General features: G+C 47.6%; 48 protein-coding genes and 1 pseudogene (2 of these 49 only partly in view). 26 read left to right on the top strand and 23 right to left on the bottom strand.

All coding sequences use genetic code 11. The features are described 5' to 3' along the window. Together ACUUHJ_RS31135 and ACUUHJ_RS31130 are read right to left on the bottom strand one after the other, a co-directional pair. A protein-coding gene (locus ACUUHJ_RS31135) for an HpcH/HpaI aldolase/citrate lyase family protein (RefSeq protein WP_472300987.1) crosses the window boundary here: on the bottom strand, positions 1 to 259 show its start. The gene continues 947 nt to the left of window position 1, outside the view; 259 of the gene's 1,206 nt are visible here — the first part of the coding sequence; it begins with the start codon at positions 257 to 259; the stop codon falls past the left edge of the window. An 83-nt stretch (positions 260 to 342) separates the two neighbouring features. Beyond that, complete coding sequence (locus ACUUHJ_RS31130; RefSeq protein ID WP_015894022.1) at positions 343 to 798, bottom strand: tellurite resistance TerB family protein; 456 nt, start codon at positions 796 to 798, stop codon at positions 343 to 345. Between the two features lie 256 nt (positions 799 to 1,054). Here ACUUHJ_RS31130 and ACUUHJ_RS31125 point away from each other — a divergent pair, with 256 nt between their 5' ends. Continuing rightward, positions 1,055 to 1,633, top strand: coding sequence for a TMEM175 family protein (locus ACUUHJ_RS31125; RefSeq protein WP_289675308.1), 579 nt, complete (start codon positions 1,055 to 1,057; stop codon positions 1,631 to 1,633). Positions 1,634 to 1,775: 142 nt separating this feature from the next. On the opposite strand, the gene ACUUHJ_RS31120 is transcribed toward ACUUHJ_RS31125, so the two are convergent. Both ACUUHJ_RS31120 and ACUUHJ_RS31115 read right to left on the bottom strand, forming a co-directional pair. Continuing rightward, complete coding sequence (locus ACUUHJ_RS31120) at positions 1,776 to 3,140, bottom strand: IS1182 family transposase (protein WP_472298067.1); 1,365 nt, start codon at positions 3,138 to 3,140, stop codon at positions 1,776 to 1,778. A 231-nt stretch (positions 3,141 to 3,371) separates the two neighbouring features. Beyond that, positions 3,372 to 4,112 carry an SDR family oxidoreductase gene (locus ACUUHJ_RS31115; RefSeq protein WP_472300985.1) on the bottom strand — a complete coding sequence of 247 codons (741 nt, stop codon included), beginning with the start codon at positions 4,110 to 4,112 and terminating at the stop codon, positions 3,372 to 3,374. A gap of 133 nt (positions 4,113 to 4,245) precedes the next feature. On the opposite strand from ACUUHJ_RS31115, the gene ACUUHJ_RS31110 reads away from it, so the two are divergent. From ACUUHJ_RS31110 to cysI, 6 genes and pseudogenes are all read left to right on the top strand, one after another. Further along, positions 4,246 to 5,088, top strand: a complete 843-nt coding sequence (locus ACUUHJ_RS31110) for a helix-turn-helix transcriptional regulator (RefSeq protein ID WP_472300984.1) — start codon at positions 4,246 to 4,248, stop codon at positions 5,086 to 5,088. A 339-nt stretch (positions 5,089 to 5,427) separates the two neighbouring features. Beyond that, positions 5,428 to 6,802 (top strand): annotated as a pseudogene (locus tag ACUUHJ_RS31105) (FAD-binding oxidoreductase). 152 nt (positions 6,803 to 6,954) lie between these two features. Next, positions 6,955 to 7,833, top strand: a complete 879-nt coding sequence (locus ACUUHJ_RS31100; protein ID WP_472300983.1) for a class I SAM-dependent methyltransferase — start codon at positions 6,955 to 6,957, stop codon at positions 7,831 to 7,833. A 152-nt stretch (positions 7,834 to 7,985) separates the two neighbouring features. After that, a complete protein-coding gene (locus tag ACUUHJ_RS31095) occupies positions 7,986 to 11,138 on the top strand; it encodes a hybrid sensor histidine kinase/response regulator (protein ID WP_289675302.1) in 3,153 nt (1,050 codons plus the stop codon). 155 nt (positions 11,139 to 11,293) lie between these two features. Further along, positions 11,294 to 13,120 carry an assimilatory sulfite reductase (NADPH) flavoprotein subunit gene (locus ACUUHJ_RS31090; RefSeq protein ID WP_472300981.1) on the top strand — a complete coding sequence of 609 codons (1,827 nt, stop codon included), beginning with the start codon at positions 11,294 to 11,296 and terminating at the stop codon, positions 13,118 to 13,120. Positions 13,121 to 13,154: 34 nt separating this feature from the next. After that, on the top strand, positions 13,155 to 14,876 hold the full coding sequence (gene cysI, locus ACUUHJ_RS31085) for an assimilatory sulfite reductase (NADPH) hemoprotein subunit (RefSeq protein ID WP_472300980.1): 1,722 nt from the start codon (positions 13,155 to 13,157) through the stop codon (positions 14,874 to 14,876). A 71-nt stretch (positions 14,877 to 14,947) separates the two neighbouring features. Here the strand turns inward: cysI and ACUUHJ_RS31080 are convergent, their stop codons facing one another. After that, positions 14,948 to 16,327, bottom strand: a complete 1,380-nt coding sequence (locus ACUUHJ_RS31080) for an SMI1/KNR4 family protein (RefSeq protein WP_472300979.1) — start codon at positions 16,325 to 16,327, stop codon at positions 14,948 to 14,950. A gap of 155 nt (positions 16,328 to 16,482) precedes the next feature. Between ACUUHJ_RS31080 and ACUUHJ_RS31075 the strand changes: the two genes are divergently transcribed. Next, positions 16,483 to 16,929 (top strand): DMP19 family protein, encoded by a 447-nt coding sequence (locus tag ACUUHJ_RS31075; RefSeq protein ID WP_472300978.1) that lies wholly within the window; start codon positions 16,483 to 16,485, stop codon positions 16,927 to 16,929. A 43-nt stretch (positions 16,930 to 16,972) separates the two neighbouring features. On the opposite strand, the gene ACUUHJ_RS31070 is transcribed toward ACUUHJ_RS31075, so the two are convergent. Further along, positions 16,973 to 17,521: a hypothetical protein gene (locus ACUUHJ_RS31070; protein ID WP_472300977.1), complete on the bottom strand. Its 549-nt coding sequence runs from the start codon at positions 17,519 to 17,521 to the stop codon at positions 16,973 to 16,975. 349 nt (positions 17,522 to 17,870) lie between these two features. On the opposite strand from ACUUHJ_RS31070, the gene ACUUHJ_RS31065 reads away from it, so the two are divergent. The 7 genes from ACUUHJ_RS31065 to ptsP all read left to right on the top strand — a co-directional run bounded on the left by ACUUHJ_RS31065 (position 17,871) and on the right by ptsP (position 26,438). Further along, complete coding sequence (locus ACUUHJ_RS31065) at positions 17,871 to 19,370, top strand: malate:quinone oxidoreductase (RefSeq protein ID WP_289675295.1); 1,500 nt, start codon at positions 17,871 to 17,873, stop codon at positions 19,368 to 19,370. 216 nt (positions 19,371 to 19,586) lie between these two features. After that, positions 19,587 to 20,552: an ABC transporter substrate-binding protein gene (locus tag ACUUHJ_RS31060; RefSeq protein WP_472300976.1), complete on the top strand. Its 966-nt coding sequence runs from the start codon at positions 19,587 to 19,589 to the stop codon at positions 20,550 to 20,552. Positions 20,553 to 20,754: 202 nt separating this feature from the next. Then, positions 20,755 to 21,510 carry a DeoR/GlpR family DNA-binding transcription regulator gene (locus ACUUHJ_RS31055; protein WP_142497324.1) on the top strand — a complete coding sequence of 252 codons (756 nt, stop codon included), beginning with the start codon at positions 20,755 to 20,757 and terminating at the stop codon, positions 21,508 to 21,510. Next, the gene (pfkB, locus tag ACUUHJ_RS31050) at positions 21,507 to 22,418 is read left to right on the top strand and encodes a 1-phosphofructokinase (RefSeq protein ID WP_289675293.1); all 912 of its coding nucleotides are present in this window, start codon (positions 21,507 to 21,509) and stop codon (positions 22,416 to 22,418) included. The genes ACUUHJ_RS31055 and pfkB overlap by 4 nt, the downstream gene beginning before the upstream one ends. Before the next feature lie 16 nt (positions 22,419 to 22,434). After that, complete coding sequence (locus ACUUHJ_RS31045) at positions 22,435 to 24,375, top strand: PTS fructose transporter subunit IIABC (protein ID WP_472300975.1); 1,941 nt, start codon at positions 22,435 to 22,437, stop codon at positions 24,373 to 24,375. 16 nt (positions 24,376 to 24,391) lie between these two features. Further along, entirely contained in the window at positions 24,392 to 24,652 is a 261-nt protein-coding gene (locus ACUUHJ_RS31040; RefSeq protein ID WP_015894000.1) for an HPr family phosphocarrier protein, read from the top strand. A gap of 58 nt (positions 24,653 to 24,710) precedes the next feature. Further along, positions 24,711 to 26,438, top strand: a complete 1,728-nt coding sequence (gene ptsP / locus ACUUHJ_RS31035) for a phosphoenolpyruvate--protein phosphotransferase (RefSeq protein ID WP_472300974.1) — start codon at positions 24,711 to 24,713, stop codon at positions 26,436 to 26,438. Positions 26,439 to 26,520: 82 nt separating this feature from the next. Here the strand turns inward: ptsP and ACUUHJ_RS31030 are convergent, their stop codons facing one another. Continuing rightward, on the bottom strand, positions 26,521 to 29,634 hold the full coding sequence (locus ACUUHJ_RS31030; RefSeq protein WP_472300972.1) for a S8 family serine peptidase: 3,114 nt from the start codon (positions 29,632 to 29,634) through the stop codon (positions 26,521 to 26,523). Between the two features lie 233 nt (positions 29,635 to 29,867). On the opposite strand from ACUUHJ_RS31030, the gene ACUUHJ_RS31025 reads away from it, so the two are divergent. After that, the gene (locus tag ACUUHJ_RS31025) at positions 29,868 to 30,956 is read left to right on the top strand and encodes an ankyrin repeat domain-containing protein (RefSeq protein ID WP_472300971.1); all 1,089 of its coding nucleotides are present in this window, start codon (positions 29,868 to 29,870) and stop codon (positions 30,954 to 30,956) included. Positions 30,957 to 31,340: 384 nt separating this feature from the next. Then, on the top strand, positions 31,341 to 32,816 hold the full coding sequence (locus ACUUHJ_RS31020; protein ID WP_289675286.1) for an RtcB family protein: 1,476 nt from the start codon (positions 31,341 to 31,343) through the stop codon (positions 32,814 to 32,816). 65 nt (positions 32,817 to 32,881) lie between these two features. Here ACUUHJ_RS31020 and ACUUHJ_RS31015 read toward each other — a convergent pair whose 3' ends face one another. The 4 genes from ACUUHJ_RS31015 to ACUUHJ_RS31000 form a co-directional block, all read right to left on the bottom strand. Then, positions 32,882 to 33,061, bottom strand: a complete 180-nt coding sequence (locus tag ACUUHJ_RS31015) for a VOC family protein (RefSeq protein ID WP_472300970.1) — start codon at positions 33,059 to 33,061, stop codon at positions 32,882 to 32,884. Continuing rightward, positions 33,058 to 33,945 (bottom strand): TIGR01777 family oxidoreductase, encoded by an 888-nt coding sequence (locus ACUUHJ_RS31010; protein ID WP_472300968.1) that lies wholly within the window; start codon positions 33,943 to 33,945, stop codon positions 33,058 to 33,060. The genes ACUUHJ_RS31015 and ACUUHJ_RS31010 overlap by 4 nt, the downstream gene beginning before the upstream one ends. 85 nt (positions 33,946 to 34,030) lie before the next feature. Further along, positions 34,031 to 34,669, bottom strand: coding sequence for a GNAT family N-acetyltransferase (locus ACUUHJ_RS31005; RefSeq protein ID WP_289675284.1), 639 nt, complete (start codon positions 34,667 to 34,669; stop codon positions 34,031 to 34,033). Further along, the gene (locus ACUUHJ_RS31000) at positions 34,666 to 35,235 is read right to left on the bottom strand and encodes a hypothetical protein (RefSeq protein WP_472300967.1); all 570 of its coding nucleotides are present in this window, start codon (positions 35,233 to 35,235) and stop codon (positions 34,666 to 34,668) included. The genes ACUUHJ_RS31005 and ACUUHJ_RS31000 overlap by 4 nt, the downstream gene beginning before the upstream one ends. A gap of 156 nt (positions 35,236 to 35,391) precedes the next feature. Between ACUUHJ_RS31000 and ACUUHJ_RS30995 the strand changes: the two genes are divergently transcribed. Further along, positions 35,392 to 35,988, top strand: coding sequence for a TetR/AcrR family transcriptional regulator (locus ACUUHJ_RS30995; protein WP_289675281.1), 597 nt, complete (start codon positions 35,392 to 35,394; stop codon positions 35,986 to 35,988). 49 nt (positions 35,989 to 36,037) lie between these two features. Here ACUUHJ_RS30995 and ACUUHJ_RS30990 read toward each other — a convergent pair whose 3' ends face one another. The 9 genes from ACUUHJ_RS30990 to ACUUHJ_RS30950 all read right to left on the bottom strand — a co-directional run bounded on the left by ACUUHJ_RS30990 (position 36,038) and on the right by ACUUHJ_RS30950 (position 46,995). Continuing rightward, positions 36,038 to 36,670 (bottom strand): DUF1266 domain-containing protein, encoded by a 633-nt coding sequence (locus tag ACUUHJ_RS30990; protein ID WP_289675280.1) that lies wholly within the window; start codon positions 36,668 to 36,670, stop codon positions 36,038 to 36,040. Positions 36,671 to 36,691: 21 nt separating this feature from the next. Then, positions 36,692 to 38,896: a J domain-containing protein gene (locus tag ACUUHJ_RS30985; RefSeq protein ID WP_289675278.1), complete on the bottom strand. Its 2,205-nt coding sequence runs from the start codon at positions 38,894 to 38,896 to the stop codon at positions 36,692 to 36,694. Between the two features lie 242 nt (positions 38,897 to 39,138). Beyond that, positions 39,139 to 40,197 (bottom strand): LLM class flavin-dependent oxidoreductase, encoded by a 1,059-nt coding sequence (locus ACUUHJ_RS30980; protein WP_289675276.1) that lies wholly within the window; start codon positions 40,195 to 40,197, stop codon positions 39,139 to 39,141. Positions 40,198 to 40,211: 14 nt separating this feature from the next. After that, positions 40,212 to 41,153 carry a ring-cleaving dioxygenase gene (locus ACUUHJ_RS30975; RefSeq protein ID WP_289675275.1) on the bottom strand — a complete coding sequence of 314 codons (942 nt, stop codon included), beginning with the start codon at positions 41,151 to 41,153 and terminating at the stop codon, positions 40,212 to 40,214. 51 nt (positions 41,154 to 41,204) lie between these two features. Then, a complete protein-coding gene (locus ACUUHJ_RS30970) occupies positions 41,205 to 41,648 on the bottom strand; it encodes a MarR family winged helix-turn-helix transcriptional regulator (protein WP_015893984.1) in 444 nt (147 codons plus the stop codon). A 155-nt stretch (positions 41,649 to 41,803) separates the two neighbouring features. Beyond that, complete coding sequence (locus ACUUHJ_RS30965; RefSeq protein WP_289675274.1) at positions 41,804 to 42,676, bottom strand: LysR family transcriptional regulator; 873 nt, start codon at positions 42,674 to 42,676, stop codon at positions 41,804 to 41,806. Positions 42,677 to 42,691: 15 nt separating this feature from the next. Beyond that, positions 42,692 to 43,900 carry an MFS transporter gene (locus tag ACUUHJ_RS30960; protein ID WP_472300965.1) on the bottom strand — a complete coding sequence of 403 codons (1,209 nt, stop codon included), beginning with the start codon at positions 43,898 to 43,900 and terminating at the stop codon, positions 42,692 to 42,694. A 70-nt stretch (positions 43,901 to 43,970) separates the two neighbouring features. Continuing rightward, entirely contained in the window at positions 43,971 to 44,633 is a 663-nt protein-coding gene (locus tag ACUUHJ_RS30955; protein ID WP_472300963.1) for a type 1 glutamine amidotransferase domain-containing protein, read from the bottom strand. A gap of 187 nt (positions 44,634 to 44,820) precedes the next feature. Then, the gene (locus tag ACUUHJ_RS30950; protein WP_472300962.1) at positions 44,821 to 46,995 is read right to left on the bottom strand and encodes a serine hydrolase domain-containing protein; all 2,175 of its coding nucleotides are present in this window, start codon (positions 46,993 to 46,995) and stop codon (positions 44,821 to 44,823) included. A gap of 261 nt (positions 46,996 to 47,256) precedes the next feature. On the opposite strand from ACUUHJ_RS30950, the gene ACUUHJ_RS30945 reads away from it, so the two are divergent. Then, a complete protein-coding gene (locus ACUUHJ_RS30945) occupies positions 47,257 to 49,047 on the top strand; it encodes a response regulator (protein WP_472300960.1) in 1,791 nt (596 codons plus the stop codon). Between the two features lie 112 nt (positions 49,048 to 49,159). On the opposite strand, the gene ACUUHJ_RS30940 is transcribed toward ACUUHJ_RS30945, so the two are convergent. From ACUUHJ_RS30940 to ACUUHJ_RS30930, 3 genes are all read right to left on the bottom strand, one after another. Then, a protein-coding gene (locus ACUUHJ_RS30940) for an IS1182 family transposase (RefSeq protein ID WP_472301250.1) occupies positions 49,160 to 50,490 on the bottom strand; the annotation gives its coding sequence in 2 pieces (ribosomal slippage) (positions 49,160 to 49,950 and positions 49,950 to 50,490; 1,332 coding nt in all). 159 nt (positions 50,491 to 50,649) lie between these two features. Beyond that, entirely contained in the window at positions 50,650 to 50,808 is a 159-nt protein-coding gene (locus ACUUHJ_RS30935; RefSeq protein WP_172801873.1) for a hypothetical protein, read from the bottom strand. Positions 50,809 to 50,869: 61 nt separating this feature from the next. Then, entirely contained in the window at positions 50,870 to 51,460 is a 591-nt protein-coding gene (locus ACUUHJ_RS30930) for a DJ-1/PfpI family protein (protein ID WP_472300958.1), read from the bottom strand. 150 nt (positions 51,461 to 51,610) lie between these two features. On the opposite strand from ACUUHJ_RS30930, the gene ACUUHJ_RS30925 reads away from it, so the two are divergent. From ACUUHJ_RS30925 to ebgA, 7 genes are all read left to right on the top strand, one after another. Then, positions 51,611 to 52,483, top strand: a complete 873-nt coding sequence (locus ACUUHJ_RS30925; protein ID WP_472300956.1) for a LysR family transcriptional regulator — start codon at positions 51,611 to 51,613, stop codon at positions 52,481 to 52,483. Between the two features lie 183 nt (positions 52,484 to 52,666). Next, complete coding sequence (locus ACUUHJ_RS30920; protein ID WP_106657297.1) at positions 52,667 to 53,446, top strand: DeoR/GlpR family DNA-binding transcription regulator; 780 nt, start codon at positions 52,667 to 52,669, stop codon at positions 53,444 to 53,446. 34 nt (positions 53,447 to 53,480) lie between these two features. Continuing rightward, positions 53,481 to 54,344 carry a class II fructose-bisphosphate aldolase gene (locus tag ACUUHJ_RS30915; RefSeq protein WP_472300954.1) on the top strand — a complete coding sequence of 288 codons (864 nt, stop codon included), beginning with the start codon at positions 53,481 to 53,483 and terminating at the stop codon, positions 54,342 to 54,344. Between the two features lie 30 nt (positions 54,345 to 54,374). Beyond that, entirely contained in the window at positions 54,375 to 55,466 is a 1,092-nt protein-coding gene (locus ACUUHJ_RS30910; RefSeq protein WP_472300953.1) for a bifunctional phosphoglucose/phosphomannose isomerase, read from the top strand. A 1-nt stretch (position 55,467) separates the two neighbouring features. Further along, on the top strand, positions 55,468 to 56,412 hold the full coding sequence (locus ACUUHJ_RS30905; RefSeq protein ID WP_472300951.1) for a 1-phosphofructokinase family hexose kinase: 945 nt from the start codon (positions 55,468 to 55,470) through the stop codon (positions 56,410 to 56,412). A gap of 28 nt (positions 56,413 to 56,440) precedes the next feature. Then, positions 56,441 to 57,439 (top strand): ROK family protein, encoded by a 999-nt coding sequence (locus ACUUHJ_RS30900; RefSeq protein WP_472300950.1) that lies wholly within the window; start codon positions 56,441 to 56,443, stop codon positions 57,437 to 57,439. An 18-nt stretch (positions 57,440 to 57,457) separates the two neighbouring features. Next, positions 57,458 to 57,671: the start of a beta-galactosidase subunit alpha gene (gene ebgA, locus ACUUHJ_RS30895; protein ID WP_472300949.1), read on the top strand. The gene runs 2,897 nt beyond the window's last position; the window shows 214 of its 3,111 coding nt (coding positions 1-214); it begins with the start codon at positions 57,458 to 57,460; its stop codon lies beyond the right edge, outside the window.

The following is a 57,671-nucleotide window of genomic DNA, read 5'->3' as shown; positions in this document are numbered from 1 at the left end:
GCCGAATCAGCGATTGCTCTGCCTCGGTAACCTCATGATCGCCGATAGCGTCTTCCAGGCAGATGACCATGGAGACCAAGCCCTCGTGCTTTTGTGTCATTACATCATGAGAGATGGTGGTTCGTATGGCGGGCATGTAGAGTGTAGCTCCCAACGCGTGGGCTAGCACTTCCTTCTCGGTGTTTCGATTGATCGGAAGGGGGTGTACACTGAATAATTCTTCTTTTTCGTTCTCGAGCAAGTAATCAAAATGCCTCATAAAAGAAACGGCTCCCCTCTTCATCCCAACTCGCCATTGATAAAAAACAAGACTGCCCCCTTGGCCCGAGGCAATCTCGCTTGTTACAACTGGAAATCAGCTGGATTCAAATTAACGGTTTGGCAGATTTCCCGAACGATTATTTTCTCTTTTTCATCAAAATCACCGTCAGCGGCACCGATTGCGCAACAGACGCCGATAAGAATTCGCGCTGCTTCTGGGTTATTTTTTAATTTGCCGATTGCCTTGAGTGCTTCCATCTTCCCGACGCCGTGGTCAAATTCAAATCCACTGACAAAATGGTTGAATCGGCTAATTACATCGTTCATATCAAAAACTTTCAATTCTTCACTTCGATTGATATAAGAAGCCATCTTTTGCTTTTCAGAGGATTCAATGTGTCCATCAGCGGCGGCAACCAATGCGCATCCGGCAACGACTGCATCCATGAAGTCACGATTCTGAAACTTCTTTACCTGGTCTCGCAAGGATGCTTGTGTGTTTTTAAGCCAATTCGTAAATGTGCCAGAAAATGACATTCTATTACCTCCATCGACAAATTTCTCACTTATACGTTTATTCTACAATCTTACATCAATAGATATATTTTGGCAAAAGAGGTGCATAATTTGTAAATGTTCTGGTTCCCAGAATAAATAAATCGCCATAAGGTCTATTAAAACGATCCCGAATGAGGGAAAGGTTGTGCTTGACAGTATGAAGAAAAGTTAGAATAAACTATGGATATCTACTCGATCAATTCAGCGCGTGAAGCGGGAAATAGGTGATCACCAAATGAGAGCAAACCGGATGGAAGCGTTTAGCGATGGCGTGCTGGCAATTATCATTACGATTATGGTACTAGAATTCAAAGTACCAGAAGGCCACGACTGGCATTCGTTAATCGAACTAGGCCCAAAAGTTCTTAGTTATATCTTCAGTTTTGTTTATGTCGGCATCTACTGGAACAACCATCATCATCTGCTGCACATGGTTCGCACAATGAACGGGCGGCTCATGTGGCTGAATTTGAAATTACTCTTCTGGCTATCCCTTATTCCGTTCACGACCGCGTGGATGGGGGAAAGCTCGTTTGCGCCCACTCCGATGGCATTGTACGGGATTATCCTTCTGCTTGCAGCGATTTCTTACAGAATGCTTCAGCTCGCAATCATTAGCCAGCATTCTGGAGATTCTGCATTCGTAAAGTCAATGGGCAGAGACTGGAAGGTGAAAATATCTCCCGTTCTCTATTTGCTCGCGATATTGACCGCGTATGTGGGTCCATGGGTATCCGGCTTCTTTTACGTACTCGTTGCCGCGATTTGGGTCGTGCCAGAAAAGCGAATCGAGCACATTTTGAGAAGCGAATAATTGGACCCGAGAAAAGTATGGGAAGCGAAAAGAGGTCTCCAAACGGGGCTGTTGACAAAAAGGGTTAGGGACCCAATGCCCTAACCCTTTTGCCGTTTTTTCACTTATACGTCGTCGGATTGTTTTGTTTCGTAACCTGTGATTAGTTTGCTTTTATCATTCGTTTAATGTTAATTGCCATTGCAGAAAAGAGGCAGTGTTCGGATACATTTCGAATGCCTCTTTTGTATGTTTCTTTTAAGTTATGCTGCCTTTTCATTGTACCGAAGGTACCCTCGCACCATATTCTTCTTTGCCTTTGGATAACACTGTACTCTTGGCTTTGCTTCCTTGCTTGGTTGCGTTCTTTAGCCTCTTGGAATAATGGTCTTTCTATTGTTTTGCGAGATGCGGTTTGTCCAAAACATTGTTGGCGTAACTCACAGGACTTACAGTCCTTTGTTTGGGCAGCATAAATTTTGCTATAACTTTGTTTCCAACTGTGCCACTTAACATGAGTAAATTGAAGTGCCTTGCCATTCGAGCAATAATAGGCATCGTTCATTTCATCAAATGTAAATTGTACTGACCTTTCGGTCTGATCAATAACACCTTTTATCGGAGAGATATAACCGGTTATCTTTAAATTTTCTAATTCATGGTGTACTCCAGAGCGATCATACCCTTTATCTGCGCCTACTTTGCCAATATGTAAACCAAATTTCTCTTTTTGTATCTGTAATCGCTTTATAAATGGTTCGTGGTCATTCACATTAGCAGCCGTAACGTGTATATCAGTTATGATTCCATGCTTAACGTCCACACTGGTATGCGCTAAATAGTGAAATCCCTTGGGTTTATTAGGACGGTTCAATAAACCTGACTCCGGGTCTGTTGTGCTCTGTTTTACTTCCTTCTCAGGAGGAGAGGTTTTAGGTTTTCTTCCTCGTTTTTTCCTAGTGGGATCGTTATCTCTGTCTTTTTTAATTCTCCGTGCTTCCTTTTCTAGCTCTTCAAGGTACTCAGTAGGCTTTTTCTCCACTAAAACTTTTTCTGACCTATTAATCGATGCATTCGCTTTGATGTGAGTAGAATCAACAACAATTATTTCCCCAGTAACTAAACCAGTTCGAATACATTCCGAGACGATGTGATCGAAGATCTCCTGAAAAATATGACTTTCTTTAAATCTACGACGGCGGTTCTGGCTCAGTGTGGAATGATCGGGAACAGTGTCAGTTAAGTCCAATCCTAAAAACCATCGATAGGCCAAATTCACTTGGATTTCTTGTTCCAACTTCCTTTCGGAAGGGATGCCATAAAGATACCCGATAAGGATCATTTTCATTAACAAAACTGGATCAACTGAGCGACGACCTACAGGCGAGTATAAGTGTTGCACTTTCTCATAGATAAAAGAAAAATCAATCTTATTACGAACAACACGTAAAAAATGATTCTCGGGTACAAGATCATCCAAATTTAAGAACATAAACTGGTGCTGTTTGTCTCCATCGATTCCCATCATGAGATAGCCCTCCAAAATAAAAAGAACCGTATAGAAATGATTTCTACACGATTCCCAGAAACCCCTATCTCTACGGCAATTTGTCAACAGCCCCAAACCGGAGACTCTTTTTTTTCAAGTGCTGTTGTTACAGACAACCTAGTGAGCCATATCATAAGGGGGGATGACCGACATGGAAAATGCCCTCGATTATGAGGGCATTTCGTCGATGAAAGATGATTGGATTCGTTGTCATACCAGCGAAGAACCGCCATCTACGATGATGACCTGACCGGTGGAGTATTTCTCACGCATTAAATAGAGAAACGCTTCTGCCGCGTCCTCGGGTTCGCCCACTCGGCCAACGGGGAGGGATTTTCCGACAGTCTCGTACATGGTGTTTCGTTCTTTCTCAGGAATATTGTCCCATAACTCAGTACGCATGAATCCGAAACGTATGGCGTTGACACGAAGTGGACTCAGTTCGACGGCTAGCGCCCTTGTCAGAGACTCGATAGCCCCACAAATGCTGGCTGCGATCGTCAATCCTTTTGGAGGCCGAACTGAAGCGGTGCCGGAAACAAAAATCATGGAACCATTCTGCCTGATTTTCTCTGAGCCATATTTCGCTGCCATAACTGCACCCCAGTACCTGATGGTAAAGAATTGGCGTGCCTTGTCCATGTCAACCGTGTTGAGATTTTCGGGCTGAAATGGCTCTCCAGCGGTGAAGACCAAGTGATCGAATTCACCAATACGGCTGAAAAATACGCGAATCTGCTCCTCATTTGATAGATCAACCACATATCCTTCCGTACCTTTGGGGAGACGCGAAACAGCATCGTCCACTCTCTCTTTTCGACTGGATACTACAACAACATATGCCCCTTCCCGCGCAGCGGCTTCCGCTGTCGCAAATCCCATTCCAGAAGTTCCTCCGAGCAGGATAACACGCTTGCCTTTCAAACTACTGCAAAGTTCAAGATTTCCCATAAGATCGTCCTCCTTCTCTGTAGGTGATGAGTCGATTATAATCAGCTGCATAAACTGACAAACAGCTCTGTATTTACAGTACGATTCGGAAAAGTAGTATAAATCCTAGTAGGATATAGAGGTGTATGATCGTATGAATAATGAAAGAAGACGAAGGGAGCTAGCTGATTTTCTCCGGACCCGTCGTTCCCGCCTTTCCCCGCAAGAGGCGGGATTACCTGTTGAAACTGCACGTCGTCGTACGCCTGGTCTAAGGCGGGAAGAAGTGGCGACTCTGTCAGGGATTTCTTTGCCATGGTACACGGCACTGGAGCAGGGGAGGGATATTCAGGTGTCGGAACAAGTGCTGGAGAGCTTGGTGCGGACACTCCAACTCAGCCATGACGAGCGCAATCATTTGTTTGTATTGGCAAATAGTTCTGTAGTTCCATACGTCACCGTAGACGAATCAAATTCTCCAGCCATGCAACAAATTCTCGACAGGATGGGGAGCTACCCTGCCTATGTCATCGATAGACACTGGAACGTAACGGCATGGAACAAAATGACAAGTACGCTTTGCGGAGACTTTCATCAGATAGCAGAGATCGAGAGAAATATACTTTGGAGAGTCTTCATGATGAAGGATACCGAGGCTCGCATTGTGAATTGGGAAAACGTCGCCACGATGCTGCTGGCTCATTTTAGAAGTCGATACGCCTTGTACATGAATGATTCGTGGTATCGGGAATTAGTTGATAAATTGTGTGAACAGAGTGAGGAGTTTAGAGTGTGGTGGCGAAGACATGATGTATCCGGGACTTCGAAAGGGGAAAAAGTGATACATCATCCTAAAGCTGGCCTGTTGAGTTTTCGTTACCATTCTTTTGCCGTGCCCGAAAGTGGTGACTTCGTGATGAGGGTATATACACCAATCGAGAACACGGGGACTGATGAACAGTTAAAAGATCTAATAGGCGAGTCTCGTTTAGCATGAAGCAACGCTATTTAATAGAGACTGGATTGCAAGATGGCCAAAAATGTACTCTCCAGTTGTAATGGCTGGGATTCTCATCCCGAAGAGATTGAACAATCTTCTTTTGTACAGTGTTCCAGGAAGCTGGATCAAGCGGATCAGGGCGTTTCAAATTAGGAAGGCAAAAAAATCAAAAAGGCTGACGTTTCACAGTGCCTCGGCACCGAACCGTTCGGCTTAAGCCGTTATTTTGTACCCGCCCCCTCTACAAGGCATGTGGCGTTACCAGGTCTAATGTCCCCACATAGGAATAAGCAGATGAGAAAAGCTTACTCCATGGACGAGGTTGGTGAACATTCGATGGCACAAAAACGGAAAAAAGCAGGTACCCGATTGACCGGAAGGATCGTGTTGCCGGGTGACCGGTCTTACAATGCGGCCAGAATGGAGTTCAACAGGCGCTTTTCCAAGTTTCCACGGGTCATCGTTTTTTGCAGACGAACGCAGGATGTGATCAACGCAGTCAAATGGGCTCGTGAGCGGGGCGTACGGCTGCAAGCGCGGGCGGCACAGCTATGAGGCTTTTTCAGCTGTAAATGGCGGAATTATCATTGATGTGAGCGAGATGAATAAGGTAAAGGTGGATCGCAAGAAAATGGTGGCCCACGTACAGTCAGGAAATCCGCTTGCCCGGGTGTACAGGAAGCTGTGGAATGAGCGCGTGGCACTCCCGGCTGGGACTGCGCCCGACGTGGGCGTTGCGGGCCTTACCACGGGCGGTGGGATTGGACTTTTGTCGCGCAAATATGGCCTTACCTGCGATAACCTGAAACAGGTGAAGATGGTGGTAGCATCGGGACGTCGTGGGGCGAAGACGATCGTCGCAAATAAGAAGAAGCATTCCAATCTGCTCTGGGCATCACAAGGTGGTGGTGGAGGGAACTTTGGTATTGCGACAGACTTTACGTTTCGGGTTCACCCTCTCCAGGATGTCTCCATCTACAGCATTACCTGGAAATGGAGCGATCTGGAAAAGGTATTCCCGACTTGGCAACGCTGGGCCCCGTCTGTCACAAACCGCCTAACCTCAACCATCGAGGTAGCTGCTAAGCAAGTGGGAACCATCGTGTCTACCGGGCAATTGCTGGGTGGTGCAAAGGAGCTGCGGCGATTGATCAGGCCTTTGCTACAAGCGGGAACTCCAGTGAAGGTGATGGTGCGGACAGTGCCTTTCATCGAAGCAACCAGATTTTTTGCCGCAGCGGATCTGAATCTGGAGCCGAAGTTTAAAATAACCGGGGCTTTTGGTTTTAAACCTTTGCCTCGCCAAGGAGTACGGATCATCCGCAAATTCCTGTCGAAGGCGCCCAATAGGCATTCTACCGTGTGGAGTCAAAGCTTGGGTGGTGCAGGGAGCGCGGTGAGCCGGATATCCCCGATAGCAACGGCCTATCCTCATCGGAAGGCAGAGACGATCTATGAGCTGTCGGCGCGATGGAGGAACGACAGCGAGCAGCAGCGGAGTATCCAATGGGTGAAAAGGTTCCGTAGAGCGCTACGTCCCTTTGTCGTAGGAGATTATGTGAACTTCCCTGATTTGCAGATCAAGAACTGGCCTGAGGCGTATTATGGTGTGAACTTTGCCAGATTGAAGCAGGTGAAACGAAAGTACGATCCGCATAATGTGTTTCGTTTTGCCCAGAGTATTCCTGTGGGGAAGAAGAGAGCAAAATGATAAGGAAATCAACAAAAGGAGCATGCTGTGGCGTACTCCTTTTTACATTTTTGTCGATACGTTCATGAAGCTAAGTCTTGGGAGGAGAGCGGTCTGGAAGTGGAGCATATTAAAATGAAGTCATTTTGTATCGAAAACGAGAAGGAAACGAATTGATAGGAGAGAGAGCAGCCATGCATGATAAGCAAACTACGGTGCCGGACCACACGGCGGTGCGGGTCGCGTTGTGGCGGGCATTGCACGCACAGATCGATTCTCCACCGCATGTGCTAGAAGACGAGATCGGTCTGCGACTGGTGGCCCCGGAAGACGACTGGCGCCAACGTCCCGACATGGACCCAAAGAGCACCAGCGGATTTCGAGCATCTATTGTGGCTCGTGCTCGCTTTATTGAGGATTTGGTCACCGAACAGCTCGGACAAGGCGTCACCCAGTACGTTATCCTCGGCGCTGGCCTCGACACCTTTGCTCAGCGCCGACCGGAAATCGCCTCTCAGATGCGGATTTTCGAGGTCGATCAGCCAGACACGCAGGGTTGGAAGAAGCAACGCTTGAACGAGCTGGGCTTTGGCATCCCCGAATGGTTACGACTCGTACCCGTTGACTTCGAGGCAGGCTGGTCCTGGTGGGAGCAACTAAAGGACTCCGGCTTTGATGCTAGCCGACCAGCGGTGGTAGCATCCACTGGCGTTACCCAGTACCTTACCAAAGATGCGATTATGGCTACGCTGCGCCAAGTAGCGACGCTTGCTCCAGGCTCCACGCTGGCTATGACGTTTTTGCTCCCCTTTACCTTTACAGAAACGAAGAAACGTCCCGAAGTTGAAGAGGCAGAAAAGGGAGCGCGGTCAAGCGGGACGCCTTTCATCAGCTTTTTCACACCGCCGGAGATGCTGTCACTGGCCCGCGAAGCTGGTTTCCGAAAAGTCCAGCATGTATCCTCGGCAGAACTTAACCAGCGCTACTTTACCGGCCGGACTGATGGTCTTTCGCTGCCAAGCGGAGAAGAATTCCTGATAGCTACTACATAGAGTGATAACTCTATTGATAAGCTACGTTGTCTTTCAGATAAACGTAGCTTTTTCTATGGCAACTGTATTTCTCTGTCATAATCTATATGCTAAATTATGGAAAGATTCTATTTGAATGTCAGAGAAGAAACTGATTAGGAGAGGAATACTTCTTGGCAAATCATTCACCCAAATACCAAATAAAAAAGAGCCAAATCCTACTATTACTCGGTTTATTACTCATCATCCTATCAGGTGCGCGCATTTTGTGGATGGAATCCTTTCGTGATCAACAAGCGGACATTAAGAATGGACAATTCGATTTGCGTGATTGGAATGCAGAAGGTGGCGACACTCTCTTGCTAGATGGAGAGTGGGAGTTTTATCCCTCTCAATGGCTGATGGATGGCAGACGGCAACAAGGTGTAAACGAGAAGGGGCCAACGCTTATTCAGGTTCCGGGAAGATGGAATGAAACTTTGCATAAAGACAAGTCAACTCCCTATGGATTTGCTTCTTATCGCTTGCGTCTGTTTGTGGATCCAGAAAAGGACCTGAATTATAGCATTCGTGTACCCAGCGTGCGCACGGCATCGGAATTATACGTAAACGGCCGTTTGCTTGCGAAATCCGGGCAGGTGGGGGAGTCGGAGGATGAATATATTGCGAAGAATCTGCCTTATTCTTCAACCTTTACGGCAGACGAAAACGGCGTAATCGACATCGTCATTCAGGCGGCAAATTATGTGGATGGTCGAAGCAGCGGCATTGTTCGATCCATTAAATTTGGTTCAGAAGAAGCCATTGCAAAGGAAATAAAAGTCTCCGTTTCTACGCAGCTTCTGGCAGCCATGATATTTCTCATACATTCTGCTTATGCGTTTATTTTATTTTTACTGGGAGATAAGAAAAAGAATCTGCTGTATTTTTCTTTGCTGACATTTTGTATAGCGCTTACTAGCGTGCTAAGTAATGATGAGAAGCTGTTCCACCAATTATTTTACATCGGCATTGAGTGGGATTTTCGATTAACGAATTTCGCCCTCGTCATTGGGGCCTATGCTTTGTTGGAGTGTATGAATCATCGCGAACTTCCTTATTGGAGCAGAGTGTATCCTGTATACAGAGTGATGAATTTTGGGATTGCTGGCATTACGTTGTTTTTAGACCCTGATCAGGTGACGATGTTATTTCCAGTTTATTTTCTGGTGGCCGGTATTGCTGCAGTGATCACATTGATAACCATCCTTAGGAAATTGATCAAAGACATCAAGGGCAATCTTTTACTGCTTTTTTCATTTCTTGCGTTGCTTCACCATTTTATTTGGTCGTTAATCTGGCGGGAAAGCGGCATGAGTCTTGTCTACTATCCATTTGATCTGATTATTTCAATGGGGTGTTTAGCCACTGTATGGTTTAAGGGTTATTTCATCATGCATGCCAACACAAAAGAAATTGCTGCAACCTTGCAAAGAATGAATGACCATAAGGATCAATTTCTGGCCAACACTTCACATGAATTTAAAAATCCACTACATAGCATTCTGAACATGTCACAATCCGTTTTAAATAGGGAGCGTCATTTGTTGCAGGAAAGGAGTATCAAAGAGCTTGAAACGGTTTTATCTGTAGGAAGACGGCTGACCTTGATATTAAATGATTTGATTGATGTGATGAGTTTACAGGAAGGCAACCCTCGCTTACAGAAAAAAGCCATATGGATTCAGCCCATCGTGACCGGGGTACTTGATATGCTGCAATTTAACGCAGATGTGAAGTCTGTAAAAATCGTAAATCAAATCCCAGAAGATTTTCCTCCCGTACACGCAGATGAGAATCGGGTGATTCAAATCGTTTTCAATTTACTTCACAATGCTGTGAAATATACGAATGAAGGGATCGTTTCCATTCAAGCGTTTGCCAAGGACGGAAGAGCTTTTATTGAGATTCATGATACAGGAATCGGAATGGACGAGGACATGAAAAAGCGCCTGTTCCACCCGTATGAGCAAGCCAGCACGAGCGAGACCATGATTGAAGGTGGCTTTGGGTTGGGTCTGAGTATAAGCAAGCAGCTGGTTGAGCTCCATGGAGGTACGTTGGAGGTGTCCTCCGTTTTAGGGGAAGGCTCGACATTTACCTTTTCGTTACAGCTGGCACATATGGAAGCGGAGGAAGAGGTAGCTGTTTCTCAATCATTCGAACCGTCAGTCGTACAACCTATGGCGATTCAGGAAAAAGCGGAGAGCTCTTGGGCTACGAAACCAACAACTTTATTGGAAGTAAATCGCGATCGTCCGCGCCTGTTAATTGTGGATGATGACCCTGTTAACCTTCAGGTGCTGGAAGCCATACTACCTCCAGACGAATATGAGGTAACAATGGTGACCAGTGGGAAGGAAGCATTAGCCATATTGGGTACAGGGGAATGGGATCTGGTCATTTCCGATATTATGATGCCGCAGATGTCCGGTTATGAGCTGACAAGAATGATCCGCGAGCGGTTTACACTCACAGAGCTCCCTGTTTTGCTCCTTACCGCAAGAAGCCAACCAAAAGATATCCAAAGTGGTTTTTTAGCGGGAGCAAACGATTACGTGACCAAACCAATCGAGGGAATGGAAATAAAATCGCGGATCGAGGCACTCACTACGATTAAACAATCCGTCCGGGAACAACTGCGATTAGAAGCTGCATGGCTGCAAGCGCAAATCCAGCCCCATTTTTTATTTAATGCGTTGAGCGCGGTAACAGCTTTAAGTGACATTAATTTGGATAAGATGCGCGATTTGCTTTACGAGTTTAGCAATTTTTTGAGGAATAAATTCAAATTTGAAGATATGGACGGACTTGTTCCGATCGAAACGGAGCTAAGTCTGGTGCGCTCTTACTTGTATATTGAAAAGGTTCGGTTTGAAGAAAGACTGCAAGTTGTTTGGGAGATAGATGACTGTGAGGATGTAAAAATCCCCTTTCTTACGATCCAGCCTCTCGTTGAAAATGCGATCAAACATGGTGTGATGAACCGCATTCGTGGGGGGGAAATTACGATTCGGATTTCTATTCAGGAAACGCATGTGGAAATAACCGTTGAAGACGATGGGATCGGAATGGACGAAGATCAAATACAACGACTGTTAGAAAGAAAAGCAGATAGCAGGTCAGGAGTCGGGTTGATCAATACTGATCAGCGGTTAAAACGGCACTTTGGAACAGGGCTTCATATCGAAAGTAAGCAAGGTACAGGGACAAAGGTAACTTTTCATGTACGCAACAAGTTGAATAGCAAGAATTTGAGTGAAAAATACCCCGATTCCTTATCGTAGGATCGGGGTTCTTTGTTGTTTTCCAACGATTAGTAAAACTTATGATGACAATAACGAATTCCAATTGCTCGGGTTCTACTCACTGTGGTAGCTTAAAGTAAATAATCATATAAGATTACTCGGAATTAACTTTTTCTCGTGTGAGGTGCATATCGTTGGTACTTAAGGTGACAGACAGTCCTTTTAGTCAGGAACAAGTAGAGCTCCTAAATCAGTTGCTGCCCACGCTTTCGGAGGTGCAAAAGGTTTGGCTGAGCGGATATCTTGCAGCTCTTCACAAAGTGGAGGTACCGATAGCCGCTGGGTTTCCAGCCACTTCAGCTGTGAATGGGCCAGTCATTTCCAAAGAGGTGACAGTGCTTTTCGGGTCTCAGTCCGGGAACAGCCAAAAGCTTGCCAAGGTGCTGACCGGAAAGCTTCAGGAGCACGGCTTCCACGTAACACTTTCCTCTATGAGCGACTTCAAGACGAATGCGTTGAAAAAGGTTGAAAACCTGCTTGTTGTGGTAAGCACACACGGGGATGGTGAACCACCGGACAATGCCATTTCCTTCCATGAATTCTTACACAGCAAAAGAGCACCGCAATTGGAGGGCCTGCGTTTTTCCGTGCTGGCATTGGGCGATACCTCTTATGAATGGTTCTGCCAAACTGGCAAGGAGTTCGACAAGCGGTTGGAAGAGCTAGGCGGCAAGCGTCTTACTCCCCGGGTTGATTGCGATGTGGATTACGACGAGCATGCCTCCGAATGGATGAATCAGGTCCTGGCTTCTCTCAGTGAAACTTCGGCAACCCAGGCTGCTGCGGCAAGCGCAATCGTGGGCGGCGCAGTGATCGGGTCAGCGTCACAGACCGAATATTCACGGTCGAATCCCTTTCAGGCTGTGGTCTTGGAGAACTTGAATCTGAACGGACGGGGATCAGATAAGGAAACTCGCCACCTGGAAATCTCCCTTGAGGGTTCCAGTCTCGAGTATGAACCGGGTGACTGTTTGGGGATCTATCCTAAAAATCATCCTGACCTTGTCCGTGAGCTGATCGACGCGATGGGCTGGAAGCCGGAAGAACTCGTTCCCATTCATAAAAGCGGGGAAGAGCGCACGTTGGAAGAGGCCTTGTCCAGTCATTTTGAAATCACGGTTCTCACTAAGCCTCTCTTGGAACAAGCCGTAAAGCTATCATCAGGAAACGGGTTGCGGGAACTGCTTGCGGAAGGACAGGAGCAAAAGCTTCGGGATTATGTTCGAAATCGGGATTTACTAGACCTGGTGGAGGACTACGATTTGAAGGGCGTGTCTTCCAAAGAATTTGTCTCCATCCTTAGAAAACTGCCTCCGCGTCTCTATTCGATCTCAAGCAGTTTAAAGTCCTACCCAGACGAAGTTCATCTGACAATTCGCAATGTTCGCTATCAGGCTCATGGTCGAGATCGGTACGGCGTTTGTTCGAGTTATATCGCGGATCGTTTGGAGGCGGGGGATACGCTGCCAGTATTTGTGCAGCATAACCCCAACTTTAAGCTTCCAGCCAACCCGGACACCCCGCTGATCATGATTGGTCCCGGAACGGGTGGCGCTCCATTCCGTGCGTTTTTGGGAGAACGGGAGGAGCTTGGGGCGACGGGCAAGACATGGCTTTTCTTTGGCGACCAGCATTTCTCCACAGATTTTCTCTATCAGCTCGAATGGCAGCGCTGGCTCAAACAGGGCGTACTGACGCATATGGATGTCGCGTTCTCCCGAGATACGAGCGAAAAAGTGTATGTTCAGCACCGGATGCTTGAGAAGAGTAAGGAGCTTTATCAATGGCTACAGGATGGGGCGCACGTATACGTATGCGGAGATGAGAAAAGGATGGCGCATGACGTTCACGCAGCTCTGGTCACCGTTCTCCAACAAGAGGGTGGACTTGATTCAGAGGAGGCCGTTGCGTACTTGAAACGGATGCAGCAGGAAAAACGCTATCAGCGAGATGTCTACTGATTTTCGAGAAAGAATGAGAGGGGAGATAGGAACCATGTCAGAAAATCATTTGCTTTCGCCAAACAGTGCTCCTCACAGCGACGTAGAGGATATTAAACGCAAAAGCGATTATTTGCGGGGAAGCCTGGCGGAAACGCTGGAAGACAGGATTTCGGGGTCCATTCCTGAGGATGATAACCGCCTGATGAAATTTCATGGCAGCTACATGCAGGATGATCGGGATCTTCGCAATGAACGGAGTAAACAGAAGCTGGAGCCGGCCTATCAATTCATGGTGCGCGTACGTGCCGCTGGTGGCGTTGTCACACCAGAGCAATGGCTGATGATGGACGATATCGCCCAGCAGTTTGCGAATGGAACGATTCGCCTGACGACTCGTCAGTCTTTTCAGCTACATGGCGTGATTAAGTGGAATATGAAGCAGGTGATTCAAGAAGTAAACGAAGCCTTGCTAAGTACACTAGCTGCTTGTGGGGACGTCAACCGCAACGTCATGTGCAATCCGAATCCGTACGAGTCGGAAGTTCATCAAGAGGTGTACGAATGGGCCAAAAAAATAAGCAATCATCTGGACCCCCGTACCCGCGCCTATCATGAAATCTGGCTGGATGAAGAAAAGGTCGTCGACAGTCGGGATGGGGTAGAGCAAGAACCGATCTATGGGCCTGTCTATTTGCCGCGCAAGTTTAAAATCGGCATCGCCGTGCCGCCTGCCAACGATGTTGATGTTTTTTCGCAGGATTTGGGCTTTATCGCCATTCATGAGGAAGGTCGACTGCTGGGCTTCAACGTAGCGGTCGGGGGTGGAATGGGAATGACCCACGGTGATCCGAAGACGTATCCGCAGGTGGCGAGAGTGATCGGCTTCGTTACACCGGAACAAGTACTGGAAGTCGCCGAGAAAACGGTTATGATCCAGAGAGACTATGGAGATCGTGCGGTCCGGAAGCATGCTCGTTTCAAATATACGATCGACGACCGCGGTATTGAATGGTTTATCCATGAACTGGAGCAGCGACTGGGCTGGGAGTTGGAGCAGGTACGTTCTTATCACTTCGAGCATAATGGCGATCGCTACGGTTGGGTAAAAGGGAGCGACGATAACTGGCATTTTACCCTTTTCATTCAGAATGGCCGTGTAAAAGACGAGGACAACTACCTCCTGAAGTCCGGCTTGCGAGAGATTGCCAAGGTGCATACAGGGGACTTCCGCCTGACGCCGAATCAAAATCTGCTCATCGGGAATGTCACCAGTGAAAAGAAGCCGGAAATTGAACAGATCATTCAAGCATATGGGCTGACCGATGGAGCTTCCTATTCTGCGTTGCGGAGAAACTCCATGGCTTGTGTTTCGTTGCCGACTTGCGGACTCGCGATGGCTGAAGCAGAACGTTATTTGCCTACACTGCTGGATGGGATCGAGCTGATCTTGGATGAGGCGGGTTTGCGCGATGAGGTGATCGTCATTCGTATGACAGGGTGCCCAAATGGATGCGCAAGACCTGCACTCGCAGAAATCTCTTTTATTGGGAAGGCTGTCGGTAAATACAACATGTATTTGGGCGGCGGTTTCTCCGGCAATCGATTGAACAAGCTGTATCGTGAAAACATCGGAGAAGCAGAAATACTGAATGAACTGCGGCCAATTTTAAATCGGTATGCGAAGGAACGTGAGGAAGGTGAACACTTCGGAGATTTCGTCATTCGGGCAGGGTATGTGAAAGAAGTTAGATCGGGACTCGATTTTCATGAGTAGTACGGCCTAGCAGTCAATGGAATAAAAGAAGAGCCCGCGACGACGTGGGCTCTTTGTTGCTTGCATGCTTTTTAGGCTTCTCGAAGCTGTTGAATCACTTCTGCTGCGAACTGATCTGTAAACCGGATGTGTCCATTTTCCTGGACGATCCGACCTTCCTCCTTGCGACGATCCAGCCATTCGCTGATCCATCCTGGGGCGTACCCGCCTTGCCCGAATTCTCCGCCAAAGGCGATCATTTTCTCATAGACAGCCAGGTACTGTTCGCGAGTGGTATCGGGATATGACTTCGTGTAAAGCCAAAACTGCACATCGTACATCAGATACGAGAGTTCATCCGCATGAAAAGAGAAAAAGCCTTTTTCCTCTACAATTCGTGTACAAATGCTGCGTATTTTCTGATCGATTTGTTCCACTTCCGATACTTGCGTGCACAGCTCCTCCAGCAAAGAAGAGAATTTCCCGTGGGCTACTTTATAAAGCGCCGCTTCCTTGTCCTCCTCGGAGGTATCATATTCTTCTTCGCTCACCAAGCCTCTGATAAACGCCTCGAAATTTTCAGCCAAGAACGTAATTTCATAATCGCTTTCCTGATCGACGTGGATGACTTCGGGTTCACCATCTCTCCCGCATGCCCGGTAATCCAGCATCACTACGTCATGACCTGCTGAAGGACAATCGCAGATGACGACTCCAATGTCGGGATATCCCCATTCCTCAATCATAAATCGACTGCCAAGATCCCCACAGAGCGAATAGCTTTTCTCTCGACCAATGCCCAGAATACCCGTGATGGCAATATGATCCTCAGCCCAGGAGGTAGGGTCTTCTGTTGGAAAGCACGTGTTCTTCGGAACGCCGCCATTCTGTTGCTTCATTAGTGCAAGATAGGAGGCAGGTAGCTTGTATCCCAGCTCTTCCTCAATCGATGCGATCAGTTCATCCGTGGGTGGCGTGGATTGATATGCCTTTTTCGCGTACTCGCTGTCCTCCCAAAAGTCTTCAAGTGACATGTTTGAAAAAGGGACTTCCTCCGATGCTGAACCCTCAACAGCCGCTACCCTTTTGGCTGCCATCCGAAGCTCCTGTCTTTGCTGCTTTTCCGCTTTTTGCAAGCTCCACTTTAACCATGATTCAGTATTCTGATTGCCGGTTTCTAATTTGTCTGAGGTACGGAATGACTGTGCCGCCTCTTCATATCTTTTCAAATGATAGAGGGCATAGCCTACCCGAAAGTGCCAGACTGGGTCTTGTTGACCTGCTTCAGCAATTTTCTTTAATTGGTTGAGCGCTTCTTCATACAGACCCAAGTTGTTATAAGCTCTTCCCAGTCGGCTGACCGCCTCATACTCTCGCTCCTCCTCAGGAACGGTTAGCAGCAAGTCCACAATTTGCTGGTGTTCGTCTTCTTCATGCCAGCAATTCAATTGTTCGATGAGTACCTGATCCATTGCAAACCTCCTAAACGATTCTTTTTCTTAGATCCCAGCCACGCGAATCTACCACCATCTACCAAATCATTATGTATTCATATAAGATTAATTTATTTCGTGTGATTTGTGCACATCTAATCTTGAAGGGATTAAACATTTAGGGGGCGTACATTTTGAGCAAGTTGGATATCCATGACGTATGGTTCGATTTTGCCGCTGCCTTTGTGCAGAAAAAGAATGCTTCGGGTTGGAACACACTGACCTCACAGGAACAAGAGATTGCCGCCTTATGGTTGTTGGAAGCTGATGTATATAACGGCGGGTTTTTGCAGTTTTTTTGCAACTGGGGAGAAGAGGCATATATCTACGCAGTACGGGCTTTACAAGCCATCGGGGCAGTCCATGCACTCGAAATCGTCCAGTCCGGATATGCCTGCATCGAGCATTTATCGGAAGACAACCGCCTCACCCAACTCTGGGACATTCCACAGTTTCTTACCGAGGAAGAGGCAGAACGGCTGGATAAGCTTGATCAGAGCTTCTGGGAAGACCAGGATCGCATTGCAGAAGTTGCCCATCGATATTACGTACAGCAGTTGGGAATACCCACCCCGTCATAAGGAGACGTGGGTGGGTACGGACTATCATAGGAGACACCGATGCCTATTCGACAGCACGTTCCCCTTCTGACTGGAGCATAAGCAGCAGCTCTTGAATAGCGGGAGCGAGCTTATCATTCTCTTCCATAATCGCAGTGAAAACGGGAATGGCGTCATTTAGCAGCAAATAACTGTAAGAAAAATAGCTGAAGAATGCTTCCTGCTCATAGCCCCGTGGCTCCTCTTCTTCCCAGCATAATTCATCGTCTTCCTCGTCCTCTGGCCATAAGTACTTTTCGTCCAATAGCTCGTTCATGGTCTCAACCTCATTTTGTAAATCCATTTCGTCCACGTTGATAGCAGAAGCTACAGCCATGTACAACTGAATTTCCTGCAAAGAGACTTGCTCTGGTTTTTGTTTGGAAAGCTTCTGCAGGAGTATCAGCAGCACCCACGGTGTCGTCTGCCACAAGGTGCTTTGGTGCTCGATTAGATTGGCCAACTCCTCATATTTCCCGGTCTCTATAAGCTGCGGAATGTCCGTCCCTCTGCCATAAGCTGTCGTCAGACGCTGCCACGGAATGTTGTTTGTCAGGTGGGTCAAAGAGTTCATCTCCATCTCTCCTTAGATACGAGATATTGTAAGAATCTACCATGGTCACATCGGAATTTATATGCTAATCTCCTCACTGGTAATAACAAACCAAATCCTTCATCCCTGCAAGAAATTGAGATAAGACAATGGTTTTTATGGGTTCGTCAGGTACCGTTTGCGGAATCCTCCCTGTTTTACCAACATTAAATAGTTATTAATCCTCTAATTATAATAGATAATTGAATCAATAAATAATTTCTATGATATAGTTATAGTTGTGAAAGGTAAGATGTTTTCGTAGCGTCTTGCAACGGGGCAAGGAGCTACTACTTCTTTTTTACAAAAACAGTAGATAAGGAAGGGTAATATGAGCTCCATACAGCAAAAAACAGACGTTATTTTGATTGGTGCAGGTGTCATGAGCGCGACTCTGGGAGCATTACTAAAAGAATTGGCACCGGAGTTGGAAATCAAAGTTTTTGAGAAACTCGCAAAAGCAGGCGAGGAAAGCTCGAACGAATGGAATAATGCGGGTACTGGCCACGCGGCACTCTGTGAGCTGAACTATACATCCGAGAAAGCTGACGGGTCTATAGATATTAGCAAAGCGATTAAAATCAATGAACATTTTCAGCTGTCCAGACAATTCTGGGCTTACCTTGTAAAAAACAATCTCATCCAAAATCCGCAAGACTTCATCATGCCAATACCTCATATGAGTATGGTGCAAGGTGAAAAGAATGTAAGCTTTTTGAAGAAGCGTTTTGAAGCGCTGGCAAATAATCCTCTCTTTCAAGGGATGGAGTACTCCGATGACCCTGAAAAACTGAAGGAATGGATTCCGCTCATCATGGAAGGCCGCGCATCGAATGAACCAATAGCTGCAACCAAAATCGACTCTGGTACGGATGTCAATTTTGGTGCTTTGACACGTATGTTGTTTGATTATCTGAAGACGAAAGACGTCGCGATTAACTACAAACATGCTGTTGAGGATATCAAACGTACGAGCGACGGCATGTGGAAATTGAAAGTGTACAATATGGGCACTGGTAACATCGAAGAGCATATTGCCAAATTCGTCTTTATCGGCGGTGGCGGCGGAAGCTTGCATCTGCTCCAAAAAACCGGTATTCCAGAGTCCAAACATATCGGTGGTTTCCCGGTAAGCGGATTGTTCATGGTTTGTAAAAATCAGGAAGTGGTTGAGCAGCACCATGCAAAAGTGTACGGTAAAGCAAAGGTTGGCGCTCCTCCAATGTCGGTACCGCATCTGGATACCAGATTCATCGACAACAAAAAATCCTTGCTGTTTGGACCTTTTGCGGGATTCTCGCCAAAGTTCTTAAAAACAGGGTCCAATATGGATTTGATCACTTCCGTAAAGCCGAACAACGTCATCACGATGTTGGCGGCAGGCGTAAAAGAAATGGCATTGACCAAATACCTGATCGAGCAAGTTATGCTATCGCATGAAAAGCGTATGGAAGAACTACGGGAGTTCATTCCGAATGCGAAAAGCGAGGATTGGGGTATCGTGGTAGCAGGCCAACGCGTGCAAGTTATTAAGGATACACCAGCCGGAAAAGGTACCCTTCAATTTGGTACAGAAGTGGTTAGTGCTGCTGATGGCTCCGTAGCTGCATTGCTCGGCGCATCTCCAGGTGCTTCTACAGCTGTTCAGGTTATGCTTGAGGTATTAGAAAAATGCTTCCCACAACGTATGGCAGAGTGGGAACCGAAAATCAAAGAAATGATTCCTTCTTATGGCGTGTCACTCATGCAAAACCAAGAGCTTCTCCACGAGATTCAACGTTCGACAGACGAGGCGCTGGGTCTAAGTAAAAAGGAACTGGCTTATAGTTAATTAGTTAATAGCAATCTTACAGTGAACCTTCGATCCGTTTTTGGATTGGAGGTTCTTTTTTTCATAGGAGGCTAAAGGACAAAATTCAAGAGGAAAGCAGAGCAAGGATGAAAAGCTTGAAAAAATAAAAAGAAATAAATATACTATACTGTGCTACGATATAATGAAAATGATTATCATTACCAAAAAGAGAATAGGAATGGGAGACACTGATTTATGAAAAAGAATAGCACTAATTTGTTCGCAGCACTTTCTTTCATTCTGGCAAGCTGCTTGTTCCTCACCGGCTGCGGTGCTAGCCAGGAACAAATGTCTACGGCCGGTAACAATCAATCATCTGCACAGCGGGTCATTGAACATTATTCCGGAAAAACGACGATAAAAGGGGAGCCAAGGAAAATTGCAGTGCTTGATTATCGGCTGGCTGACTCTCTTTACGCTCTTGGTATCAAGCCCTATGCCATGGCATCCTACCAGGGAGAAACGAACTTGGAATACATGGAGGGGAACCCGTTTGAAGGCGTGAAAAATCTGGGAGATGACCCGAATCTGGAAGCGATTCTGGAGGCAGAACCTGATTTGATCATAGGAAGGGAAGTCCATGCTAAAATTTATGACGACGCATCGAAAATAGCTCCCACAATCATTTTACCAGACCAGGATGATTGGCGACTTGCTTTCCGTGAATTAGCGAGCATGCTTGGCAAGGAAAAGGAAGCTGACACATGGTTGGCACGCTATGATCAAAAAGCCGAGGAAGCCAAGAAAAAGCTGGCGAAAAAAGTTGGCAAAGATGAAACTGTGCTCTACATGCGGGTCATGGCAAAAGAATATCGGGTTCACGGGCCGAATCAACTGTTTGGCGCGACGATTGCCCGCGATTTGGGATTGAAGCCGCTGCCGCAAGTGGAAGCTATAAAAAAGTTTGAAGTTATTTCTATGGAAAAATTGCCGGAGCTGAATCCAGATCATATTTTCATTCAGATCGGAAATCCAGCCAAGGGTCCAGACGAAGAATCCGATAAAAGATTCCAAGAGTTGACTAACAGCGCTGTATGGCAGCAGTTAAAAGCAGTCAAAAACAATCATGTATATGTCGTTCCTCACTGGATCATCAGTGATTTCCCCCACATCAAGGAGAAATCGATAGAGCTTGTCCTTGAAAAAATGGAAGCAGAGTAAGTCAGGACCGCGTTCATTCGGCAAGCTAAGTTTATGCATAGATTCATATGGAAGCCACTCCGATGATTTGGGGTGGCTTTGTCTATTATCCGAAGGAGTGAACGATCCCTGATTGATTGTGACTATTAATGATTGTTTTTGATTGAATTTGGATGTATAATCAAAATCAATCCTGGTGCAACTAGGAGAAGGGAGGATAACGATGCTAACCCCTGAACGTCATCAACTGATAGTAGCTTTAGTGAAAGAAAAAGATATTGTGCGCATTCATGAGCTTGTGGAAGCGACTGGGGCATCGGAATCGACGATCCGGCGAGATTTAAGCGAATTGGAAGAACAGCGCTTGCTTAAACGCGTGCACGGAGGGGCGTCTGTGCTACAGAGCAAAATCGAAGAGCCGACGATTCTGGAAAAATCGGTCAAACATGAGCGGGAGAAACTGGCGATCGCCAAATATGCCGCCAGTTTGATAAAACCACACGACTCTATTTTCATCGATGCGGGAACTACGACGTATCAGATGCTGCCCTATTTACCTTACGAAAATATCATGGTCGTTACCAACGGGGTGGACATTGCCCTTCAGCTTATCAAGCGAAATATCAGGACGATCCTGCTGGGCGGAGAATTGAAAGCGGCTACACTGTCGATGGTGGGGCGTGATGCGATCACTGCGCTCAGTCAATACCGATTCGACAAATGCTTTCTCGGGACCAACGGCATTGACCAGCATCACGGTCTGACCACACCTGACCCGGATGAGGCATACGTCAAGCAACTGGCCTTGCAATTTTCTGACGAGCGATTTGTCTTGACCGACTCTGACAAGTTTTCCAGGGTCACCTTTGCCAAAGTGGGAGACCTGCAAGGCATCACGGTAATCACGGATGACGGTTTGAGCGAAGAGGAACAACAAGTTTACGGCAGATTATCAACTCTTAAAGTGGTGAAAGCATGATTTACACAGTAACCCTGAACCCATCGATTGACTTCCACTTGTGGATCACTGCTCTGTCGCAAGGAACCATTCATCAGGCGCAAAAAGAGTGGAAGGTCGCTGGCGGAAAAGGCATAAATGTATCAAAGGTTCTCCGCGTACTCGGGGAAAACAGCACGGCGCTGGGGTTTGTCGGTGGGTTTACGGGAGCGTTTATTCAACAGCAGATCGAGCAAGCCGACATCTCTCATAACTTGATCCAAATCGGACAGGATTCCAGAATCAATTTAAAAATAAAGGCGCAGACCGAAACGGATATCAGCGGAGTCTCACCGGACATCCCGGAGGAAGCGCTCCAAAGGCTGATGCAACAGATCGACAGCTTGCAGAGCGGCGATTATCTGGTACTCGCGGGAAGCGTGCCGAAAAGCTTGCCGTCTGATATGTACCAGACGATCATGAAGCGGCTGCGTGGCAAGGGCGTACGTATCTTCCTCGATGCAAAGGGGAAAGCGCTTGAAACCGGTTTGTCGGAAGAGCCGTTTCTCATCAAGCCCAATCATCATGAGTTGGGGGAACTGTTTGGGGTGACGATTGCCACACCAGCAGAGGCGATCGACATGGCGCGTAAGTCTTTGCAAATGGGGGCACAAAACGTCATCGTGTCGATGGCTGGTCAGGGTGCTGTATTTGTCAATCGGCAAGCGGCCTATGTCGCCCAGATTCCGCAGCGCAAACCAGTCAATTCAATTGGTGCCGGAGACTCGATGGTTGCCGGTTTCCTTTATGGCTATAGGCAGGGATTGGATACGGAAGCGGCGTTTCGTTTTGCTGTCGCTGCGGGGAGCACGACTGCCCTGTCGGAAGGCTTCTGTACACATGAAAAGATAAAAGCATTTCTTCCGGAAATCACAATAACCGCCATTTGATAAAGGGGGTTCAACGATGAATAACGAGATTCGCATTGCCGATTTGTTAAAAGCTGAAACGATTCTTTTCCCTCTGTCTGCTTCCTCCAAGGAAGCGGTCTTAGATGAGTTAATTGAAAAATTGGACGAAGCTGGACGGCTCAACAGCAAGGAAGAAATGAAGCAGGCCATTCTCGCTCGCGAGGCACAAGGCTCCACCGGAATTGGAGAAGGAATCGCCATCCCGCATGCCAAGACAGCAGCGGTCAAAACTCCTAGCATTGCGTACGGTTTTTCCAAAGAGGGTGTTGATTTTGACTCGTTGGATAACCAAAAAGCATATCTTTTCTTCATGATTGCGGCTACTGAGAACGCCAACCAGGCCCATCTCGAAACATTGGCATTGCTTTCTCAGATGCTTATGGATGATGCATTTCGTCAGGAGCTGACGCGCGCAGAAACCAAGGAACAGGTTCTCGAGATTATCACGCGCAAAGAAAAAGAAATCCAGGGCGAAAATGAAAGCGTTGTAGAGAGCAAGGAGCTAGAAGAGCAACAGGAAAGACAAGAGACCTCAAAGAAACAGCCGATAAAAGTAGTTGCGGTAACCGCTTGCCCGACCGGGATCGCCCATACGTACATGGCCGCCGATGCGCTGAAGAAAAAAGCAGCAGAGCTGGGAATTGCCATCAAGGTAGAGACGAACGGTTCCGGGGGTGTGAAAAACAAGCTTTCTTTGCAGGATATTGAGGAAGCGACAGCGGTGATTGTAGCTGCTGACAAGCAAGTGGAGATGGAACGCTTTGCTGGCAAGATCGTGATTGAAGTGCCGGTTGCGGAAGGGATACGCAATACCGAAGAACTGCTTCAGCGCGCAGTAGAGCAAAAGGGAAGCATTTACCGCGGAGGCGGGACCAGCTATCAGGACGATATCCAAGAAGCAAAGGCGGAGAAAAAAGCGAAGCAGCCTGCTTTTTACAAGCACCTGATGAACGGTGTATCCAACATGCTCCCGTTTGTCGTGGGTGGCGGGATTATCATTGCGCTAAGCTTTATGTTTGGGATCAAGGCGTTTGATCCAAACGATCCGTCCTTCCATCCGCTGGCTAAAGTCCTGATGGATATCGGTGGAGGAACTGCGTTCAAGCTGATGATCCCGGTATTGGCCGGGTTTATCGCCAAGAGCATCGCTGACCGCCCGGGTTTTGCTCCCGGTATGGTAGGAGGCTTGTTGGCGGCTACTTCCGGCTCGGGGTTCCTCGGAGGAATCATCGCAGGGTTCCTGGCCGGATATATTGTGGTCGGATTGAAAAAAGTGTTGGCTGGACTACCCGAATCGTTAGAAGGTATCAAGCCGATGCTGTTGTATCCGCTGTTTGGGATTTTGCTTACAGGCTTTGTCATGGTGTACGTAGTATCTGACCCAATCGCTGCCGCCAATACGGCGCTGGTTGACTGGTTGAAAAACATGGGCACTGGTAACGCCGTCATCCTTGGTGTGATTTTGGGTGCAATGATGGCCTTTGACATGGGTGGACCTGTCAATAAAGCAGCATTTACGTTTGGGATTGCGATGATTGCTGATGGAAATTATACCCCTCACGCAGCCATTATGGCGGCAGGGATGACTCCACCGCTCGGAATCGCTTTGGCGACGACGTTGTTCAAGAAGAAATTTACCACGGAAGAGCGGCAGGCGGGTAAAACTGCTTACGTCCTGGGAGCATCCTTCATTACGGAGGGGGCGATCCCGTTTGCGGCGGCTGATCCGACACGCGTCATTCCTTCGCTCGTAGTTGGCTCTGCCGTAGCTGGCGGGTTATCGATGCTGTTTGGGTGCACATTGCCAGCCCCTCATGGCGGAATATTCGTTTTGCCGGTAATCGGCAACTGGCCGCTTTACCTTGTTTCCATTCTTGCCGGAACAATGGTTACGGCACTCATGCTAAAAGTTCTGAAAAAAGATGCGGTAGAGTAAAAGGAGCTGGAACCAGATGTTGACCAAAACTTTCACCATTCAAAATCCGACTGGACTGCACGCCCGTCCGGCAACGTTATTCGTACAAAAGGCTACCTCGTTTCCTTGTGAAGTAAACGTGATCAAGGGCACGAAAAAGATCAATGGCAAAAGCATCATGGGCTTGATGACACTGGGTGCGAAGTTGGGGGAGCAAATCACCCTTGAAATCACTGGAGAACAGGCAGAGCAAGCAATGGAGGAGCTTGGCAAATTGCTCATGTCAGTTCACGGGTAACATGACAGGAAGCCCCCTCTGGACACCAGGGGTGCGGCTTCGATAAGGAGCGATTGTAATGCTGCAAAAAGGGATCGCTGCAGCTCCCGGAATCGTGATTGGACGAGCTGTTGTACAAAAGGAAGAGATGGTTCGGTATGAACGACGCATTCTTGACCAAGATGAGGTGGCCGCAGAACTTGCGCGATTTCGGGAAAGTGTGAGAGCGGCAGATCTGGAGCTCGAGCAAGTCAAGAAGAAGGTCCGCCACGAGATGGGCGAAGAAGAAGCGAGAATCTTTGAAGCCCACCAGCTTTTTTTGCAGGACCCGGAGTTTATTGGTGCCATTGAGGAGAAGCTGGAATGCGAAAGAGTGAATGCGGAAGCAGCTCTGGAGGAGGTTCGTGACAGCTTTGTCGCCATTTTTGAAAGCATGGACGACGAGTATATGCGGGAGCGGGCGGCGGATTTGCGCGATGTCAGCCAGCGTCTGCTGAAGAATCTGCTCGGCATACACGATCAGTTGCAAGCGGATTTCACTGAGCCGGTGGTGCTGGTTGTACACGATCTGACGCCATCCGATACGGCACAGTTGGACAGGGAAAAGGTAAAAGGATTTGCAACGAATATAGGCGGCCGCACGTCTCACTCCGCCATCATGGCACGCACCATGGAAATCCCGGCGGTGGTAGGAATGTCGGACATTACAGAGCAGCTGCGAACCGGGGATCTGGTCATCGTCGACGGCCTTGAGGGCGAGGTACACATTCGACCGGACGAAGCTGTCGTCGCAGCCTATGAAGCCAAGCAGCAGGCCTACTGGAAACAAAAAGAGGACTGGGCTCGTCTGGTTCATGAAGAAAGTGTTACCGCCGATGGGCACCGCGTGGAATTGGCAGCCAACATCGGGAATCCGCGGGACGCCGTGCAGGCCGTTGAAAATGGCGCCGAGGGGATCGGACTGTTTCGTACCGAATTTCTCTATATGGGGCGGGAGCAGTTCCCTACGGAAGAAGAGCAGTTTGCGGCTTACAAAGCAGTTGCAGAAACCATGGGCAAGGATCGACCAGTTGTCATTCGAACATTGGACATCGGCGGGGACAAGGAGCTTTCCTACCTCGATCTGCCGAAAGAATTGAATCCGTTTCTAGGCTATCGAGCCATCCGGCTTTGCCTGGACCGCGTGGAACTGTTTAAGACGCAGTTACGCGCTTTGCTCCGGGCAAGCATATACGGCAATATCAAAATCATGTATCCAATGATCGCCACTATAGCCGAGCTTCGTCGAGCGAACCAGATCCTGGACGAAGTGAAGGCAGAGCTGCGCAACTTAAGCATTTTGTTTAACGATCATTTGGAAGTAGGAATCATGATCGAGGTGCCAGCTGCCGCGATGATCGCGGACCAGCTCGCCAAGGAAGCCGATTTCTTCAGCATCGGGACCAATGATTTGATTCAGTATGTGATGGCAGCGGACAGGATGAACGAGCAGGTCGCCTACTTGTACGATCCGTACCATCCCGCCATTTTACGGCTGGTGAATCAGGTAATCAAGGCGGCCCATCAGGAAGGTAAATGGGTGGGCATGTGCGGAGAAATGGCCGGGGAGGAATTGGCGATCCCGATTCTGCTCGGGCTGGGACTGGATGAATTCAGCATGAGTGCCACTTCCGTTCTCCGGGCCCGCGATTTGCTGAGAAAGCTGGATTACAAGTCGCTACAGGAAACAGCTCAACACGTCCTCATCCTGGAGAGCGGCGAAGAGATCAGAGCCTTTATCAAAGAGGAAATTTTAAACAAGCTGTAATGGACGGTATAGTTGGCAAAATGATAAGGCTCCGCCATGATGTGTGGCGGAGCCTTCATTCATCTAAAAACGTTAACCAACACTACTCTACTACCGCCTCTAATGTCACATCCACCTTCACAGTCCGCGTAACCGACTCATCTTCCTTAGAAGTAATCGTCACATACAGCGTAACGGTCTCTTCACCTTCGGCAGGCAGCTCCTTCAAAATCCCCTCATCGTCGATAAGCGCCTCATCAGAGCTCTTCGTCACCTGATAAGTCACATCATCGCTCTCTTCCGGCAGGGCAAGCACTGGTTGATCCAGCTCTGTAATGTTCGCAACCTCAAACTCGAATTGCTCCTCGGCTTCTTCTACAACCTTGGACAAGACCGCGTTTTTATTAGATGCCTTAATCATGAAGGATTTCCAAGCCTCGTATTCTTTTACAATCTGTTCACCCTTCGGCTTGCTTTGGTCAACGACTCGACCGACGAGCTTCAGCTTGTATTTGCCTGGATCGAGCTTCTTCGCTACTTGGCCACCATCATAGTAGGTACCATCGAGATTAGAGAAGGTGATAGGGCCTGGCGCGATCAACGCGTAATTGTTGAACACGGATGCGAGTGTACCGACGTATTTATCGTCCAAGTTCCATGCCTCAACAGAGATCTGGTTCACGTCTTTGGCTTGCAGCTCGGCTTCGAGTGTGAACGAATCCTCATTGCCATCGCCATCAGGCGTGATTGTCGTATCGGAGAGCTTCAGGTTGTCGAAACCAAAGTTGGTATCCTCACGCTTGTCTCCCACGTGTACAGCAAACGGCAGGCGCAGGTCAGGGTTTCCTTTCGCTGTCAGCAGGACTTCCCCTTCATACACGCCGTCTTTTGCATCGGAGTCAACGGACAGGTTGAGCTCAAATGTGGTCGCATCGCCTTTTTTAGCGGAGATAGAATTGTCAGAAATTTCCGCATCGATGTCATCCACATCTGGCGTTTTAGAGCCTGGCTTGTACGGATCTGTCGTGACGGATGGATGCATGATCACTTTTGCATCGTAAGAAACATCCTTTTTGGACAGGTTTTTCAGCTGGAGTGTTTTCGTAACGGTATTGCTACCAGCCTTCAGCAAGCCAAAGGAAACGTTATCCGCATAATACGGAATGGTCTTCGGTTCAAAATCTTCGCCCAAAATGGTGAGCTGCTCTACTGTTGTCAGAACAGCAGGTGTTTTCGACGCGGCATGGCCGTTTACGCGGCCTGCACCTTGGGAGTACACATCGTACAGTGTGCCATCTGGGCTGTACAGTGGTTTTGAGGTATTCGCGAGCGCTGCCTTGATATCGGCAGGTGTCCAGTCCGGATGTGCCTGTTTCATCAGCAGGGCAAGACCGGAAACGTGCGGAGCCGCCATGCTTGTACCGTTTAGACGAGCGTATGCCTTGTCGTACTTGGCGTCAGGGATCAGCTTGCTCCAAGATGGATAGCTGGACAGAACGGCTACACCTGGCGCAGCCAGATTCGGCTTGATGCTGTAATCGTCGCCCATGATTGGACCGCGTGAGCTAAATCCGGCGATGCGGTCGCCCGGGTCATTTGTGCTTGGGTATTTTTCTGAGAACGTGAACGTCAGTGTTTTTGCTTTTTCAAGGTTAGCCAGCAGCTCTTTTGCCAGTGTACGGCCTTCCAGACCCTTCATGTCAAAGGTAGGGATTGCTTCGATCTGGTCACCCAGGATCGTGCTGACGTAGCCCTCGCGATCACGGATATCCAGGTCAGCTACGCCATCCCCGTCGACGTCGTTACCGTTAAAGACCACGATAGCGACAGCACCAGCTTTTCGGGCGTTTTCGATTTTTTCCGTGAAGCTGAGAGAACCGCGGGAAACGAGAGCGACTTTGCCTTTTACATTTGCCTTTTCAAAATCGCTGCGAGAGCCAAGGTTGGCATAGACGACTGGCAGCGGTTTGGTTCCAATGATGGAGGCGAAGTTATCCTTTCTGACTTGCCATGCCATCACAGGGAATTCGTAATTAGCTCCGAAGGAAGAGGTTGCTGAGCCGTCATATTGCACGGTAGGGGAGTCTACCGCTGCAACTGTGATCGGCAGCCTCGCACCAGAAGGGGAGCCAGCGGTGTAGTAATGTCTGCCGCGCTCATCGTCGGCCGAATTCCCACCCGATACAACCGTAATCACACCAGACAGCACCGCGTTATTTACAGCGATGGCATCTGGGGAGTCAGAGTCCTTTTCCAAAGCGGAGCCAAGCGACAGGTTAATGACGTCCATGCCGTCTTTCACCGCTTTTTCAATACCGTCGATGACCTGAGCGGAGCTACCGCCGCCTCGGCCCAATACGCGGTAGACGTAGAGGTCTGCACCGTAGGCAACCCCTTTTACCTGTACATCTGAGGTTTTGTTTTTGGCGCGTCCTACGATCGTGCCGGATACGTGAGTTCCATGGCTGGAGCCTTCATATCCTTTTCCATCGCGGTCCTCTTCCACAGGGATTGGCGCTTGTTCATAAGGATCTTTGTCATTGTCGAAGGAGTCATATCCGCCTTTATAAGCATCCTTGAGATCAGGGTGCTTGTAATCGACACCCGTATCGATGACGCCGACCTTCAATCCTTTCCCTGTCAAACCTTCCTTCCACATATCGAGCACGCCAATTTGTTGGAGAGGGGCCTGATCCCATTTGGTGGACGATGCTTTCTCGCTGACGGCATCAATTTCGGGAAGCTCATAATACGTATTTTGATAAATGCGTTTCACCTGTGGCAGTGCAGCCAGCTCTTCCAACTCGTCGGCTGACACCGTTACTTCCATTCCGTTGAATACATGCTCAAACTTGCGCTTTACCTTCAATTTGACCTTGTTGTCTTTTGCTTCATCGAGGAAGGAGGCTTGTTCATCCTCTACTTTCGCTCGCAATGATCTAACGGAAGATTCTGAACCTTCACTGTGTTTAGCTGTGATGGAAGGTTCACTTTGCAGTTCAATAATGACACTGACGTTTTTGCTAGAACTGGTGTTCAGCAGGGGGGAGATTTTCGAGACTTCGGAGCCAATCTCTACTTCCGCATTGGTATACTCGTTTACTTTTTCCCAATCCTGTTCACTAAACTCCGCCGCTGCCAGTGCATTGTAAGGAAGGCCACTCAGCATGAGTGATGCTGCAAGCGTAAGAGAAGCGAGAGTACGCATCTTCTTCATCAGTCCACTCTCCTTAAAAAAATATGTATAAGACGATTTGCATAAGTATTTCTCTTCTCGTAAGATTACTCCTTTTATTGAGAAAAAGCTTTTTATCGGGTAAATTCGTCAAAAATTGACAAAAATCTACTGCACTTTCAATCTAATTAAGGGGGATATAGTAGAAATTTGTTGTTTTTTGCCAATTTATTTTCTATATTTTTCATAAGACATAGGTCAGGAGAGGATAATCGATGATCAAGTTGAAAGATATCGGGAGTTTCGAAGAGCTGCCAGAAATCGCGATGCATATTTATCAAGGAAATGTCCCGGCTTTGCAAGATGCGATTGCGGCAGGCTGGGATATAGAAAAGGGCATCGTGCTTAGCAAATATACGACGATAAGCCCGTTAGATCTGGCACTTGTATCGGAGAAACTAGAAGTTGTTAAGCTGCTGGTAGAGCATGGCGTTAATCTGAATGTCAAAAATAAACCGGCTTTTTTGAAGGCCGTACGTTATGGCAAGGAAGAGCTCGTTCGTTATGTTGCAGCGCAAGGAGCCAAGCTAGACATGGTCAATCAGGTGCGCTCCGGCGCATATTCGGAGGCTTACTACGGCAACAAAAAGAACATCCCGCTCATTCAAGAGCTGGGACTAGATATAAGACTGCATGGCGGCGATGTATTGCGTCAAGCCGTGTCGGATCATGACCTTAAGACCACGGCCTACTTGCTCGATCATGGGGTGGACATCAATTACAACAAACCGGATATGGTGTATCCGTATCAAGCGACCCCATTAACAGTTGCCACGCGCATGGGGAATATCGCCATGGTTAAGTATTTGGTTGAACGCGGTGCGGACGTTATGGTTGCGGAAAAGGGTGGAGAGCGGCCTTATACCATCGCGGTCAGCAATAAAGATACGGAGTTGGCTGCGTATTTGAAATCGCTGGAACCTGCCGAGCTGCATGATGTGGAGAACAGAAAGTACGAGCTGCAAAAATATAAACTGACCGAAGAACTGATGGGCTTCCTTACCGGAGAAGAGCTGCGTCTTGAGCTGGCGGACAATGATTATAGCATTGAGTACATCGACTTTTTCACATTGACCGATACGATTGAAATGAAAATCGGACGGCAAAAGCTGCTGCGTTTGTCTGCCGAAATCGACAACTACTCCCATCTGCATCTCGTGTGGAATCCGAAGAAAAAAGGGAGCATCGGCTGCTATGATGAGGAGCATAAGGAGTATGCGGACTTGTGCAGTTTTACGGAGTTCCTTGAGCAGCCAGAGGTGTATCTGATCAAGTTTATGGAAGGCGAATTAGATTCGATGTAAAAGGAAAAGATCACTCGGGCCCTCGATAATCCGGGGGCTTGACAGTAAAATTTATCCAATGGTAAGATCGTGAGCAAGAAACGAAAGGAGGAGGATTAAACATGTTCGCATACGTAATCAAGCCTGAAACAAACCATGTAGCGATAAAATCCAACTCCATAGGTGTGCCTTTTACGCAATTGCGCTGTTTAAGGGTGAGCCAACTCCGTTTCCTATAGACTGCGGATAACGCCCCTACGATAACTGAATAGCCTCAAGCGTAAAGGCTGCGATACCATGCTGCATTTTTTCATCCAGGAAGGAAGAAATGAGCATGAAAGCGGCTTTTTCTATTGAAAAACAAAGAACATACGTTCCTATAAAACGAATAAAGGTGGTCTTCTTTTGAGCAACACGCCGATCAAATATTTCATCAATCCGGAAGTAAAAGTAGAAAACAATGCGGTAGAGGAGCTTCATCGACTTTTAGAGGTGAATGAAACAATTGAAACGCTGCAAAAGCATTCACCCGATTATTTTGACGATCCGAATACCGGGGTTTTGGAAGTGGCCATTACGCCCGATTTTCACAAAGGAAGCGGCATCCCAGTAGGCACGACGCTGTTTACACGTGGGTTTGTACTGCCGCAAGCGATTGGCAACGACATTAACTGCGGGATGCGTCTGTATGTCACGGATTTGCACGAGGAACAGATTCGCACAAATCTGGATGCCATTGAAAGGAATGTGCGCCATGTTTTTTTTGAAGGGGGTCGCAATATTCCCATGACGCGGAATATGCGCGAGAAAATGTTCAAGGAAGGCCTGATCGGCATACTGGACAGCCATAAGGAAGCGAATGGCGAGGGAATTTGGCGTTATTACAACGAGAAGCAGCAGGAGCTGGATTTGAACCATGTCAATAAAATGGGGTCTTTTATCGCGGAATCGACGATTGGCCTCGATGACTTTCTCGGTCCTGCCGAGCTTTCCCGGGATGCACAAATCGGCTCGCTTGGCGGCGGGAATCATTTTTTTGAGATTCAGGTGGTCAAAAAAGTGCACCAGGGCTCTATCGCCAGTCAGTGGGGGCTGAAGGAAGGGCAAGTCGTCCTCATGATTCATACTGGGTCTGTTTCCATTGGTTATAACAGCGGGGCATGGATCAAAGAGATGCTGAAAAAGATGTACCCGACGTCCTTGAAGCATCCGGATAACGGCATGTATCCACTGCCTCTCTCGGAGCGTTCCCTTCCACAGTGGAAAATGTTTTGGAGTCTCCTGCACAATGCGGCGAACTTTGCATTTGCCAATCGATTGATGCTGGGGCTGATGATGTACAAATCGATTTCCGATGTGCTGGGCGATTTTGAACACAGGCTGTTGTACGATGCACCTCATAATTATTTGTGGGAAGAACAGCTCGACCAGGTGGGCGGATTTTTGCATCGAAAAGGATCGTGTACGGCGAAATCGGCCGAGCAAATGATGGGCACGCCGTTTCAGTATACGGGCGAACCTGTGTTTATCCCTGGTTCCATGGGCTCGCACAGCTTTATTTTGGCAGGGCTCGGCAATCGGGATAGCCTGTTTAGCGCAAGTCATGGAGCAGGTCGTGCGCTTTCTCGCGGCGATGCTGTGAAAGTGGATGATGACCGATTTCGCGAGTTTCTTGCCAACTTCCGCGTGATCAATCCGATTGACCCGAAGCGGGCGGACTTGCGTGGACGGAGCGATATTTTGAAGAAATGGGAAGAAGAGCTGAAAAAAGAGGCGCCGTATGCCTATAAAGATATTACTCCGGTGATTCAGTCGCATGTGGATCATGGGATGGCTGAGATTGTGGCCGAAGTGGCGCCGATTGCTACGGTGAAAGGCTAGATAGGAACCTCCGAGCATTCGGAGGCTTTTCTTCTTGTTAGGAATAAAAAAGAGACCGTTCAGAATTAAACGGTCTCTCCTTGTACTTCACTCACGAAGGCATGTGTATTCTCTTTTGTGTCTTTAAAAAAGGTCATCCAGGTTTCCGTTTGCCCCATTTCGGCTACGAGATGGGGCTCGACGATAAATGGAACGCCTCTACTTTTTGCGTGAAGAACATAGTTCATGTAAGGCTTGTCGGTCATTTCACGATATCCTGTAGCGTCTTATCGATATGGGCAAAGCGAAACTGGTACCCTTCACGCTCCAGCCTTTCTGGAATGACCCAGCGGCTTTTTAGCACAAGCTCTGTTTCCGTCCCGATCATCATGGCCCCCATTTCCAGCATCCATTTGGGAGAGGGCAGTCCGAAGCTCCGATTCATTACATTGCGAAAATGCTGCATGAATTCACGGTTTGTGACGGGATGGGGAGACGAACAATTGAATACGCCGCTTAGGTCCGTTCGTTCTTTCAAAAAGAGAATGATCTGGAAGATATCTTCGACATGAATCCAGCTAAAACGCTGGTTCCCAGACCCTTGTACACCCCCGAGCCCAAAGCGAACGAGATTTTTGTATGGATCGATAACCCCACCGTTTTCGCCCAGCACGATCGCCATGCGTAAGGCAACTTGTCTCGTATGCGGCAAGTCAAAGGAAAAGAAAGCAGCTTCCCATTGCTTGGCAACATCAACAGAAAAGCCTGTCCCAATCTCCCCGCTCGCTTCCGTCATGGGACGATCCTCCGCATGCCTATAAATGGTGGCTGTGCTGGAATTGAGCCAGAGCGAGGGCGGGTTTTTGCAAGCCAAAACAGCATTGCCGAGTATGTGAGTGGTCTCTGTCCGAGATTTCAGGATTTCTTTTTTGTTCTTCTCATGGTAACGACAGTTGACGGATTTGCCCGCCAGGTTGATGAGCAGCTCGGAATCTTCCAAAGCTTCCACTATTTTTGCGTGATTGTCCCACGTTATATGTGGGGAAGTTCTTGCGATGACCCTTACTTCGTAGCCAAGTTGATTGAATTTGTCTGTCAGATACTTGCCGATAAAGCCAGTGCCGCCAGCCAGGATCACTTTCTTTTTCATAAGATCAACTCGCTTCCATCGATGTACATATTTCTTACAATAATTGTAACATAATGCGAAGTGGCGGCAGCATGTATCCGTCATTCTATCGATTTTTTTGATAGACCATACAATACACAGGGACATCATCGATTTTGGTTTGTTCTTGTAACGTAAATCCGAGCTTTTGATACAAACCGACATTCTCTTCCTTTTCCGTATCCAGCGCGATTCCCTGCGATTCGTGGTCCTCCTTTATGGTTTGAAACAGGTGTTGCATTAGGGTTTTGCCGACTCCCTTGCCCTGAGTCTCCGGTTTTACGCCAATCATAATGAGGTAGTGATGCTTCCAGGGAGGAGCGGCAGAACGTGTGATACGCATATAGGAATTAAGGAGTATCAGCGTTTTTCCAGGAAGTTGAAATACTAACGGGATCAATCTACCGATTAACAGGAATCCCCCTTTTATATTCGAATGCTTGTTTGTTTGTGGCTTCTCAACGACGTAAGTGCCGAGCAAGCTGTCTTCGTCAAAAATGCCCCACACTTCCTCGTGAAACAGAAAGCTCTTATCAAACAGAAAAGATAGAAAGGCTGTAACGCTTTTTCTTGCTGTATGATCGAGCTCTGAATCCCCAAATACGTGCAAAAAGAAAGGATCACGCGAAAATGCCCTGCTCATGAGGGATACGAATGCGGGTTTATCCGACTTTGTGAGTTTGGAAATGCGGTAGAAAGTCTTCATTTTTCTGTACCTGTGTCGTCGATTACTTTCCCATAATGATTGACAGCAAAGCTAAATAACACTTTTACCATAAAGAATAAGCAGGTGATCAACAGAAACGGATGCATACCCGGCAGCAATGGTATGCAGCCAAGACCAACAGACAGGAGAATGCCTGCAACAAACAACTGCGAACGATACCCAAAAAGAGCATTCACAACAAAAGCCCCTACAATCGTATAAGCCCATACTCCTATGGAATACGCGAGGTTTTGTTGTAAGAGAAGGGCAACCAGGATGATATGGACGTGAATGGCAATGAAGACGAGGCGATTTTTTTTACGTGCTGCATAAAAATTGCTGGTGGAGATCGTAAAATTCGCTAGACAGCCAGAAAATATATCGAATACAAGCAACAATGCCAGCGTGCTGCGCCAAATGGGCAAGCTCTCCGTGAGTTCTGGGAATCGCAAATAGAGAGCAGTGGTCAGAACTCCGCCGAACAGCAGGATGGCTGCGATCGAGCCAATGCTCTGCTTTTCACCGAAGACGTCATGCAAAAAAGCGGGAATCCGTATTTGTTTCATGATAAATTCACTCCTACCCCTCAAAATATGTAGTAAATATACTCAATCACTACAAAACAATTATAACTATCAAAGTCAGTCCATTTCAATCGTTTTGTAGTGAATTCATTGAATTACTCTAAAACCTGAGCTACACTACAAAAAGAGGTGGAGAAGATGAACGGATTCGAACGACGAAAACAGAACAAAATCGATCAAATATACAGCGCCGCTTTTCAATTGTTCTCCAAGCATGGCTTTCAAAAAGTCAGCGTAAATGAAATTGCGCAGAACGCGAAGGTTTCTCCGGCGACCATTTATAACTACTTTGGGACAAAAGAACAGCTCTACGCGGACATGCTAATGAACGGGATGGACAAGCAGTTGGAGCAGTACGAGAGGATTCTCGATTCGGGGAGTTCTTTTCCTGAAAAGACAAAGGACATCATGCTGTTGGAAGCCAAGAATTTGCATACCCTCACGGACGAGCTTCAGAACGCCCCCTTTTCTGAACTCAGTGGTTTGCTGCAACGAATCGAAAGCGAATACGAGCAAAAAATCAGGCATTTTTTTACGAGGTTTGTCGCGCTTGGGAAGCAGGAAGGTTATATTCAGCGTGATTTGACAGAAGAAATGATGATGATGTACTTCACGATGTACAAAAATGAGCTGGGACGCCATTGGGAAGCATCGAATCGTGAGCGAGTAACGCTGAGTATGGAGCAATGGGTGGATATGTTTTTCTTTGGTTTGGTTGGACAGAAGCAGAAGTAGGACGAAAGTAAAAAAGCTCTTCACCCAAAATGGGAAGAGCTTTTATTTATTAGCTAAAATTTGAAAAGTCGGTATGCCAGTTAGATTTCGATAGCATGCAGTGTTTGGAAACAAGGGAGCGTGAAAAATTCCAATCATTTTGGCGCAGGTGATCCAGCGATGTTTGCGTAGTCATAAATTGATAGCCGGCGATATATCCCGTGATAAACTCGCTCCAGCTGTTATAGGCTTGCTGCGCTTGTCTCACAGCCTCTAGCTTAAACTGCCGAGCCTCCTCTTTGCTGATATAGCCGCCTTCCCATCTCGTACCACTCAAGTAGGAGACCCAGGCATAATCATAGGCGGCAATACCTTCATCTGGGAGTCTTCGCAAATAGGAATGAACGATCTTTGCCTTGCCGACGCGATCCCGATCTGGTTCCAGAGAGTTGATATATTCCACGCGTCCTGACTCTGATAACGCTGATAGGAAATGTTGAAGCCGGGCAAATTCTTTCCGCTCGCCTTCTTTTAGCATCCACGATAGTCTCTCTTTCTGACTCGCGGCGTCTCTTATTCCCCGTTTGGTATAGTTATCTTTTATTTCGATGTAGACTGTATCTGACCCAATCGCAATAGCTGAATTCATACTGCCAGTAAAGAAGTGAAATTGTTTTTCCTTTTTACGCTTGAATGTGAACATGTATGAAAAGTTCACTCCTTGTTAATAGACTCGAGTGATGATATACAGCTTGTACAGTGAACCAAAGAAGAACCGACACAAGACCAAAAGAATCAGTCCATAGAAATAAATCTCCAACGGAGGGTTCGGAATCGTCATATACCTTACGTCGATCATTTGATTTTGATTGAGTTTGTTGAAATCGAACAAAGAAGTCAGTTCCAAATCCAGTAACATTTTCTTTGTGTCAGTCAGTACCTTAGGAGGTATATCCATTACCTGGCCCATTTCAAATTCTAAGATTCCGGTTTTTTCAATCTCGATCGTACTATACTTCGTAATGACGAGGATGGGTGTATCCCCCAAGTAGCCGATTTTTACGTAGCCTGAAGGATTAACTTTTCCTATGTCTCCGGTTTCATTAAGCGTCAAATAATTTTCGTATGCCGTGTAGCTATTTCCGTCTTTATCTGTTTTCGTATACTGATAGATTTTCAGAAAACGGAGATTCGTTAACTTGGCCTGAACGAATTGGTTGGGTCCAATCTGTTTTAAATCCTCTGGCGAAGATAATTTGACCAGTCCATTCTGGTGAAGCTGTATATATGAAATGGGAGTTAATTTTGTATGATCCACAAACGCGTTGTATAGAAGAGATTGAAAAAGCATGATGAGCGCAAGTGTCACAGTAGCTATGGCTACTTGGAAATGAATGGCTGGCCTTATTTGTTTATTCAACTCTTTCCGTTCTCCCAGCTCCGAAGTCAATTGCTGCAAGGCATGCTTTCGTTCTTTGGCTGGCAGCTTCTTGACTTGTTTCAGCATGCTTCCACGAATCTGGGTGAGCAAAATGAGCGCCTCGTAATCGTGTGGACTGGCTGCGAGCAGCTGTTCAAATGTGACTTTTGCCTGAGCTTCATTACCCAGCTTTAGCTGACACTTTCCGAGCAGGCTTAGTGCTTCCGGATGGGTTGGGAGTTGAGACAAGATGTACTCGCATTCCTTCTGAGCCTCGGTGACATGATGTTCGTGGTACCATATGTAGGCTCGAGCCAGGTAGCTGTCGATATCGTCTGGTTGAATGCTGATGATTCGGGAATAAGCGTCGAGTGCACCAGCCGTGTCACCGACTCGCTGGCAATACTCTCCCTGAAAGCGAAGCAATTCGGGGTCATCGGCAAATAAGGCAATAGCCGCGTTAAGTGAATTGCTTGCTTGCTCCAGTTGATTTTCTTTCAAGGCTTGATAAGCTGCATCGCGGTAAGACAAAAATAGATCACGATTGAGATGGGGAGCTGCAAGCAAAGTATCAAAACGCAATCCTGGCTCGTCTAGCTGCTTCAGATAGTATTGGCAAAAATTTTTCGAGTGCTTGTCCATATAAAAAGGCTCTTGAATAAGCTCCCGCCATTGAAAGACATCCTCTAGTATTAACCAGACGCTTTTGGGCAAATGGTGGTGCTCGTGTAGAAAGTGAAACAGGCGATCACTGACGATTCTTCTCAGATGTATATTCCACACGAAGTCAGAACGGAGCAGCTTTGCCCAATTTTCAGGATTGATTCTGGAAGGGAAATCGTTGTACAAAGCTTTTACTTGCTCCATAAAACTGTCTAGCTGTTCAATTGGATCATTGCGATCTGGTGTGGCGTCAATATGCTGAAAGGACAGCCGACGTGGAACAGTGAGAATGGGAGTATCCTCTTCTATGAAAGTGTCTAGCTGTTCAACCGGATCATGGCGATCCGGTGCGGCGTCAATATGCTGAAAGGACAGCCGACGTGGAACAGTGAGAATGGGAGTATCCTCTTCTATGAAAGTGTCCGTCTGTTCAACCGAATCATGGCGATCTGGTGCGGCGTCAATATGTTGAAAGGACAGCCGACGTGGAACAGTGAGAATGGGAGTATCCTCTTCTATGAAAGTGTCTGTCTGTTCAACCGAATCATGGCGATCTGGTGCGGCGTCAATATGTTGAAAGGACAGCCGACGTGGAACAGTGAGAATGGGGGTATCCTCTTCCGGTTGTACAGGGGGTTCTGCATCGGCTATGGATGTCACTTCTGCCTTTGGTTTTCCCTGCCCCTTCTTCGCCATTTTAATAGCCAGATCGTATGCTTCTCGCAGTTGTTGGTAGCCCTCTGGATCATCTTCCGGGTGATGCAGCCTTAGCTTTTTCGCATAGGCTTTTTTTATCGTCGAAATATCTTCGGTAGGATCAAGGTCCAGTATCCTCCAAATATTCACAAGTCGTCACTCACCTTTTACGTGTGATTCATCTGTTGCTTCATGATTATAATCCACTGAGGATAATTTTAACTATCATGGAAAATAAAAAAGACGCAGACCTTCTTTCCTTGTGAGAAGAAGAGTTCGCGTCTTTTCATTGTTATAGTGTGGCATGGTATCGAGTATCTTTAATTTGAGATAACCGCCACTGATGACGAGATTGTACTCCTGCGATTCCGACGATTTTCATAGGCTTTTTGTTACGATTTGGTGGTATGCTTTTTCACTTCAGGCAAGATTTTCGTTGCGATCAGTTCTATGTTTTTCGCAATTTTATCAAAAGGTACACCGCCAAAGTCGATTTGTGCCATGAAGCGTTGTTGTCCGTACATTTCGTATTGGTAAAGCATTTTTTCGATGATGACGTCAGGGCTGCCTACCATTAACGCATCACGATAATCGACAGACTGTGCAAACTGTTGCTTCGGATAGCCACCCCCACGCAATGCGATAAACCCACCATTTAGATGCGGATAGAACTCGCGAAGCGCATCCGAAGTTTTGTCGGCTGTATAAAACAAACTCGTTGTCGCTACCGGCAGAGTCGCTGGGTCAAAACCATTTTGCTTCGCAGCCTCCCGGTAAGCATCGACGGAGCCTTTGAAGTTGATGGCTGGACCTCCGAGTGTGGTCAGCATCATAGGCACGCCAGCTTGACCGGCTTTAATCGCACTTGCAGGTGGTCCCCCTACTGCACGCCAGATGGGCAGACGCCCTTGCACAGGCTGCGGCAGGATCGTTGCATTTTGTAGCGGTGCACGGAACTGTCCTTCCCACGTAACACGATCCTCGTTATTTAGCTTGAGAAGAAGGTCCATTTTTTCTTCAAACAATTCTTCATAGTCGCGCACATCGTAACCGAGGAGGCTATATGCTCCTACTCGGGAACCGCGTCCGGCAACAATTTCTGCCCGACCATTGGAGATCAGATCCAAGGTAGCAAAATCCTCATACACGCGGACCGGATCGGATGTGCTCAATACAGTGGCGGAGCTAGCGATTTTAATGTTCTTCGTAGCTTGTGCGATCGCACCCAGAATGACGGTATGCGCCTGCGTCGTAAAATACGTCTGGTGGCTTTCGCCGACAGCGAATACATCAAGGCCTGCTTCATCTGCCAGCTTGCTTGCCTCGATTAATTCCTTGATGCGCTGTTCAGGAGAAATCTTGGAGCCTGTGTGTGGATTCGGGACATGGTCGCCAATCGAATATAAGCCGAATTCAAGTCCCTTTTTGGCGTCGATACGATATTGTTCCATGTTGATCACTCCTTTTAGTCTATCGGTGTCAATTTCGCTTCAATTTCTGCACGGCGTTCTTCGAGGAATGGAGGTAAGTCCAAAGCTTTTCCGAGCTCCTCGACGGTTGAATCTGCTGTGAAGCCAGGACCGTCTGTTGCAATTTCGAACAAGATGCCGTTTGACTCACGGAAATACAAGCTCTTGAAGTAGAATCGATCAATAATCCCTGTTGAACGGAAGCCGCGTTTTCGAACGGCGTCATCCCAGTATTGCAGCTCCTCATCGTTGCTCACACGAATCGCCAAGTGATGAACGCTTCCACGACCGGGTTTTTCAGGTGAGCCGTCTTCCTGCTTGATGACAATTTCTCCAAAGGATTTCCCTGGTACGGATTGATAAATGGCTTCTTGTTCTAAGCGTGATACTTCGGTATAACCGAATGTGTCTGTTAACAGATTGGCTAATTTGTCCAAGGAGCGGACGGTAATCTCAACCGTGCCGATTCCCAAGATGCGATGCTTTTCTTCGACCACGGATTCGTCCCATGGAGCCCAATTCGATGGAACTCCTTCGCCGTTGTTATTGATCAAAATCAGACGCAGGCCTTCCGGGTCTTCAAAATGTAAGGCATCGCGGCCAGCGTACTTGGTAATGTCGCCATGGTGAACATTTAGTTGCTCGAAACGTTTTTTCCAAAAGGTCAAGCTCTCCAGTGACGGAACGAGCAGTCCGATTCGAGTGATCGCGTTCGTGCCGCGTACGGTTTTTCCTACCAGCGGCATTTCAAAAAACGACAACTCTGTTCCGGCACTGCCTGTCAAATCTCCATAAAACAGGTGATACATCGAAGGATCGTCTTGGTTGACGGTTTTCTTCACTCTGCGCAGTCCCAATACGTTTTGGTAAAAGTGATTATTCGATGGCGCATGTTTGGTTAACATAGATACATGGTGATGGCCTGGAATGGTGTGCATGGCAGTTCCTCCTTGTTTAACTTGACTAATCAAGTGATTGATTAAAAAAAATTACTCAGGCGGTAATTCCTTTTTTTGGCTATGCTTATGAACGCGTGTCATTAGGGAGTAAAGCGTTTTTTGTTCTTCTTCACTTAGTACCTCATCAAAGAATGACGACTGAAACGCTAGTTGTTCAGGAAAGGCTTGTTCTAGTACGGCTTCCCCTTTTTCGGTAAGGCTGATCGTTTTCGTTTTCCAATCCTGCTTGCGTACAATGTAGCCCTCTTTTTCAAGTCTTACGAGCATCCGAGAAATACCACCCTGTGTAACGGTTACCTTCTCAGCTAACTCCGACTGGGTGAGAGGCTGGTAGACGCTTATTTGCATCAGGACATCGAATTGCGCTGTTGTTAAGTCGAAGCGTTTGAGAAATTCATTTGACAGCTGGTTGCTTTGGGTGGTAAACCGCATCAAGCGTAACCAGATTAATGAGCCGATGGTGTTATTACGCATGTTAGTTTGCCTCCCTTCGCTGAGCTTATTATCACTTTACTACTCAATTGATAAAAAGGCAAGCGTTTCGTTTGTCTGAAGAAAAGAGATAAAAAGAAGGCTGTTATCCAGGAAAGGACGACAGCCTTCTTTTCTAGCTTGGACGAAAGTGTAAATTAAACCGCCTTTTTCAGCGCTTCAATCAATGTTTTCAGATGAGGCAGATTCCGGTTTTTGAGCTGGTATGCCAAGTATAGGTCATTATGAACCGTATAGGACGGGTACATGATCTTTACTTTGTTTCTGGATAAATGGTCATCCAGCATGAACGTAGGTAACAGGCTGATGCCAGCTCCATGCTCGATCGCCATCAGTACACTGTGCAAATCCGGTACGACGTGTGTTGGATGCGTTTGTGGACGCTTTTGGAAATGCTCGCGCCAAAAACGGCGGATGATCGGCAAATCCAAATCATAGCTGATCCATGGCTGGGAGCATAACCACGATTCAAAAGACTCCTTGTCGTCAAACGCTGGTTCCCCGAAATCGGGAGGTGCCACCAAAGCAAATTCCTCTTGCATGTACGGAATATATTCGACGCCTGGGGCGGAAAGCTTTTGCGACATGACGATGAGGTCTACTTTTTCCTCCAGCAGGAATTCGAGTATCTTCGAAGCGACACCGAGATAGGCGATGACGCGCATTTGGAAGCTTCCGATATGCGGAGCTAGCTTCTCCCGGAAAAACTCATGCGCCGACCCGATCCGAATGACGGGCAGAGCTGTGGGCGCGTTCGTCTTGAGAGTTTGCGTGGTTTCTTCCAAAGCTTCGATGAGCGGTACCACCTGTGTATAGAGAGCTTTGCCTCTCTCGGTCGGAATCATTTTGCGGGGAGCCCGTGTAAATAATAGCTCACCCACCTCTGCTTCCAAGGAGGCCAGATGTTGGCTCATGGCTGGTTGTGTCATCATCCTCGTTCTGGCAGCCTCCGATACAGAGCTATGCTTATAGATGCTGATAAAGCTTCGGTACCATTCAAAGTCCACCATGTTGGCTATCCTTTCTTACCTGTGACGTTTCTGGTATTGCGCTCCCCATATCGTAAACAAAATTCCGATGACCGTCACGAGTGAAGCAACCCAAGGAACGGCAGAAAGACCTCCTGCAAAGTTAAAATCGATCACGACGCCCCCAATATAGGCACCAAGCGCATTTCCCAGATTGAAGGCCGCGATGTTTAGTGTCGAGGCGAGCGTAGGTGCTTCTTTGGCTGTGTTCAGCATGTGGAGCTGCAAGCCAGGAACCGTACCAAATGCAGCAATCCCCAAAAGGAATACGGTTATCAAGGTGAGGATCTTATTTTGATCCGTAAAGCTGAACACGGCGAGAACGAGCGCCAGTGCGACAAGTATCCCGAGCAAGGAAGGAAACAGCCTGCGGTCTGCCAATTTTCCTCCGTAAATATTCCCGATCGTAATCCCTACGCCGAACAGGACGAGGATATACGAAACAGAGCTGGGGGAAAAGCCCGTGATATCCACCAGGATTGGTGAAATGTACGTAAACGCAGTAAATACGCCACCAAATCCGAATACGGTCATCAAAAGCGCGATGTGAACTGCTGGGTGTTTGAGCACGCCGAGCTCTTGCCGCAGACTAGCTGTTGCACTGGTGACCTTCGGAACGAGCATAACGATTCCGATCAACGCAATGATCCCAATCATCGTGATCGCCCAGAAGGTAGAGCGCCAACCGTACGCTTGCCCCAGAAATGTTCCAATCGGTACACCCAAAATATTAGCCAGTGTCAATCCAGTAAACATGATCGCGATGGCACCCGCGCGTTTTTCCTTGGGAACCAGCTCAGCGGCAATAACCGAACCCACACCGAAGAACGATCCGTGAGTAAGAGCAGCCAGGATGCGAGCCAACATCAGAACCGTATAGTTCGGTGCGAGAGCGGCTAGCGCATTTCCCGCGATAAATAAAATCATAAGAAATAGCAAAAGTGCTTTGCGCGGCATTCTGTGGGTTGCCATCGTAATGATGGGAGCGCCAATAGCGACACCCAATGCATATCCGGTGATAAGGAATCCAGCCAGCGGGATGGAAACATTCAGACTGGCGGCTACCTCGGAAAGCAGCCCCATAATGATGAACTCTGTCATCCCGATCGCAAATGCTCCGAGTGTCAGAGCGTACAAGGCGAGAGTCGATCCTTTGCGAGTGGCTTGTGCCTGTTCAGAGTGACGGGCCATATTTTCTGTTGCCATGGTAGTGAGTAGCCCTCCTTTCGTTGAAAGAAAAGGCTGATAGGTGTTTCTTCTATCAGCCTCACGTGTATTATTCACCTAATTTGCTTATTACTGCTTCTGTGACAGCGAGTGTAGATTGGGGGTTTTGCCCAGTAATCAGGTTGCCGTCGACTTCTACATGGGTGCTCCAGTTTGGTGCCTCTACAAAAATGGCACCGAGATCGCGGATTTTGCTCTCCAAAAGGAACGGCAGGTACGAACCCAAGCCCGTCGCTGCTTCTTCTCTGTCTGTGAAAGCATTCACACGTTTGCCTGCGACCAGCGGCTGACCATTTGACAAGGTCGCACCGACGAGCCCGGCAGGACCGTGGCAAACAGCGGCTACAATCTTTCCTGCTTCATAAAAATCTCGCAGTAATTGCTGGAGTTTTTGGTTATCTGGCAGGTCAAACATCGTGCCATGACCGCCAGGAAGGAAAATGGCCGCGAAGCCGTCTGCTGTTACGTCATCCAGCTTTTTGGTATTTTCCAGATGCTTGGCGGCGTCCAAGATTTCTTGAGGTGTTTGGTTGTCCACGCTGCCAGGGTCAATCGGACCAACTCCGCCCAATGGACTTGCTACGGTGACTTCAAAGCCTTTGTTTTCGAAGGCCAAATAAGCCTCCGCAAACTCGGACAGCCAAATTCCTGTCTTTTTGCCTTCCTGCATGTCTGTATGATTGGTGACTACCATCAAGATTTGTTTTGCCATCTATATTGCCTCCTGTATTTTTTGATTGGGGTACAGTTGCTATTCTAAGGTCGAGTTATCGATAAAACAAATTGTGTTTTATTGGTGTATCGATAAATAAATTTATGGATAAGGGCTAAAAAAGAAAAAGGCTTATTGCTCTTGGAGTTCCCAAGGCAAAAGCCTTCTATCATTTTTCCTTTTTAACTTAACGGTTAAATTCCTTTTCGAACATGGCTTGATTAGTGACGACAGGTTCTGGACCGACCGCATTGATGTTCGTCACCAAAATATCCTTCCCGCCTAAGGTACCACCCGCTAACGTTTCAAACCCATGAATGCCGCCTCCATGAACCCAATAGGTCTTTCCGTTCGGCAGTGTCACCCCATAAATTCCCAATCCATATTTGCCAAAAGGTGATTCCACACCTGTTGTCATCTGCTTCATCATCTCGTCATTTAATAATTTCCCACCCAAAAGCGCACTAAAAAAGGTGGTCAAATCTTTCCCTGTTGAAATCATTTCCCCCGCAGCATTCGCGAATGAAGGATTATACTCTGTGAAATCAAACAGTTTCCCTGCCCGATTCAAGCTATAGCCTGTGGCATGCTGGCCCGGGATTTTTGGATTACTACCACTAAAGGATGTATTTGTCATCTGAAGCGGGTCGAGGATCCGTTTCTTCATCTGCACATCGTACGTTTCTCCTGTCACCTTTTGAATAACAAGACTAGCTAGTACGGTATTTGTATTCGAATAGTCAAAGCCTGCCCCTGGTTGAAATACTGGCGGCTTAGCCAGTCCCATACGTACAAGGTCATCAACGGTATATTGAGGGAATGAGGTAGCGTACCGCATTTCTGTACTCGTATAGCTTGCAATCCCGCTCGTTTGGTTCAATAACATACGAATCGTGATTTTGTTGCCGTCATACCCATTGCCCTTTACCACACCTGGGAGCCATTTTTCTACCGAGTCATCCAGATTCAGCTTTTTCTCCTGAGCCAACTGTAAGACAAGAGTAGCAACAAACGCCTTTGTGACACTGCCAATACGGAAAGTAAAGTCTGGCTCCATCGGATTTTTATGATCGAGGTTGGCTACACCGGCTGCATAAGACCAGTATTCTCCGTCTCTTAACCCCGCAGCAATGATTCCAGGGACTCCCTCGACTTTTGCTTTCTGATCAATGAAGTCCTTCATTTCTTTCCCATGTTTTTGAGCTGCTTGATCCGGGGTGGATGGTTGCTTGGCTTGTCCCGAGAATTCAGTCATCTGGATGTTCTCCATATGAGAAACAGTATCTCCTAATGCATTGATACTCATCGCGATCACGTGCTCGCCGTCTTTTGTTCCACCTGCGAAGTTGGTGAATCCAGGAATGCCGCCTTGATGACCCCATATGGTAGTGCCATTCGGCAATGTTACTTCCTGAATACCGAGTCCGAATTTTCCGTGTGGATTAGAAACAGTGGTCAACATTTCTTTCTGCTTCTCAGGTGTTAACAATTTTCCGCTCAATAAAGCGCTAAAGAACGTTGTTAAATCTTTCGTAGTCGAGATCATAGCCCCTGCTGCGTCTGCAAACGAAGGGTTAAGGTCAGTTATATCCATTAATGTACCGGCATTGTTAAAGTATCCATTCGGACTGTTTTTCGGAATGGATTGAGAGTTTTCCGGGAAAAACGTTTCTGTTAGTTGAAGCGGATCAATCACTCGTTTCTTGATTTGTTCGGCAACCGTTTCTCCTGTGACCTTTTGGATAATGAGTTTCATCAGCACTGTATTCGTATTCGAATAGCCACCCGTGGTCGGTGTATGCTTTAATGCGCGAGAAATGAGTTGTTCTGCTGTAAACGTTTGAGTGGAGTTCTGGATTAAACTTTCCTTGAGTTCATCATCTAAGTAGTCTGCCACTCCACTCGAATGATTTAATAACTGACGAATCGTAATTTTGTTACCGTCATATCCGTTTCCTTGGACGACACCTGGCAGCCATTTTTCCAACGAGTCATCGAGGCTTAGCTTCTTTTCCTCAGCTAGTTGCAGGGTCACTACACCGACGAACGATTTCGTTATACTCCCAATTCGAAATGAAAAGTCAGCTTCCATCGGTTTCTTACTTTCTATATTCGCTTCGCCGGAAGCATACGACCAGAAATCATTTCCCTTCTTTACTGCAAAGAGGATACCTGGAATGTTTTCGCTGGCAGCAGCTTTATCAATCGCTTCCTTTATTTTGGCATGATCCGTATTCTGTGGTTGCGTGATTGCCTGGTCCAAACCTGCTTCCGCACAACCGTAAGTAGGAAGTATCAGCGTTCCTATCAATAATGCAGATAACGTAAGGGACGCTCCTTTTTGCATAGGGAATGGTTTCATTTCTCATCGCTCCTGTAAGTTGATATGTGTTGTCTTTACACATCCACCTTATTCTCAGGGCTGTAAAATCACATAGTGACAATACCGTTCTATCTATATATGACATCGTGTTAACTGATCATATTTACGGCATGATAGAATGTCATAAAGGCTATATGACACGACGCATTTTTCTTGACGGATCGGGAATTGGTGAGGCATGATGAGTCAGAAACATTCGGGAAATTCCTTACCATTCAAATGAGCAGGAGTACATGAAAAATGTTATTCAACATAAAAAAATGGTTCTGGTACAATTGGGTGATTTTTGCCTTACGAACGATTTGGCTAGTCATCATCGTCATCGCAGATATGATGTACCCGGCAATGATATCCGTTCCGTTCGGAGTCATCATCCTTATTGCCCTTTTGGTTTATGCCATTCCATTGATCGTTCAATATAGAAAAGAAGATTGGTATCTGGCAGTCGAAGTCGTAATGACAGGCTTTTCTTATCTATTTGTGGCTTTTGTAGCGCCTGGATTGACTTGGCCTTTCGTTTTACTAGTAATCATTATTGGTGTGGCCAGTAGTCGCAGAACGTATATGTGGACGGGAATCTCTAGTGGGATTATTTTTCCGGCTTTAAACGGGTTGATTACCAATCGGCTCCCGTACGAGTTCATGTTTAGTTGCAGCTTTGGTTTTGCGATGGGGATGGCATTTAGCATATTAATTGAGTCTCATAAGCAAGGCCGTATCATTCAAGAACAGAAGCAATTATTGGAGCAGCATATTAAGCAAATCGAGGAGCTGACACTGATCGAGGAACGTAATCGGCTGTCACATGAGTTACATGACACGATTGGCCATTCGCTAACCTCTCTGATTGTTGGCGTTGAGTCGCTCCGATCGTGGGTTCCTGATTCACAGGTCGAACGAGTAGATAAACTTGTCTCCATCGCACAGGGCAGCCTGGATGATATCAGAAAGCATTTGCATCAGCTCTCTCATGCTCATGCCCGGTTCAACCAGTCGTTAAGTGAGTCGCTCCTGGAACTGACGGAAGAATTTATGAAGTCAACAGGTGTAACGGTCAACTTCCGTGTGATCGGCAGTGAGACGCTCGTTATGCAAAAAATGAGCATTTCTTTATATCGTTGCCTGCAAGAATTGCTTACAAATGCGGTTCGTCACGGCCAAGCAAGTGTGATAGCTGTTGATCTGTATTTCGAAAGTCAGCAACTCCGTTTGCAAATTGAAGATAATGGAAACGGACTAGAGTCCATCGAATTCGGCTTAGGACTAAAGGGAATAAAAAAGCGGCTTGAGCAACAGCAAGGTACGCTGTCCGTTCATTCACAATTAGGGCAAGGGACCGTTGTCATTTGTAATGTTCCCATACAGGCAGAAGCTGGACAGGGAAGTATCCGCCTGCTTATTGTTGATGATCAGGTGATGATTGCCGACAGCTTACAGCAAATCTTAAGCCAGCAGGACAACTTTATCGTTGTGGGTACAGCTAGTGATGGGCAAGAAGCTTTGGAACAGTGTGAGCGACACCAGCCGGATATCGTGTTAATGGACGTGCACATGCAAGGGATGAACGGACTAGAGACCTTCCTTCAAATGAAAGAACGCTGGCCGAACATGAAGATTGTGGTTATGACAACGTTCGAGGATTCGGTACAGGCAGCATCAGCGTTGGAGCACGGGGCGGAAGGATATATGCTGAAGTCTACTCGTCCAAGAGAGATGATGGAAGCGCTGAAACTCATCTATAGCGGGGGAACGTGGCTTGATCAGTCAATCGCCACGCGCGTATTCGAAGAGATGAAGCGCCAACGTGAGCAGTTAGAGAAGTACATCCCGAATGATCCGTATGGATTGACGAAACGGGAAAGGGAGATTTTACAACTTTTATCGGATGGGCTTCGCTACAAATCGATTGCCACCAAACTATATTTATCGGAGGGAACGGTGCGGAATTACTGTTCTACTCTTTACTCGAAGCTCGGTGTCAGCAACCGGGAAGAAGCAATTGAACTGGCACGAACCGAGAGTATCCTATAGATGACAAAAAGACGGGAGAAATCCCGTCTTCAGACTGAAGAGAAACCCCCTTTTGGGGGATTTCTTTTGGTATTGTTCCAGCACGAAGTGCTGAAAAAAGGATAGCCTGCACCTAACTTGCTTTCGCTAGGTGTAGTGCTATCCTTTTAATGTTTTGTACTGTTGCTGTCATCAATACTTGCTCTTGGACATTTTCGCGTCCGCGTAACCTACAATAGCGAAGCCCATGCAGTTCTTTAGCATCTGCAAAGCTTCGCTCTATGGTTTGGTATCTTAATCTATATAAATATTTCCCCGATTTACTTAAACGGTTCTGTCGAACCCATTCCTTACTCTCTTCCCAAACGTGCCTGCTTATCACCTTTTGGTGATTTTTAGATCGGGTACACTCAGTAAGCCTTGGACAAGTTTTACATATTTCTTTATTGGACTTATACATCCTGTATCCGTTTCGATCGGTAGTCGAATAAGTAAGCGTATGTTTTTGAGGACATGTGTACACATCGCACTCCAGATCATATTTAAAGCGCCATTTAGCAAAAAGACCTTTAACAGGTGTAAAGGCACGATGACCGATGACAGCAAATACATTTATATCGTGAAGTGCCTTGCAGATTGGAGTAGTTAAATAACCAGCATCTAATGCAATAGCTTCAATTGTATCCTGAAACCCAAACTTCTCGATTTGGAGATTCAGCCTATCTATGTAAGGAACGGAATCATGGACATTGCCAGCAGTGACATGGACATCGGTAATAATATTGTACTTATGATCGACAGTCCGGTGATCGAGATAGAAAAAGCCTTCGGGCTTGCTGTCTCGAACCATGTAGCCACTTTCCGGATCAGTGGTACTCACCTTGATTTCCTTTTCTTCCTTCACACCCTCTCTAGGCTTCAATCCTTTTTTCCATGTACCTCACGGTCTTCATTAATTGCTACCTCTAAATCTTTGAGATAGGCACGACTCGTTTTCTCGATGACATGCTTCTTAAATTTTCGTTTATTCGCATTTGCTTTAAGATGTGTGGAATCACTTATCAATACACGGCCAGCGACCATTCGATGCTGAATCGCCAAGCGCACAATTTCATCAAAAATCTCCTGAAAAACATTTGTATTTTTAAAACGGGTTCGACGATTCCAACTGATTGTTGTGTGATCTGGAACTCGATCTGTTAAAGAAAGGCCAAGAAACCAACGATAGGCGATATTAGTCTGGATTTCTTTTTCGAGCTGCCTCTCTGAGCGGATACCGTAAAGGTATCCAATGAAAATCATTTTAAATAAAACAATAGGATCAATGGAAGGTCTACCGTTATCCTCGCAATAATATTGACGTACTTTTTCCCGGATGAAGGAGAAATCTATATGTTTCTGGATGACTCTTAATAAATGGTCTTCTGGGACCAATTCATCAAGGCACACAAATTCGTAATGCATTTGCGGATTTTTATCATTGGAGGTAAGCACAATTATCACCTACTATAAAATGTAATTATAAGAATTATAACAAATTAACGCGGTGTCGTATTAAAACTAAGTGAAATAAAAATGGCTGTCGACTTTCTCGACAGCCTGAAGACGGGAGAAATCCCGTCTTTACTCTTCCGGCGTTCGATCCAGGAACAGCCGCGTGACCTTTGTGTAATCCCCTTTTTCCACTTCTTTTTCCGTCGCCTTTTCTTCCAAAGGATCATGACCGTACATGCTTGGCGCTACTGTAGGCTCGTGCTCGGCAGAACCTCGCTTTTTCTCCATGATTCACCACTCCTTTTGCCAGTAGGGTGTGATGGTTGGCTTATTCTTATCCCCGGTTTTATTATACAAGAAACCCCATCAAGCGTTTCACATTGTCGGTGTTTTCGCGGGATGTCAGCGACTCCAGCAAGGTGAATGCCACATCAAAAGCGGTCGAAGGGTTGTACGAGGTGATGATATTGTTGTCGATGACGATGGATTGGTCAGGGATGACAGTGGCACCCATCGCAGCTAGTTGCTTTTGCCGCAACTGGTTGTTCAGGTTGTAAGTCGTTGCGTTTCGTCCTCGCAAAATCCCGCTTTTCCCGAGGGGCAGTGCGCCGACACAGATGGAGGCGATCACTTTGCCTTGCTTTTCAAATTCACGTATGAAAGCGAGAACGTCCTCGCGATAAGCATCTTCATAAAACCCCGTATGCTCAAAACCGCCAGGCAGCGCCAGTGCATCGAAGTCATTTACATCGGCATCGTCGATCACCATTTCGGGAATCACGGTAAAATTCCACGTGCATTTCAGCTCTTTGCGGGTGCCCACCGTCACTAGCTCCGTTGTCCCGTCGCCCTCTTCCTTGTTCCAGCCGATTACGTCTGTAAACACGCTAGCCTCTACTGCTTCAAAGCCATTCGGTAATAACAAGCACACTTTTTTCATCGAAAATCAGCTCCTCTGTTCGAATCGTTCAAGCCGTACCGGTACTTACCAAGAATCATATGCTATCATTAGTTATTAGTAAAAATGAAAGTTCTGAAGATGATCTTCAGGATTTCTAATAATAAAACATGCGGGCAGGGGGGAGCGGGGATGGAGATTCGCCAGTTTCAAACCTTTAAGGCAGTCGTCGATTTCAACAGCTTTACGAAGGCGGCACAAGCACTGCAATATTCACAAGCGACCATTACATCGCATATCCAACAGCTGGAAGAAGGAATGGGTGTCCCTCTGTTTGATCGACTGGGAAAGAAAATTCAGCTAACCACCTATGGCCGCGAGCTGTACACGTATGTCGAGGAACTACTCGTTTCGTATGCAAAAATCAAGGATATATCAGCGAATGAGCAATCGTTGCAAGGCGAGTTACGCATCGGAGCCTCGGAGACGATTACGATCTATCGACTGGGTGACATTTTGTCCAGGTACAGAGCGAGCTACCCGGGTGTGAATATTTCATTTGTAATGGACGACTGCAGTCGCCTGCGGGAAAAGCTGCATGATGGCCTATTGGATATCGTGATCACGCTGGAGCCAAAGCTCGATGATCCGAATCTGGTCGTGGAGCCGTTCTCTACGGAACGTTTGGTTTTTATCGGGGGGCGCGATCATTCGTTTGAAAAAATAGAGGATGCTGGCGAGGAATGTATGATTTTCAGCGGAGAGCATTGTGCTCTGCGGCGGTTTTTTCAACGCTTCTTGGAAAAAAGGGAGATCAATCCGAAGCATCACCTGGAGTTCTCCAGTATGGAAGCGATCAAGCAGAGCGTGGCGAACGGGCTAGGTGTGAGCTTGATGCCGTATATTAGTGTCGAAGCCTTGTTGAATGAGCAAAAAGTGAAAATGATAGCGTGCGAGGAAGAGCTGTTGTTCTATGCACAGATTGCCTACCATAAAAACAAGTGGCTCTCACGTGCGCATAAGAAGTTTATTGATTTCATGCTGGAAAGTCGGGATATCGGGTAAAGAGGTAACCAACCAGTCTGTTTTGGTCGAGAACCAGAGCAGGCTGGTTTTATTTTCGGAAAATTTCATAACTTGTTTGACATTCGTTTTTCTGCAATGCTAAGATCGAAGTGAAAGTAAACGAAAGGTAATTAGAAATAAAACGAAAGAATATATTTTGAGATCGTAAGGAAGTGAAGTCATATGCTGGCAGCCGAACGGCACAGCAAGATCCTCGAACAATTGAAGGCAGAACAGAGCGTAACCGTCAGCCAATTGAGTCTGGCGCTGGATGTGTCGGAAGTAACGATTCGAAAAGATTTAATCAAGCTCGAAAACGATGGTCTTTTGACGCGCATTCACGGAGGCGCGACGATTACGAATTTCTTGCCATTGGAGCGCAGTTTCACAGAGAAGCTGGAAGAGAGAAGCGAAGAGAAGCAAGCGATTGCCCATCAGGCGCTATCGCACATACAGCCGGGGGACACGGTTATTCTCGGGGCAGGGACCACGATGATGGAGCTCGCCAAGCTGCTGCGCGGCTTGAATGATCTGACGGTCGTGACGAATGCGGTCAACATCGCGATGGAGCTGAACAGTCAGGGCAAGCATCACGTCATTTTGATCGGGGGAGAGATGCGCCACAAATCCTTTGCGCTCGTTGGTTCTGTCGCAGCGGACAATTTGCGAGGGCTTTCTGTATTCAAATGCTTTATCGGCGCAGATGGAGTTCATCCGGAAAATGGGCTGACGACGCTCAATCTGGCCGAAGCGCAAATCAACCAAGTCATGATGGAACGCGCTAGAAAAGTCTACGTGCTGGCTGACCACAGCAAGTTCGGAGAGACGCATTTGGCGAAGTTCGCGGGGGTGTCCGATGTCGATCGGATTATTACGGATGCGGCGGCACAGCATCTTGTCAGTAAGTATGCGGAGTTGGGCATCAACCTGGAGCTGGCGAGCTTGCAGGGCGTAACCAGGTAAACTAGCAGATCAGAAAGGAAACGGAGGGATCAATATGGCGTTGGTATCATCGACAGAGATGCTGCGCACTGCAAGGGAGCAGGGATATTGTGTGGGGGCATTCAACGTGCACACGATGGAAATGCTCCAAGCAGTAGTGGAGGCGGCTTGCGAAGCAAACGCACCGCTGATTTTACAGACGACAGTCGGAACGGTCCGGCATCTTGGACCGGAGTATGTAGCAGCAATCGCCCGGGTAGCCTCACAGGAGGCCCGGGTGCCGATTGCCCTGCATTTGGATCATTGTCATGAGGAGGAACTGATCATGCGATGTATCCAAGCGGGTTATACATCGGTCATGATTGATGCGTCGATGCATCCTTTTGCGGAAAATGCTGAGATGACGCGACGTATAGTGGGGCTGGCTCGGGAGCGCGGTGTCAATGTGGAGGCAGAGCTCGGCAAGGTCGGGGGCGTGGAGGACGATCTTGTCGTCGATGATGCAGATGCTGCACTGGCTGACCCGATCGAGTGCGAGAGATTTGTCGAGTTGACTGGCGTGGATACGTTGGCACCGGCCATTGGTACGGCTCACGGGATTTACAAGGGGGAGCCGCGCATTGATTTTGCTCGCATCGAGGAGATTGCTCGGCGTGTTTCTGTGCCACTCGTGTTGCACGGCGGCTCGGGAATTCCAGAGGAGCAGGTGAAGCGGGCGGTTCAGCTCGGCATGGCAAAAATGAACGTAGCGACAGAGCTGCGTATCGCGTTTTCGCAAGCGATCAAGGGCGTTTTTGACAACAACCCGCAGGAAAACGACCCGCGCACCTATATGAAGCAGGCCAAGCAGGCGGTCAAAGAAGTCGCGCTCGCCAAGATGGAGATGTGTGGTTGTATCGGAAAAGCGAATGTACGTTAATCCAAAAAGAATAGGAAGGGACGATTTTACATGCGTATAAACCTCGATGATGCCAAAGCGTTGCGCGAACTGGACACGATTTCTGCCCTGCAAGATACGGAAAGCTACGATGAACAGTTTAAAACAGGCCTAAAATTATCTGATAGTTTAGATGTATCTAATATTTCTGTTAAAATCGAAAATATTGTCGTGCTTGGCACTGGTGGCGGTTCGGCTGCGAGCGTCAATCTGATCAAGTCGTATTTGTTTGACGAGCTGCAAGTGCCACTTCAGTTAAATCAAGGCTACACCATTCCGGCTTTTGTGGATGCGAAAACGCTCGTCATCGTCGTTAGCCACTCCGGCAATACAGAAGAAGTCGTCAGCGGCTACGAAGCAGCTATCGCCAAAGGAGCACAGATCGCCGTCATTACGGCGGGCGGAAAAGTATTGGAGATGGCCCGTGAACACAATCATGCGTGTTTGCTCGTGCCGGGCGGAATGATGCCGCGGATCGTACTCGGCTACATTTTCCTGCCGATTCTCGCCATCCTGACGAAGCTCGGGCTGATTTCCGACAAGCGTGCGGAGGTCGAGGATACGATTGCCCTGTTCGAGGAGTGGAAGCACATCTACGGAACAGACTCTCCGATCGAGAAAAATGAAGCCAAACAAATCGCTATCGAGATGGATGGACGGATACCTGTCGTGTACGGAACGCTACCGTTTTTCGATGCTCCTGCATGGCGTTGGAAAAACCAGCTCGGGGAAAACAGCAAGCTGATGGCATTTTGGAACGCCATACCGAGCCTTCACCACGACGAGGCTGTGGGTTGGGATTCGCCGTCCGCGCTGCTGAAGGGCGTTCATTTTACACTCATTCGCGATCAGGAGGACAGCGAGAAGACGACCCAACGTGTAGAGATCAGCGCTGATATTTTGCGTGAGCGCGCTGGTGGGGTAAGAGTAGTTCATTCCCACGGCGTGTCTCGAATGGCTCGCTTGTTTTCTATCGTGTACTTGGCTGACTTCGTATCGCTGTATGCTGCTCTGATTCGCGGCGTCGATCCAACCCCTGTAGAAGTGATCAATTTGTTCAAACAAAAAATGGGGCAGCCGCTCGTTACTGTGCAGGTGAGATAACATGCTCGTAACGGTAACGCTGAACGCGGCCATCGATAAGACGTATCGACTCTCGCATTTTCGTTCTGGAGAGCTGCACCGCACGGCTGATGTACTGAGCTTGCCCGGCGGAAAAGGGATAAATGTAGCGCGTGTAGCGAAAGCATTGGGGCAGGATGTAGTCGCAAGCGGTTTTGTCGCTGGTCACAACGGGAGGTTCATTGTGGAAGGCTGCGAACGTGAGGGGATTACGTCCTCGTTTATCGAAACGAGCGGAGAATCCCGATTGTGTCTCGCTTTTCTCGACGATCAGGAGAAAACGGTGACAGAAGTGCTTGAACAAGGTCCTGCGCCCAGTGAAGAAGAGATCGGTCGCTTGCAAACGCGTTTGATCGAGCTGGCGGATCAGGCACAGTACATGGTTTTTTCCGGAAGCTTGCCAGGTGGCGTTCCAGCAGAAACATACGCTGCGCTCATCCGAAGCGTCGCCGGGAAAGGAACCGCATGCGTGCTCGATACGAGCGGCCAGGCATTGCTGGAAGGAATAAAAGCAACACCCGCGCTCATCAAGCCCAATCGACCGGAAGCGGAAGCGATTCTCGGATTTTCGCTGGATAGCGACGAGGCACGGTGCAGAGCGATACGCGAGCTACGTGAACACGGTGCCCAGCGAGTCCTTCTCTCGTTAGGGGAGGAGGGCGCGTGGTTTGGCGATGGTAAGGAGACGTGGCGTATTTCCGCGATCCCGTTAGCGGAATCCGAAGTGAAAAATACAGTGGGCTGCGGTGATTCCATGCTTGCGGGTGTCCTTGTCGGAATGCTGCGAGGCTTGGCTTGGCCAGATGCCATTTGGCTGGGGATGGCATGCGGCGCCGCGAATACACGGTCGTTTGGAGCGGGCATGATCACGCCCGACGATGTGCAGAGGTTGAGAAGTCAACCGATGCATGTAGAGCGAGTCGAGTAGAATAACTGGTTTAGAAGGGAGGAGTAGCATGCGCCATGTAATTGGCCTCGATGTCGGTGGTACGACAATGAAAGGGGCGGTCATGGACGAGAATGGGCGAATTCTCCTCCGGGCTGCCAAGGAGACAAAAGTCCATAACAACTTGCCTGTCTTGATCGAGCGAATGGCTGCCTTGATTAAAGAACTGCGGGATCAATCACCCGTTCCCATAGAGTCAGTAGGGATCGGATTCCCCGGTCCTTTTGATGCGGAAAATGGGATATCGGTTCACTCGCCCAACTTTCAATTACACCAGGCAGACTTGCGGACACCACTGGCGAAGCTGGTGAAACTGCCGCTTTTTTTTGAAAACGATTTACGGACAGCGGCTCTCGGAGAAGCCATGTTTGGTGCGGGTCGGGAGGTAAGTCACCTCATTTTCGTGCCACTTGGTACAGGGGTGGGGGCAGGGATTGTAAACGAAGGCAAGCTGGTTCGGGGCAGTCACGGATTCGCGGGAGAGATTGGTCATGTGCGTTATCCAGGGCTTATTGCTCCATGTAATTGCGGCAAGCTCGGTTGTGTGGAGACGGTCGCATCTGCTACAGGTATTGCCAGATTGGCCCGTGAACGCTTGGACAAGGAGCTCGATGCAAATCCGCGGCAAGCAAAAGCCTCTCCTCTGTTTACTCTGTGCGATGGGCAGCTTGAGCGGATAACGGCTGAGCAGGTGGCTACGGCAGTGGAACAAGGTGATGCGGTGGCGACCTGCGCATGGAACGAAGCGTGTGAAGTAACGGGCTGGGCTCTGTCTGTGTTGGTGAACGTGTGCAACCCACAACTCGTGGTGATTGGCGGTGGCGTCTGCCGGGCTGGGGAGCTTTTACTGGCCCCCGTTCAAGCGAGTGTACAACAGTACGCCATGGATGTCGTACACCAACAGACAAAGATCGTCTTGGCCGAGCTCGGTGCAGATGCAGGAATGCTCGGTGCTGGCGCCTTGGCCCTGCAAGCAACGAACAGGGAACAAGGAACCGTGAAATTGTAAAAAGAGGAGTGTACATCGATGCATCAACGGTATGACTGGGCAAATCATCAGCTGCTAGAGCGAAATCGCTTGGCGGCGCGGGCTTACTTTTTGTCTTACCCGGAAGAATCGGGAGCACTGACGTATGAAAGAGGCGCGACACCGTGGTTTCAATTGTTGAATGGGCATTGGCAGTTTGCTTACGCAGAATCACCACTGCGTGTGCCGGATAACTTTTTTGCCGCCGATTACG

The organism is Brevibacillus schisleri (assembly GCF_055685845.1).
Note: the sequence above shows the minus strand (reverse complement) of the source record. Positions and strands in the feature narration are given on the sequence as shown.

Bases quoted from the DNA above. Each gene is read 5' to 3' on its own strand.
- ACUUHJ_RS30950 (WP_472300962.1), bottom strand. From the start codon at position 46,995: ATGAAACCATTCCCTATGCAAAAAGGAGCGTCCCTTACGTTATCTGCA.
- cysI (WP_472300980.1), top strand. From the start codon at position 13,155: ATGTCAGAAAATCATTTGCTTTCGCCAAACAGTGCTCCTCACAGCGAC.
- ACUUHJ_RS31010 (WP_472300968.1), bottom strand. From the start codon at position 33,945: ATGAAAAAGAAAGTGATCCTGGCTGGCGGCACTGGCTTTATCGGCAAG.
- ACUUHJ_RS30960 (WP_472300965.1), bottom strand. From the start codon at position 43,900: ATGGCAACAGAAAATATGGCCCGTCACTCTGAACAGGCACAAGCCACT.
- ACUUHJ_RS31070 (WP_472300977.1), bottom strand. From the start codon at position 17,521: ATGAACTCTTTGACCCACCTGACAAACAACATTCCGTGGCAGCGTCTG.
- ACUUHJ_RS31080 (WP_472300979.1), bottom strand. From the start codon at position 16,327: ATGGATCAGGTACTCATCGAACAATTGAATTGCTGGCATGAAGAAGAC.
- ACUUHJ_RS30975 (WP_289675275.1), bottom strand. From the start codon at position 41,153: ATGCACACCATTCCAGGCCATCACCATGTATCTATGTTAACCAAACAT.
- ACUUHJ_RS31040 (WP_015894000.1), top strand. From the start codon at position 24,392: ATGTTGACCAAAACTTTCACCATTCAAAATCCGACTGGACTGCACGCC.
- ACUUHJ_RS30920 (WP_106657297.1), top strand. From the start codon at position 52,667: ATGCTGGCAGCCGAACGGCACAGCAAGATCCTCGAACAATTGAAGGCA.
- pfkB (WP_289675293.1), top strand. From the start codon at position 21,507: ATGATTTACACAGTAACCCTGAACCCATCGATTGACTTCCACTTGTGG.
- ACUUHJ_RS31000 (WP_472300967.1), bottom strand. From the start codon at position 35,235: ATGAAACAAATACGGATTCCCGCTTTTTTGCATGACGTCTTCGGTGAA.
- ACUUHJ_RS31025 (WP_472300971.1), top strand. From the start codon at position 29,868: ATGATCAAGTTGAAAGATATCGGGAGTTTCGAAGAGCTGCCAGAAATC.
- ACUUHJ_RS31045 (WP_472300975.1), top strand. From the start codon at position 22,435: ATGAATAACGAGATTCGCATTGCCGATTTGTTAAAAGCTGAAACGATT.
- ACUUHJ_RS30995 (WP_289675281.1), top strand. From the start codon at position 35,392: ATGAACGGATTCGAACGACGAAAACAGAACAAAATCGATCAAATATAC.
- ACUUHJ_RS31120 (WP_472298067.1), bottom strand. From the start codon at position 3,140: ATGATGGGAATCGATGGAGACAAACAGCACCAGTTTATGTTCTTAAAT.
- ACUUHJ_RS30910 (WP_472300953.1), top strand. From the start codon at position 54,375: ATGCGTATAAACCTCGATGATGCCAAAGCGTTGCGCGAACTGGACACG.
- ACUUHJ_RS30925 (WP_472300956.1), top strand. From the start codon at position 51,611: ATGGAGATTCGCCAGTTTCAAACCTTTAAGGCAGTCGTCGATTTCAAC.
- ACUUHJ_RS31005 (WP_289675284.1), bottom strand. From the start codon at position 34,669: ATGAAGACTTTCTACCGCATTTCCAAACTCACAAAGTCGGATAAACCC.
- ACUUHJ_RS30990 (WP_289675280.1), bottom strand. From the start codon at position 36,670: ATGTTCACATTCAAGCGTAAAAAGGAAAAACAATTTCACTTCTTTACT.
- ACUUHJ_RS30900 (WP_472300950.1), top strand. From the start codon at position 56,441: ATGCGCCATGTAATTGGCCTCGATGTCGGTGGTACGACAATGAAAGGG.
- ACUUHJ_RS31060 (WP_472300976.1), top strand. From the start codon at position 19,587: ATGAAAAAGAATAGCACTAATTTGTTCGCAGCACTTTCTTTCATTCTG.
- ACUUHJ_RS30980 (WP_289675276.1), bottom strand. From the start codon at position 40,197: ATGGAACAATATCGTATCGACGCCAAAAAGGGACTTGAATTCGGCTTA.
- ACUUHJ_RS31055 (WP_142497324.1), top strand. From the start codon at position 20,755: ATGCTAACCCCTGAACGTCATCAACTGATAGTAGCTTTAGTGAAAGAA.
- ACUUHJ_RS31115 (WP_472300985.1), bottom strand. From the start codon at position 4,112: ATGGGAAATCTTGAACTTTGCAGTAGTTTGAAAGGCAAGCGTGTTATC.
- ACUUHJ_RS31030 (WP_472300972.1), bottom strand. From the start codon at position 29,634: ATGAAGAAGATGCGTACTCTCGCTTCTCTTACGCTTGCAGCATCACTC.
- ACUUHJ_RS30965 (WP_289675274.1), bottom strand. From the start codon at position 42,676: ATGGTGGACTTTGAATGGTACCGAAGCTTTATCAGCATCTATAAGCAT.
- ACUUHJ_RS31065 (WP_289675295.1), top strand. From the start codon at position 17,871: ATGAGCTCCATACAGCAAAAAACAGACGTTATTTTGATTGGTGCAGGT.
- ACUUHJ_RS30945 (WP_472300960.1), top strand. From the start codon at position 47,257: ATGTTATTCAACATAAAAAAATGGTTCTGGTACAATTGGGTGATTTTT.
- ACUUHJ_RS30905 (WP_472300951.1), top strand. From the start codon at position 55,468: ATGCTCGTAACGGTAACGCTGAACGCGGCCATCGATAAGACGTATCGA.
- ACUUHJ_RS31130 (WP_015894022.1), bottom strand. From the start codon at position 798: ATGTCATTTTCTGGCACATTTACGAATTGGCTTAAAAACACACAAGCA.
- ACUUHJ_RS31110 (WP_472300984.1), top strand. From the start codon at position 4,246: ATGAATAATGAAAGAAGACGAAGGGAGCTAGCTGATTTTCTCCGGACC.
- ACUUHJ_RS31015 (WP_472300970.1), bottom strand. From the start codon at position 33,061: ATGACCGACAAGCCTTACATGAACTATGTTCTTCACGCAAAAAGTAGA.
- ACUUHJ_RS30915 (WP_472300954.1), top strand. From the start codon at position 53,481: ATGGCGTTGGTATCATCGACAGAGATGCTGCGCACTGCAAGGGAGCAG.
- ACUUHJ_RS30970 (WP_015893984.1), bottom strand. From the start codon at position 41,648: ATGCGTAATAACACCATCGGCTCATTAATCTGGTTACGCTTGATGCGG.
- ACUUHJ_RS30955 (WP_472300963.1), bottom strand. From the start codon at position 44,633: ATGGCAAAACAAATCTTGATGGTAGTCACCAATCATACAGACATGCAG.
- ACUUHJ_RS31125 (WP_289675308.1), top strand. From the start codon at position 1,055: ATGAGAGCAAACCGGATGGAAGCGTTTAGCGATGGCGTGCTGGCAATT.
- ptsP (WP_472300974.1), top strand. From the start codon at position 24,711: ATGCTGCAAAAAGGGATCGCTGCAGCTCCCGGAATCGTGATTGGACGA.
- ACUUHJ_RS30930 (WP_472300958.1), bottom strand. From the start codon at position 51,460: ATGAAAAAAGTGTGCTTGTTATTACCGAATGGCTTTGAAGCAGTAGAG.
- ACUUHJ_RS30935 (WP_172801873.1), bottom strand. From the start codon at position 50,808: ATGGAGAAAAAGCGAGGTTCTGCCGAGCACGAGCCTACAGTAGCGCCA.